37 protein-coding genes and 15 pseudogenes (1 of these 52 only partly in view) are annotated in these 57671 nt (G+C 37.6%); 14 read left to right on the top strand and 38 right to left on the bottom strand.

Annotated features, from left to right (window positions below):
- The 3 genes in view from BTN50_RS00720 to BTN50_RS00710 are tightly spaced (at most 43 nt apart) and all read right to left on the bottom strand, a layout consistent with a single transcriptional unit that may run on beyond the window.
- Positions 1-874, bottom strand: the start of a protein-coding gene (locus tag BTN50_RS00720; protein WP_096618665.1) for an SLBB domain-containing protein. Its footprint begins 1232 nt before the window's first position; the window shows 874 of its 2106 coding nt (coding positions 1-874); it begins with the start codon at positions 872-874; its stop codon lies beyond the left edge, outside the window.
- 8 nt (positions 875-882) lie between these two features.
- Positions 883-1683, bottom strand: a complete 801-nt coding sequence (locus BTN50_RS00715) for an OmpA family protein (RefSeq protein ID WP_096618664.1) — start codon at positions 1681-1683, stop codon at positions 883-885.
- 43 nt (positions 1684-1726) lie between these two features.
- Positions 1727-2053 (bottom strand): STAS domain-containing protein, encoded by a 327-nt coding sequence (locus BTN50_RS00710; RefSeq protein WP_096618663.1) that lies wholly within the window; start codon positions 2051-2053, stop codon positions 1727-1729.
- A 650-nt stretch (positions 2054-2703) separates the two neighbouring features.
- On the opposite strand from BTN50_RS00710, the pseudogene BTN50_RS00705 reads away from it, so the two are divergent.
- Positions 2704-3526 (top strand): annotated as a pseudogene (locus BTN50_RS00705) (IS5 family transposase).
- A 332-nt stretch (positions 3527-3858) separates the two neighbouring features.
- Complete coding sequence (locus BTN50_RS00700) at positions 3859-4413, top strand: septation protein A (RefSeq protein WP_096618662.1); 555 nt, start codon at positions 3859-3861, stop codon at positions 4411-4413.
- A 319-nt stretch (positions 4414-4732) separates the two neighbouring features.
- Here BTN50_RS00700 and BTN50_RS00695 read toward each other — a convergent pair.
- The 4 genes and pseudogenes from BTN50_RS00695 to BTN50_RS10630 all read right to left on the bottom strand — a co-directional run.
- Positions 4733-5649 (bottom strand): annotated as a pseudogene (locus BTN50_RS00695) (IS5 family transposase).
- 241 nt (positions 5650-5890) lie between these two features.
- Positions 5891-6202: a hypothetical protein gene (locus tag BTN50_RS10635; protein WP_235610972.1), complete on the bottom strand. Its 312-nt coding sequence runs from the start codon at positions 6200-6202 to the stop codon at positions 5891-5893.
- Positions 6203-6411: 209 nt separating this feature from the next.
- The gene (locus tag BTN50_RS00690; RefSeq protein ID WP_223823304.1) at positions 6412-7560 is read right to left on the bottom strand and encodes an MFS transporter; all 1149 of its coding nucleotides are present in this window, start codon (positions 7558-7560) and stop codon (positions 6412-6414) included.
- A gap of 456 nt (positions 7561-8016) precedes the next feature.
- Positions 8017-8524: pseudogene (locus BTN50_RS10630) on the bottom strand (transposase); the annotation flags it as partial.
- Between the two features lie 317 nt (positions 8525-8841).
- Here BTN50_RS10630 and rrtA point away from each other — a divergent pair.
- A complete protein-coding gene (gene rrtA / locus BTN50_RS00685; protein WP_096618661.1) occupies positions 8842-9450 on the top strand; it encodes a rhombosortase in 609 nt (202 codons plus the stop codon).
- A gap of 201 nt (positions 9451-9651) precedes the next feature.
- On the opposite strand, the pseudogene BTN50_RS00680 reads toward rrtA, so the two are convergent.
- From BTN50_RS00680 to BTN50_RS00665, 4 genes and pseudogenes are all read right to left on the bottom strand, one after another.
- A pseudogene (locus BTN50_RS00680) lies at positions 9652-10473 on the bottom strand (transposase).
- A gap of 321 nt (positions 10474-10794) precedes the next feature.
- Positions 10795-10905 (bottom strand): cytochrome bd-I oxidase subunit CydX, encoded by a 111-nt coding sequence (cydX, locus tag BTN50_RS00675; RefSeq protein ID WP_096618660.1) that lies wholly within the window; start codon positions 10903-10905, stop codon positions 10795-10797.
- A 13-nt stretch (positions 10906-10918) separates the two neighbouring features.
- Positions 10919-12055 carry a cytochrome d ubiquinol oxidase subunit II gene (gene cydB / locus BTN50_RS00670; RefSeq protein ID WP_096618659.1) on the bottom strand — a complete coding sequence of 379 codons (1137 nt, stop codon included), beginning with the start codon at positions 12053-12055 and terminating at the stop codon, positions 10919-10921.
- Between the two features lie 27 nt (positions 12056-12082).
- Positions 12083-13657 (bottom strand): cytochrome ubiquinol oxidase subunit I, encoded by a 1575-nt coding sequence (locus BTN50_RS00665; RefSeq protein WP_096618658.1) that lies wholly within the window; start codon positions 13655-13657, stop codon positions 12083-12085.
- Positions 13658-14563: 906 nt separating this feature from the next.
- On the opposite strand from BTN50_RS00665, the gene uvrB reads away from it, so the two are divergent.
- Entirely contained in the window at positions 14564-16588 is a 2025-nt protein-coding gene (uvrB, locus tag BTN50_RS00660; protein WP_096618657.1) for an excinuclease ABC subunit UvrB, read from the top strand.
- Positions 16589-17635: 1047 nt separating this feature from the next.
- Here uvrB and BTN50_RS00650 read toward each other — a convergent pair.
- Positions 17636-18463: pseudogene (locus tag BTN50_RS00650) on the bottom strand (IS5 family transposase).
- 445 nt (positions 18464-18908) lie between these two features.
- Here BTN50_RS00650 and trxB point away from each other — a divergent pair.
- Positions 18909-19871, top strand: coding sequence for a thioredoxin-disulfide reductase (gene trxB, locus BTN50_RS00645; protein ID WP_096618655.1), 963 nt, complete (start codon positions 18909-18911; stop codon positions 19869-19871).
- Between the two features lie 50 nt (positions 19872-19921).
- Here the strand turns inward: trxB and BTN50_RS10620 are convergent.
- Positions 19922-20253, bottom strand: a pseudogene (locus BTN50_RS10620) (transposase); the annotation flags it as partial.
- A 452-nt stretch (positions 20254-20705) separates the two neighbouring features.
- On the opposite strand from BTN50_RS10620, the gene BTN50_RS00635 reads away from it, so the two are divergent.
- The gene (locus BTN50_RS00635) at positions 20706-21101 is read left to right on the top strand and encodes a DNA polymerase III subunit psi (RefSeq protein ID WP_096618653.1); all 396 of its coding nucleotides are present in this window, start codon (positions 20706-20708) and stop codon (positions 21099-21101) included.
- Positions 21091-21543: a ribosomal protein S18-alanine N-acetyltransferase gene (rimI, locus tag BTN50_RS00630; RefSeq protein ID WP_096618652.1), complete on the top strand. Its 453-nt coding sequence runs from the start codon at positions 21091-21093 to the stop codon at positions 21541-21543. Before BTN50_RS00635 ends, rimI begins: the two co-directional genes overlap by 11 nt.
- Positions 21544-21708: 165 nt before the next feature.
- Here rimI and clpB read toward each other — a convergent pair whose 3' ends face one another.
- From clpB to rluD, 3 genes are all read right to left on the bottom strand, one after another.
- Complete coding sequence (gene clpB / locus BTN50_RS00625) at positions 21709-24285, bottom strand: ATP-dependent chaperone ClpB (protein ID WP_096618651.1); 2577 nt, start codon at positions 24283-24285, stop codon at positions 21709-21711.
- An 85-nt stretch (positions 24286-24370) separates the two neighbouring features.
- Positions 24371-25114 carry a peptidoglycan editing factor PgeF gene (pgeF, locus tag BTN50_RS00620; RefSeq protein WP_096618650.1) on the bottom strand — a complete coding sequence of 248 codons (744 nt, stop codon included), beginning with the start codon at positions 25112-25114 and terminating at the stop codon, positions 24371-24373.
- 2 nt (positions 25115-25116) lie between these two features.
- A complete protein-coding gene (gene rluD / locus BTN50_RS00615; RefSeq protein WP_096618649.1) occupies positions 25117-26094 on the bottom strand; it encodes a 23S rRNA pseudouridine(1911/1915/1917) synthase RluD in 978 nt (325 codons plus the stop codon).
- Between the two features lie 188 nt (positions 26095-26282).
- On the opposite strand from rluD, the gene bamD reads away from it, so the two are divergent.
- Positions 26283-27008, top strand: coding sequence for an outer membrane protein assembly factor BamD (bamD, locus tag BTN50_RS00610; RefSeq protein WP_096618648.1), 726 nt, complete (start codon positions 26283-26285; stop codon positions 27006-27008).
- A gap of 324 nt (positions 27009-27332) precedes the next feature.
- Here the strand turns inward: bamD and BTN50_RS00605 are convergent.
- The 12 genes and pseudogenes from BTN50_RS00605 to BTN50_RS00560 all read right to left on the bottom strand — a co-directional run bounded on the left by BTN50_RS00605 (position 27333) and on the right by BTN50_RS00560 (position 37223).
- Positions 27333-28223, bottom strand: a pseudogene (locus tag BTN50_RS00605) (IS5 family transposase).
- A gap of 433 nt (positions 28224-28656) precedes the next feature.
- Positions 28657-29145 (bottom strand): phosphatidylglycerophosphatase A, encoded by a 489-nt coding sequence (pgpA, locus tag BTN50_RS00600; RefSeq protein WP_096618647.1) that lies wholly within the window; start codon positions 29143-29145, stop codon positions 28657-28659.
- A gap of 88 nt (positions 29146-29233) precedes the next feature.
- Complete coding sequence (locus BTN50_RS11890) at positions 29234-29422, bottom strand: hypothetical protein (protein WP_223825587.1); 189 nt, start codon at positions 29420-29422, stop codon at positions 29234-29236.
- 418 nt (positions 29423-29840) lie between these two features.
- On the bottom strand, positions 29841-30008 hold the full coding sequence (locus BTN50_RS11885; protein ID WP_394336756.1) for an AIR synthase related protein: 168 nt from the start codon (positions 30006-30008) through the stop codon (positions 29841-29843).
- Between the two features lie 76 nt (positions 30009-30084).
- A complete protein-coding gene (gene nusB / locus BTN50_RS00590) occupies positions 30085-30552 on the bottom strand; it encodes a transcription antitermination factor NusB (RefSeq protein WP_190319713.1) in 468 nt (155 codons plus the stop codon).
- A 2-nt stretch (positions 30553-30554) separates the two neighbouring features.
- A complete protein-coding gene (gene ribH / locus BTN50_RS00585) occupies positions 30555-31025 on the bottom strand; it encodes a 6,7-dimethyl-8-ribityllumazine synthase (protein ID WP_096618646.1) in 471 nt (156 codons plus the stop codon).
- Between the two features lie 169 nt (positions 31026-31194).
- Positions 31195-31335 carry a hypothetical protein gene (locus BTN50_RS09840; protein ID WP_161492873.1) on the bottom strand — a complete coding sequence of 47 codons (141 nt, stop codon included), beginning with the start codon at positions 31333-31335 and terminating at the stop codon, positions 31195-31197.
- A gap of 719 nt (positions 31336-32054) precedes the next feature.
- A complete protein-coding gene (ribB, locus tag BTN50_RS00580; protein ID WP_096618645.1) occupies positions 32055-33164 on the bottom strand; it encodes a 3,4-dihydroxy-2-butanone-4-phosphate synthase in 1110 nt (369 codons plus the stop codon).
- A gap of 323 nt (positions 33165-33487) precedes the next feature.
- Positions 33488-33628, bottom strand: a complete 141-nt coding sequence (locus tag BTN50_RS11880; protein WP_394336755.1) for a hypothetical protein — start codon at positions 33626-33628, stop codon at positions 33488-33490.
- A gap of 724 nt (positions 33629-34352) precedes the next feature.
- Positions 34353-35465 (bottom strand): bifunctional diaminohydroxyphosphoribosylaminopyrimidine deaminase/5-amino-6-(5-phosphoribosylamino)uracil reductase RibD, encoded by a 1113-nt coding sequence (gene ribD, locus BTN50_RS00570; RefSeq protein WP_096618644.1) that lies wholly within the window; start codon positions 35463-35465, stop codon positions 34353-34355.
- A gap of 8 nt (positions 35466-35473) precedes the next feature.
- Positions 35474-35923, bottom strand: a complete 450-nt coding sequence (gene nrdR / locus BTN50_RS00565; protein WP_096618643.1) for a transcriptional regulator NrdR — start codon at positions 35921-35923, stop codon at positions 35474-35476.
- Positions 35924-36423: 500 nt separating this feature from the next.
- A pseudogene (locus BTN50_RS00560) lies at positions 36424-37223 on the bottom strand (IS5 family transposase).
- Between the two features lie 111 nt (positions 37224-37334).
- On the opposite strand from BTN50_RS00560, the gene BTN50_RS10615 reads away from it, so the two are divergent.
- On the top strand, positions 37335-37463 hold the full coding sequence (locus BTN50_RS10615) for a hypothetical protein (protein WP_394336754.1): 129 nt from the start codon (positions 37335-37337) through the stop codon (positions 37461-37463).
- A 187-nt stretch (positions 37464-37650) separates the two neighbouring features.
- Here the strand turns inward: BTN50_RS10615 and BTN50_RS00555 are convergent, their stop codons facing one another.
- The 3 genes and pseudogenes from BTN50_RS00555 to BTN50_RS00545 all read right to left on the bottom strand — a co-directional run bounded on the left by BTN50_RS00555 (position 37651) and on the right by BTN50_RS00545 (position 42558).
- Positions 37651-39147 (bottom strand): coniferyl aldehyde dehydrogenase, encoded by a 1497-nt coding sequence (locus BTN50_RS00555; protein ID WP_096618642.1) that lies wholly within the window; start codon positions 39145-39147, stop codon positions 37651-37653.
- A gap of 354 nt (positions 39148-39501) precedes the next feature.
- Positions 39502-40369: pseudogene (locus BTN50_RS00550) on the bottom strand (IS5 family transposase).
- 452 nt (positions 40370-40821) lie between these two features.
- Complete coding sequence (locus tag BTN50_RS00545; RefSeq protein WP_096618641.1) at positions 40822-42558, bottom strand: proline--tRNA ligase; 1737 nt, start codon at positions 42556-42558, stop codon at positions 40822-40824.
- Between the two features lie 657 nt (positions 42559-43215).
- Between BTN50_RS00545 and BTN50_RS00540 the strand changes: the two are divergent.
- Positions 43216-44085, top strand: a pseudogene (locus tag BTN50_RS00540) (IS5 family transposase).
- Between the two features lie 267 nt (positions 44086-44352).
- On the opposite strand, the gene tilS reads toward BTN50_RS00540, so the two are convergent.
- Complete coding sequence (gene tilS / locus BTN50_RS00535) at positions 44353-45714, bottom strand: tRNA lysidine(34) synthetase TilS (protein WP_096618640.1); 1362 nt, start codon at positions 45712-45714, stop codon at positions 44353-44355.
- 241 nt (positions 45715-45955) lie between these two features.
- On the opposite strand from tilS, the pseudogene BTN50_RS00530 reads away from it, so the two are divergent.
- Positions 45956-46814: pseudogene (locus BTN50_RS00530) on the top strand (IS5 family transposase).
- Positions 46815-46977: 163 nt separating this feature from the next.
- Here the strand turns inward: BTN50_RS00530 and BTN50_RS11875 are convergent.
- Both BTN50_RS11875 and BTN50_RS00525 read right to left on the bottom strand, forming a co-directional pair.
- Positions 46978-47145 (bottom strand): annotated as a pseudogene (locus BTN50_RS11875) (IS5/IS1182 family transposase); the annotation flags it as partial.
- 284 nt (positions 47146-47429) lie between these two features.
- A complete protein-coding gene (locus BTN50_RS00525; protein ID WP_096618639.1) occupies positions 47430-48344 on the bottom strand; it encodes an ABC transporter ATP-binding protein in 915 nt (304 codons plus the stop codon).
- A gap of 351 nt (positions 48345-48695) precedes the next feature.
- On the opposite strand from BTN50_RS00525, the pseudogene BTN50_RS10610 reads away from it, so the two are divergent.
- Positions 48696-49329 (top strand): annotated as a pseudogene (locus BTN50_RS10610) (IS5 family transposase); the annotation flags it as partial.
- Positions 49259-49408, top strand: a complete 150-nt coding sequence (locus BTN50_RS09830; protein WP_161492871.1) for a hypothetical protein — start codon at positions 49259-49261, stop codon at positions 49406-49408. The pseudogene BTN50_RS10610 and the gene BTN50_RS09830, both read left to right, overlap by 71 nt.
- A gap of 86 nt (positions 49409-49494) precedes the next feature.
- Here the strand turns inward: BTN50_RS09830 and pyrD are convergent, their stop codons facing one another.
- Both pyrD and BTN50_RS00510 read right to left on the bottom strand, forming a co-directional pair.
- On the bottom strand, positions 49495-50505 hold the full coding sequence (pyrD, locus tag BTN50_RS00515) for a quinone-dependent dihydroorotate dehydrogenase (protein WP_096618637.1): 1011 nt from the start codon (positions 50503-50505) through the stop codon (positions 49495-49497).
- A 45-nt stretch (positions 50506-50550) separates the two neighbouring features.
- Positions 50551-55368 (bottom strand): NAD-glutamate dehydrogenase, encoded by a 4818-nt coding sequence (locus BTN50_RS00510; protein WP_096618636.1) that lies wholly within the window; start codon positions 55366-55368, stop codon positions 50551-50553.
- Positions 55369-55652: 284 nt separating this feature from the next.
- Here BTN50_RS00510 and BTN50_RS00505 point away from each other — a divergent pair.
- Positions 55653-56051 (top strand): annotated as a pseudogene (locus BTN50_RS00505) (transposase); the annotation flags it as partial.
- Positions 56052-56107: 56 nt separating this feature from the next.
- Here the strand turns inward: BTN50_RS00505 and BTN50_RS09180 are convergent.
- Both BTN50_RS09180 and BTN50_RS00495 read right to left on the bottom strand, forming a co-directional pair.
- Positions 56108-56748 (bottom strand): annotated as a pseudogene (locus BTN50_RS09180) (transposase).
- 119 nt (positions 56749-56867) lie between these two features.
- Entirely contained in the window at positions 56868-57623 is a 756-nt protein-coding gene (locus BTN50_RS00495) for a DNA repair protein (RefSeq protein WP_096619501.1), read from the bottom strand.
- Positions 57624-57671: the final 48 nt, after the last annotated feature.

The following is a 57671-nucleotide window of genomic DNA, read 5'->3' as shown; positions in this document are numbered from 1 at the left end:
CTGTTTTAATCTCTTCTTCTTGCTTTGGTACGAAAATAGTTGATCCTTCAATAATGTTAGGAAGAAGTGATTCATCTCCACTATCAAGATATTGCTTCAAATTGAATAGACGCGGTTCATTGCCTGAAATGACACGAATCTGTTCAACAGCGGCGTAGCGAGTTACCCCACCAGCGCGCATTAATAAATCTACCAGATTGTTTTCATCCTTCGCCGAAAAACTACCAGAACGAATTACCTCTCCAAAGACTTTGATAGCTTTTCGGTCTTCTGCCGCATCACCTGAATCGGCAAGTGCCGCGGGATTAAAATTTTGTTCAACGTTACCAATCATTGGCGATGCGGGAATAAATAAGGTATCAAGAGATTGAAGCTGTGGAAGTAGGCTATCATCACCAGTGTCAAGAAATTTTTTATAATCAAAAATAATAATTTCACCATTGCGACGAAGCTGAAAACGGTCAAGTTGTGCACCTGTGCGCAAGCCTCCTGCAGTATAGAGTGCCATTTGAATTGAAGCATTTTGCTTCAAAATGAACTCTCCTGGTTCAGCAACGTAACCTTGAATAATAATAAGTAGCTGTCTTTTACTGACGAATACCTTAAGAGGTGATAAATCTCGGAATACAACACTTAGCATTTCTTTCACCGCACCTAATAATGCAGTCTCTGTCATGCCAAGCACTTGAATCATACCCACTTCAGGAAGAGTGATCCGACCCTGCCGATCAACTTGAAATTCTTTGTTTAGGTTAGCTTCACCTGGTAGCAGAACAGCAATCTGGTCACCGATATTCACGCGGTATTCTTTTGCTAGCGCATTACATGAGCTGCTAAACATCACGGTAATAATAAGAAGGATCATCTGCTGCATCAGGACCCTCATAGCTGATTTTGTCTGTTGAAGTTGACCTCAACTAATTCAATGGAAACACGGCGATTAGTTAGCCTAATCTGTGCTTGATTTCCTTCAAAAAGAGGATCACTTGATCCCACTGCTGCAACAGTTAGGCGTGATGACACAATGCCAAAAATTTGTAGATAACGCTTAACTTGATTAGCACGTGCTAAGGATAATTTTTTATTGATTTTTGTGTTGCCAATAGCATCTGCATGTCCTGTGATGAGCAAGTTGAATTGAGTGATATCACGTAATATCATTGCTGCTTCTGCCAACCTACCCATGTATTTAGGATTTATTTCTGAGGAGTTAAAAGCAAACTGGTTATCAGCATTAAGCAAACTATAAATTTTTTCAGCAAGCTCAGCTGTGGATTGAAAACCAACCGACTTCGGAGGAATGCAGGCTGCACTACTTACTACAGCATCTAGTTGTTTTTCAAGACGCTCTAAGGTGACGCGTTGAACAATTAGATCATTAGCAGCATCAAATTTGAGGCCACCATGTAACTCACGAACAATGCGTTCTAGCATTCGTCTGGCATTAACAACTGATGCTGGAAAACAGAGTTCAGCACCTTCTAATATGAGAACGTCGAGATGACGAGAAGCAAGTTCCCATTCAAAACGTAAACCATGCTCTGGTCCTAGAGGTTCATCTGCCATGACAGGCGACAGCGATGAATAGTGATGCTCTGCCATGCCACCTGTACCATGTTCAGGAAAAGCAGAACAACCTAAAAGGACAACAATGGGTAATAGTAAGCTGAGTAGAGTTTGCATCCCATGCCTCTTACTTTGGAGAGTGTACCTGTTATTATAAGTATTAACGGACAGGAGAGGACATTTCGACAGAAATTGCACTATTAATTCGCAGTAGCTGGATAATTTCCATTGGTTGGCCATGTACTTGTATCAATGATAGTGTGCGTCCTTTTGTTTTTAAGCGTTTAAAGAGAAAAACGATAGCACCAATGCCAGAGCTGTCTAAAAAATCCACATAGCCAAGGTTGAGTATTATGTCCGTTAGCTCGTCTGTAGCAACCACATCATCGAGTTCAGGTTGCATGTCACTGCACCCTTGTGCATCCATATCGCCATATATTATGAGCATAAGTGAATTATTTGATTGTAAAATGTGTTCAATTTGCATAATTCTCTATCTCCCCTGTATAGATACATTGTATTACGCAAATATAATGCCAAATATTTTATTATATGTTAATTTAATGAATTATATTAATTTAATATATGCGGGAGCAGTATTTTTTATTGAAAACTAGTTGAGAGCTAGTCGTTTCGCAATCTGACAATGATTTTAAAAAAATAGCAGTGTCATTGCTATTCCACGTAAATTACTGCCCTTTAGTTTTAAAAATTATTATTGTTATTTTTTTAAAATATCTGAATTCATTGCATTGAAAAAAATACGGTTAAACACTTGCAAAAAATTGTTTAACTACAAATTGGATCATGTCTTCAATTAATTGATTGTGATTCAAGAGTAATACTCACGTCCAGATTTGTTTCATCACTAGAGTTCAGATCATACATTCCAACATAATGAACGATTAAACGGTCACATTCGCTATAAGCATACCTAGCCTGGTCAGTTTATTTAATGCTTTTATTATTCCATAGGTTTCACCCATTTGGACATTATAATCCCTTAGGTTCAATGTCCCCCAAGCAGTTTGTTGACTCTAAATAGTGTCGTTTTTAATAAGCTTTCTCTTCTAAGTCAGGGAACTTAATTAGTAATTTACGATCTAAACAGCTAGGTTCACTTAAATACGTAGATTCATGGATAAGCCTTGCTACAAAAGAACCTACTGGAAGTAGATGATAAAACTTTAATTAATCCTAGTTCACTAATCTCTTGAATAGATGAAAAAGTCATGAAGCTATGGAATCAAACTAAGCATGGTAATCGTGGGAGACCTCGTTTATTTAGCCACTTAGCCATTACAACAATTCTCATGAGTAAACGCGTATTTGCAATACTATTGAGGGTCTACAAATATTCACTAGTTCTATTTTCAAGCTTGCTCAACTGCTATTGTCATGCTCTTATTGTTCATGCATGAGCAAGCGAGTCAAAACGGCTAACGTCACGTCCAAGGCACAGAATAAAGGAAGCATCCAACACTTAGCCATTAATTCTACAAAGCTAAAAGTCTACAGTGAAGAAGAATGAAAAGTAAAAAATATGGCACTGATGGGAAACGGAGAGTCTGATGCGAGTTACATTTAGCCGTAAATATAAATACATATAAAATCATTACTACTGAGCTAAACGCATTAAATCTGACTGACTATACAGCGTTACCTAACTTGCTCAAACAAACCCTTCGAAAAATCAATGAAATATCAACTAATGGTGATTACGACACCAAACAATATTACGAAACCGTTCCTATTAAACGAGCGATTCCATCCATTTCACCAAGAAAAGGAGCAACTTTTTGGGAATGAAGTGTAGTTACGATAAACGTTCCTTATCAGAAGCGGGATGGTTTTTTAAAAAAAACTTCTAAGAGGAACATTGAGCTTAAAAGATCACAATGCTCAAATTAACGAAATTGACGCTATGATAAAAGCGTTAAATAAGCTGCATTTAAATTAAAAAATAAAGCCCACGAAAACCGTCATAATGGCTCAGTTAAAAAATAAAGCAAACCTTCCACGATTTACCGAGTTTAGGTTGATTCAATAACTGTATGACTTCTTTATCCATCCAAGGTGTTAGTGAGCAAGGATTAATTAAAGCTTGATTGTACTACTTCCCAATGATTATTTTGCAAGGAAGCATATTCATAAATGTAAATATTTAAGTGAACCTAGCTTATTTATAGCGTAAATTAGTAATTAAGTTTCGTAATTGAAAAAAAAATTTTCAATAAAAGTATACTATACATGCTTACATTGAAATAAAAAATAATAAGGATACGTATCTGAATGAAACACTTTTTCGACTTTATCCCATTGATTATTTTCTTTGTCCTATACAAAACGCAGGATATTTATGTCGCGACATGGGCACTTATTGTTACCACCATTATCCACATGATGGTGACATGGATACGGTATAATAAAGTAGATAAAATACAGATTATAACCACGGTATTAGTTACTGTATTCGGTGGACTTACGCTTTTTTTTCAAGATGACAGCTTCATTAAATGGAAAGTAACTATTATTTACGCTTTGTGTGCAGGTGGTTTGCTTATATCTCAATTTATGGGTAAGCCATTAATCAAAAGTATGCTTGGTCAAGAGCTTACACTATCCAATGAGGTGTGGCGTAACATAAATTTCGCGTGGATTATTTTCTTCTATGTTATGGCGATTGTAAATATTTATATTGCCTATACATTACCACTGGACGTGTGGGTGAACTTCAAAGTCTTCGGATTTTTTTTTCTGACATTGATATATATATTTGCAACCGGTGTATACATCTACTCACACATGCCAAAAGATACAGTATTACCAAAAAAAAGGAAAAAATAACCTGTAAATAATTTTGGTACAGGTTGCTTAGCCCACTATATTTTCATTTTAAAAAATAGTAATATCACGTAAATAAATAATTTTTCTCTCAGTTTACTTCTGTTACTCATGTCATCATGCTTTCAGATGTAAATGTTTGTGGCATCTGGTTCATGTCTTAGTTTGGTTTTGTCGGCACAGCCTTAGTGAAAAAATATTTTTCAGTCATATTGCGACCATTGCAGAACTTTGTTTCCTAAAGTAAAATGCTAAATTTTGAATCTACGCAGGATTGTTTCCTAATTCGAGTTCAGATAGTAGATCCAAACATTATTAACTATTAGACAATCACTTTCATTTTAGGCACACCTACCCCCTGTCAACTTATTTAAAGCTTTGGTCATGGTGTACATTTCGCTAATCTGAGCATTCTAACCACTTAAGTCCAATGTCTCTTCCAGTAGATCTTTAACTTTGAATAATGCTGTTTCTGCTAGGAAACGTTTATGGTAACCATGCCTCATTTTTCAATGCTGATTTGAACCGCATAACTGTTGGTAACTAACCACTAAATTACACGGATGACCTCATACCGAAAAAGTTGCTTCTTTTATTAGTGGGATGAGTGGAACCGCTCGCTTAATACGAACGGTTTCGTAACATTGTCTAGGATCGTAAATTCTATTGATCGATATTTAATTGATTCCTCTGCAGATCCTGTTTGAGCAAATTAGGCAGCACTTCATCGTCCGTCAGATTTGATGCACTTAACTCAGCCAATGATTTCATGCGTATTTATATATACCGCTAAATGTAATTTGCGTCAGACTCTCCACTCCCCATCAGCACCACGCTTTTTTTACTATTTGCCGTCATCATAAATTTCAAGCCCCATAGAATCAATGGCTAAATGCTGGATGGTTCCTTTAGTCTTCGTCTTGAACGCGACGTTAATTGTTTTGACTCGATTGCTAATGCATGAATAGTGAAGGCATAACAACGGCAGTTAAATTAATTTAAAAACAGGATTAATGAATCCTTGCAGACCTCTAAGTGGCACTCAAAATACGCATTTAACCATGTGAACTGTCGTAATAGTTTAGTTGCGAAAAAACAAAGTTTTTTATGATTACCCGGCTTAGTTTGGTTTCATAGCTGCATAACTTCTTCATCAATCAAGAATGTTAGTGAGCCAAGATTAATTAAAGCTTGATTATACTGCTTCCAGTTAGTTGTTTTGTAAAACAACTTGTTCATATACCTGAATATTTAAATTATTCTATTTGTTTGGAGCGCAGATTAATAATTTAGTTCCTTAATTTAGGAAACAAAGCCTGTTTATTTAGCCGAAAAAATTTGACAGCATTACTTACAACAGTTGAATTAATATTCACCACAGCGTATTAAGACTGTTAAACTGTACTGGTTTGCTGACAAAACCAACACTTAACATTAACAGCCACCAGAATAATCACTCCGCAAAAATGGGTAAATTACACTAATAATAAGCTATTAAATACATAATTAAAATGTCTAACTTTTTTGTATTCATTTTTTCTTCTCTGCCTAAATTTTTTTCAAATTTGGCTTTAATTTCATCGATTAAGTCTGTGATGAAGGACGCTTCTTCTAAAGTAGCACCATCCAATAGCGCACCTTGGATCAAGGCATTAATACGTTCTTTTTTCAAGGTAAACAAGTCATGTAGTGAATAGGCTACTTCCAAGCGTCGCTTCAGAAATTGTTCGACAAAATGACGCTGTATTTCGCCAGAACGTTTTGTATACGCGAGAGCAATGCTCTTTGCCACATCGTTTGCATTAAGAGCAGAACCTCTCAGTGCTAACTTGATGAGTAAGCCTGGATCAGTAGGATTATGTCCTAAAGCAGCAATTATAAAGTTTAAGTTCTGGGTTTGTGGTGTTGATATCCTTCAAATGAAAGATTAGATTAAGTTCTGACGCCTGTAATAGACTAAACGTTGACTTTATAAGGGGTAGTTGCTGGCAATATTTGTGTTCAAATAAATAGTTTTCTGAATATGAGGAAAGCAAATACAAACACGTGGATCGTGGTAATATAATAATATAGCCACACTGCACTAAATGCATTCATTAGCTGACTTGCTACAATAGGCCCAATAACACCGCCCGTCCCTGATAAAATCCGCATGGTACTAATCGCTGGCATTGCTTCTTTTGAGTCAATGTGATCAAAAACTTGGGTAACAGCAAGCGGAAATAAGGCTGCCCCTACCCCTCCCGAAATCCAAAACAAAATAGCAAGTAATTCGATGGGGTAGGAATAAAAATTATCTAACACAATTAAACTATTACTGATAACACCCATAATCATTAGACATGAGGTGATAACATGCTTATCAAAACGGTCGGCTAACCAACCAGTAGGAAATTGTGTGAGCAAGCCACCCATTTGATATGAACCCAAAATTAAGGATAACCATATCCCTGAAATCTCCTTATCATAAGCGTATAGAGATATTAGAGATATACTTGCTGTATTAATCAATCCTGCACAAAAACAAGACATTGTACCTGATGAGGAATATTGCCAAAGTCGTTTTAAGGTTAGTGGTGTGTTTTTAGCCGGTAGCTCAGGAGCTGGTAGTCGGCTCATCGACATAATGATGAGAGAAAAACTCAGAAACACGGAAATTAAGCCAAAAAGACGTGGGTCGCTTTCCCTGAACATGCTGAGCAGGAATGGTGCGATACCGAAACCACCGGCAAAACAGATCTGATACGTTGCATACACACGCCCACGATTACTCCTGTCACTTAATACATTTAGCCAGCTTTCTAATGTGATAAAGCTGGTAACATAGCAAAATCCCGCGATCATTCTCAGGCTACCGGCTAACCAAATATTGCTTGTGTAGCTGTGAATGACGGAAATAATAGAGAGCGTGGCAGCCATGGAGGCGAAAGCCCTAATATAGCCAGCTCGAAGTACCGCGCGTGATCCAAAAAGTCCGGCACAAATTGTGCCAACAGCAAACATACTCATCGCGAAGCCAATGTTGGACGTTTCATAGCCTGTTTCTTTCATGCGGATAGGCAGCATAATGAAGAAAAGATTATGGCTGATCGCAAACCCAAAAATAGTAAACAGGATGGGTCTAATCCTGACAAAAATATTCGTATTCATATCCGGATATTTTGAAATTAAATGGGCGACATTAATTTAATTTAACGTTTGCACTAAAAATGATGAAACGCATAACTCGATGGCTTAGACAGAGTAAAGTGACACTTAGATATTATTTTAATCAAACAGAGCACAGAAACACAAAAAAATATATTTTAAAGATTATGATATCATTGGACGCCTTTGAATATATAGTATTCACTACGTATTTGAATGCTTTTCTTGAGATTATAACTAAATTTTTATTACTGAATAATAGCGGGTTTAGTTTTTTAATTTTAATTTAGATAGCAAATCCTCATATGAGCAACTATTAAATGCTCACTTTTGTTTTAGGTATACCTAAGTCTGTCAACTTATGTAACACTTTTATCATTGCGTTAATTTAGCTAATATGGACATGATAATCTCTTAGGCCTCGTTTCCATAGCTGATACGTGGATGACCTAGCTCCTAAAAAATTGCTCCTTTTCTTGGTGGAATGATTGGGACCGCTCGTTTAATCCGAATGGTTTCATAACAGTGTCTTGTGTCGCAAGCTCCACCGTCTCATGTTTCATTGATTCTTCGAAGGGTCTGTTGGAGCAAGTTCAGTAGCACTGTATCGTCAGTCACATTTGGTACACTTAATTCAACCGTAATGATCTAATGCATATTTATATCTATCGATAAATGTAACTTACGTCAGACTCGCTGTTTCCCATCAGTGCTATGCTTTTTTACTTTTCATTCGGTTTTACCGTAGACTTTGAAATTTGTAGAATTAATGACTAAGTGCTGGATGATTTCTTGGAAATTTGTCTTGAATGCTATTTTCACTGTTTTAGTTCACTTGATAATACATAGATAATGAGGCGTAACAAGGGTAGTTGAGCAAAATTAATGAATCTTTACAGATCTCTCAACAGCATTAAAACACTTTATTGACCATTAAAGCCGACGTGAGGGCTAAGTCACTAAATAAATGAGCATAGTTGTTTAAAACGTAGATTGATAATTTAATTCCCTAATTTAAGAAATAAAGCTTTATTAAATATAGTAATGTTTAGAGTCACAAGACTACTTGAAAGAACGCTTAACCTAAGGAATTACAATCCCTAGATTGCAAAAATCTACGCCATAATACAAGTGTTAAGTAAGCTGACAAGGCTAAATATACCTAAAATAAAAATCATCGTCTCATAATGCACTATGCTGAGACTTACTATCTTAACTAAAATTAGAAAGCAAAACCATATCGACTAGCTTTCTGGTTCATGATCACGACACGCTATCACTTTTATGAATATAAAAGCATGGAATTTATTTTTACCTATATATCGATTACTTGGGTTAATCGTTCTCCTGATGCTCATCGCTCAAATTCCAGTGATTCACCAAATGATAGTGTGGGATCGTGTTGAAATAGAGACGGGTCAATGGTGGCGAATCGTAACCGGTAACATCACACATACCAATGAAATGCATCTTGCAATGAATCTAGCAGCGTTGGTAATACTAACGCTTCTTCATCGTCGATACTACGATGTTCGTTCGTTAATGATCATGATGTGGTGCATGATGGTAGTGATAGGCATTGCCATGTTTTGGAGTCCATTTGCATGGTATGCAGGATTATCTGGCGTATTGTATGGATTATTCGTTTGGGGTGTAATCAATGATATTAAAAATAAGATACCACTAGGTTGGATGTTATTGATGGGGACTATATTTAAGCTGATCCATGAGGCATATATAGGCAAAAATTTTATAACAGCTGAACTTATCGGAGCTGAGATTGCTTATCAAGCACACTGGGCTGGCGCTATTATTGGTGTATTATTTGCTCTCAATACAAAAAAAGTCTTATATAGTTATATATCAGCCTTATTTCTTAAATCAGAGGACTAAATTATCAATCTACGCTCTAAACAGCTAAGTTTACTCAAATACTCAGGCTATGAATAAACAGCGTTACAAAACCACCAACTGAAAGCAGTATAGCCAAACTTTAATTAGTAATAGCACACTAACATGTTGGATTTATAGGCTTTATTTCCTAATTAGCGTTCAGATAACAAATTTCAATATGATTAATTATTAGATGTTCGCTTACGCTGTAGGTATACTTAGCTCGGCTGGCTTATTTAACGTTTTCATCATTGCGTAGATTTTGCTAATCTAGACTTTATAATTCCTTAGGCTTAATGTTCCCTCTGAAAAATTTTTAATTCAAAATATTACCTTTTGATAGGAAACGTTGATGGTAATCATTCCTCATTTTTCAATTCTGATTTGAACCGTATAACTTTTAGTAACGGACTGCTAAATTACGCGGACAAACTTGTCCCCAAAAAATTTACTTCTTTTCTTGGTAGGATGAGTGGAACCGCTAGTTTAATCTGAACGGCTTCGTAACATTCTCTGGTGTAATAAGTTCTATAACCTAGTATTCTACTAATTTTTTGGCTAGTTTGTTTGACCAAGTCAGGTAACACTACACGAGCAGTCACATTTAATGACCTTAACTCAGTAGCAATGATCTCATGCAAATTTATATCTATTGCTAAATGTAACTTACGTTAAATTAACCATTTTTATCAGTACCATGCTCTTTTACTTTTCATTCGTTTTCACCGTAGAATCAATAGTTAAGTACTGAATAATTCCTTTATTCTTCGTTTTAAACGTGACATTAATGGTTGTAGCTCCCTTGCTAATGCATGAATAGTGTGACCATGACAACAGCACTTAAGCCAGTGTAAAAATAAAACTAATCAATCCTTGCAGACTTCTCAATGGCATTGGAAATGTGTGTTTGACCATTAAGGCTATCGTAATGAATAAGATGCTAAACAAGCGTGAGTTTTCATGATTACTTACAGCTTGATTACACTGCTGCCAGTAGGTTGTTCCGTAGTGGAGTTTGTTCATAGATCCTGAATATTTAAGTGAACCTTGCTGTTTAGCGTGTTGATTAAAAATTTAGTTCCCTGATTTAAAAATAAAACCAGTTGCTATAAATATTCCTTAGTAAAAAGACAGCAATAATTAACATCAAAAACCACTGAAAGAACATTGAGCCTAGGGGATTATAATGCTTATATTAGCGAAATCTATACCATGATAGCAAGCATTAAATAAGTCTGACAAGACTAAATATACCTAACACGAAAGCAATTGTCTAATAGTGAATCATGTTGAAATCTGCTATCTGAGCTCGCATTAGGAAACAAAGCTAACATAAATACGAATTTAATTTTTACTGGTGTGATCCATTGTTTCAGTGTGTTCTAACCAAAGAGCATGAATAATGCCTAGTGAACACGCCAGCAATACACCTAAAATCCAAGTAAAATACCACAAAGTTAGTTCCTTTCTAATAAAGTGAATGCTTATTTTTTTCTATGTACTTATCATCTAAGCGACCAGACATTTTATAATAACACCAAATGGTATAAGATAGAATAATCGGGATCATAACAAACGCAATAATTGTCATAATGTTCAACGTCAATTCACTTGACGTTGCATCCCACATAGTGAGGCTGTGTGAAGGGAACAAACTGGAAGGCATCACGAATGGGAACATCGCAAAACCCGCAGTTAAAATAATGCTAGCAATAGCTAAGCTATTGAATAAAAAGGCGAAACCATCTCGTCCTATCCGTGAACATAGCGCAACCAGTAGTGACATCAATACAGCCAATGCTGGAGCAACCCAACAAATTGGGTATGCTTTGTAGTTATTAAACAATCCACCCGTTACCATCATAACTTCTTTGTTTAAAGGGTTAGATGTTGCATTAGTAATAATTGTACTAGTAATAACGAAACCATCAATGCTTTGTGCCCAGACACCAATAAATGCGAAACAAACTGCAGTTAGGAGCGCGGATATTTGTGCTATTATACGTGTACGAGCATATAATGTATAGGTAGTTTTCATCTGCAAGTAGGTTGCACCTTGAGTAACAGTCATGCTCAAGCTAACTAAACCGCAAAAAATTGCGAATGGGGTCAGTAAACCGAAGAAGCTGCCCTTGTAGGTTGGAATCAAAAATTCATTCAGCTCAAATGGTACACCTTGAAGTAGGTTGCCAAATGCCACGCCGAAAATAATTGGAGGGACAAAACTACCAATGAAAATTGCCCAGTCCCAGTTTTTGCGCCATCGTACATTTTCTATTTTTGAACGATAATCGAAGCCAATCGGACGCAGCCATAATGTTGCCAACGTTAAAATCATCGCCAGATAGAAGCCGGAGAATGAAACAGCATAAACCAATGGCCATGCTGCAAATAATGCACCGCCAGCGGAGATCAGCCAAACTTGATTACCCTCCCAATGAGGGGCAATAGAATTAATCATAATGCGACGCTCATTATCAGTTTTACCGATAATAGGTATTAATGTGCCGACACCCATGTCGAAGCCATCAGTAATCGCAAAGCCAATCAGTAGAACACCAATAAGTACCCACCAAACTAAACGTAAAATTTCGTAATCAAACATCACTCACAATTTCCTTTGCGTCTCAACTTAATGCGCCATCTCCATTGCAGGAGTTTTTAGCTTTTCAAAGTGATAACGGCCGGTTTTTATACTACTTGGCCCTAAACATGCAAACTTCACCATTAAGTACACTTCGGCAATTAAGAACACAGTATACAATGCAATAATCACAACTAAGGATGTGATTATTTCAGATGCTGGGAGATTAGAAGCCGCCATATAAACCGGCAAAATTTCATTAACAGCCCAAGGTTGCCGGCCATGTTCAGCAACAAACCAACCCGCCTCAGATGCAATCCAAGGTAGTGGAATACTGAACAAAAACAGTTTTAGCACCCAAGGTTTCTGACTAATTTTATGACGGCACGTTTGGTAGAATGCCATGCTGAAAATAAACAGCATTGCAAAACCACACGCAACCATTACACGGAAGCTCCAAAATAGTGGTGCTACCTGAGGAATCGAATTTTTCGCTGTTTGCTTAATTTGCGCTTCTGTGGCATCAACAACGTTGTTGGTGTGCTCTTTCAGTAGTAAACCATAACCAAGGTCTTTCTTAACTTCATCGAACGCTGTAATATTGTCAGGTGTTTTATCACCTGTACGCAGTTTTTTTAGCAAACTATAAGCAACCATGCCGTTTCGTATGCGCACTTCATGCTCATCAATGATATCATGTAAACCAGTCACTTGCTTATCATAAGATCGCGTTGCAATGATACCCAATAAATAAGGAATTTTGATAGCGTAATCCGTTTTCATTATTTCTTGTTTCGGGAAACCAAATAGAGTAAAGGCAGCAGGTGCTGGCTCCGTGTGCCATTCTGCTTCAATTGCCGCCAATTTTGCTTTTTGGACAGCACCCAATTCATAACCTGATTCATCACCTAAAACGATAGTTAATAGAATACTGGCGATACCAAATGAAGCTGCAATAGCAAATGAACGGCGTGCAAAAGCAATGTCACGACCTTTAAGAAGATAATAAGCACTAATACCCAGAACAAACATAGCCCCTGTAGTATAACCGGCAGCCGCTGTATGTACAAATTTAACCTGTGCCACAGGGTTGAGTACTACTTCTGCAAAGCTCACCATTTCCATACGCATACTTTCAAAATTAAATTCAGCACCCACTGGATTTTGCATCCAGCCGTTTGCAACAAGAATCCAAAGCGCAGAAAAATTTGAACCAATAGCCGTTAACCAAGTCACAGTAAGGTGCTGGCGTTTAGATAAACGATCCCAACCGAAGAAGAACATGCCCACCAGGGTTGATTCTAAAAAAAATGCTATCAGTGCTTCAATGGCAAGAGGAGCACCGAAAATATCACCAACGTAGTGAGAGTAATATGCCCAATTCGTGCCAAACTGGAACTCCATTGTTAGACCTGTTGCAACACCTACCGCGAAATTGATACCAAAAAGCTTACCCCAGAACTTGGTCATATCTTTGTAAATTTGCTTATCAGTCATAACATAAAGCGACTCCATAATGGCAAGTAGGAATGTCATGCCTAAAGTCAGTGGTACAAATAAGAAATGATACATTGCGGTGAGAGCAAATTGGAACCGAGACAGATCCACAATACTAGTTAACATGTTAATCTTTTCCTCGTCAGGCTAACTGATGCGCGATACTTTCGTATCGATAAGTAAATGCTTAAACACGGGTGAGGCTGAATTCATGCTCCTAACTAAGCTTCTTTCCAGAGCCTGTGTAAACAAATCCCCCTTTTAATGTGGCACTGATGTGCCGAGCTAGTTAGGCTTGTATTAAACATATTCCTAATATAGCTGTGACTAATATTAAACATTCTAGACGGCTGCTACAAAGTATTTGGTTGAGACATACGTTAACTGCTGTATAATTAATCAATTATAAGTAAAATTATTTCCTCTTAGTTAGATATTTATCATTTGTATCCGTCAAACCTTGGTAACCCTTCATAGAGAAAAATTTAATAAATGCACTAAAAATAGGCAAGATAACAAAGGTATATTATTAATGGTTTTATTTTTTGATGCATAAATAATGGGGCATCATAATGGTAGTTGAGTAAGCTTGAAAATAGAGTTCATGAACCCTTGCAGATCTCTCAACAGCATTAAAAATACTCGTTTAATCAAGTTTTATTTCCTAATTGGAGTAAAAAAAACAAATTGCAACATAATGTTTATTAAAAAACTTCTGGTATTTTATACCATACCTGCCTTAGTCAGCTCATTTCACGCATTTATCATAGCGTAAATTTAGCTAATCTGAGCCTAAGGGATTACAGCACACAGATTTGTGCAATCTACGCTATGATAAACGCATTAAATAATGCTAACAGGATTAGATACCTTTACAATGAAAGTTATCGTCTAGATAGCTTGTTATGTTGGGATCTACTATCTGAACTAAAGTTCATAAATAAAACTCATACGTTTGATAATTTGATTAGTTGGCTTACACTGACCTTGGCTCAAAATGCAAAATTTAGTATTCATTGTCACGGATGCGCTATGAATAAGGACTTTAAATTACATTCTCCATTTGAACTGGCGGGTGACCAGCCTACAGCGATTAATCAGTTATTAGATGGGTTAGAATCTGGCCTCGCTCATCAGACACTTCTAGGTGTTACAGGCTCTGGGAAAACCTACACCATAGCCAATATCATAGCGGCTACGGGTCGACCTACGATGATAATGGCACCTAACAAAACATTGGCAGCACAACTTTATGGTGAAATGAGAGACTTTTTTCCAGAGAATGCAGTTGAGTATTTTGTTTCTTATTATGATTACTATCAGCCTGAAGCGTATATGCCAACAACAGATACTTTTATTGATAAAGATGCTTCAGTAAACGAATATATTGAACAGATGCGTTTATCGGCGACGAAAGCATTGTTGGAGAGGCGTGATGTTATTATTGTCGCATCAGTTTCTGCCATATATGGCTTAGGTGACCCAAATTCATACCTCAAGATGATGCTATATTTACGCCGTGGTGATATAATAGATCAACGAAGTATGCTGAGACGATTAGCTGCAATTCAATACACGCGCAACGACCAAACATTTACTCGGGGTACATTTAGGGTTCGTGGTGAAGTGATTGATATCTTCCCAGCAGAATCTGACCATGATGCAATTCGCGTAGAATTATTCAATGATGAAATTGAGTATATTAGCATCTTTGATCCGCTTACAGGAGCTACTTCTGAACGTAATCTTTCTCATTGTACCATTTATCCGAAAACACACTACGTTACACCACGAGAACGCATCATTGAAGCCATTGAGCACATAAAAGAAGAGTTGGCCAATCGTAAGAAGATTCTGCTTGATAACCATCAATTCATTGAAGAACAACGTATTTCTCAGCGTACTCAATTTGATCTTGAAATGATGGCAGAGCTTGGTTATTGCTCTGGAATTGAAAACTACTCACGATATTTGAGTGGACGTTTAGATGGTGAGCCGCCGCCGACCTTATTTGATTACTTACCAGCTGATGGATTACTGATAATTGATGAATCTCATGTGACGGTTCCACAGATTGGGGCCATGTATAAAGGTGATCGCTCACGAAAGGAAACGTTAGTAGAGTATGGTTTTCGTTTGCCATCTGCATTGGATAATAGGCCACTCAAATTTGATGAATTTGAAGCGCTTGCACCACAAATTATTTACGTCTCTGCGACCCCAAGCAGCTATGAACTTGAGAAGTCAGATGGAGAGATTGCTGAGCAAGTGGTTCGTCCTACCGGTTTGCTCGATCCTAAGATTGAAGTTCGTCCAGTTAACACTCAAATTGATGATCTACTCTCTGAAATTCGTCTACGTGCTGGCATAGATGAACGAGTACTCGTTACGACACTAACAAAGCGCATGGCGGAAGATCTTACTGAGTATTTGGAGGAGCATGGTGTTCGAGTGCGTTATTTGCATTCTGATATAGACACTGTCGAGCGCGTTGAAATTATTCGAGATCTGCGATTAGGCAAATTTGATGTACTCGTAGGAATTAACCTATTGAGAGAAGGCCTAGATATGCCAGAGGTATCATTAGTTGCTATTTTGGATGCTGACAAAGAGGGTTTTCTTCGTTCTGAGCGCTCTCTTATCCAGACCATCGGCCGTGCTGCACGTAATCTTAATGGTAAAGCAATTCTTTATGGAGATAGAATTACGAGTTCAATGCAAAGAGCGATCGATGTAACGGAGCAACGTCGAGTAAAACAAAAATTGTACAATATAAAAAATGGAATAGTGCCACAACGTCTAAATAAAAAAGTGATAGACGTGATGAAATTTAACGGAAAACAAAAGCTGCAAAGACCAAAAATAAACGGAGTTCTTAACGCGCTTGCGGAAAATGATATGACATACATAATACAATCTGCAGAAAAAATTGAGAAACAAATTCAATTATTAGAAAGTCAAATGCATAAAGCAGCACAGAACCTTGAGTTTGAGATAGCTGCATCTTTGCGTGATCAAATTTCAAATTTGAGAGTGCTATTCATTCAAAACGGCTAAAAAAAATCATCGCATACATTCGGTTGGATGTATTGTTTCAGTGAACAAAGCGAGTTATGTATTCAACCAGTTAATTATAGTTGAAGACAATACTATTGTTTAATAAATGAACCAATGATCTTATTATGTATTTCCGTTAATATCGAATACCCTATTATTTTTATTGAATAGCATCACAATAGTGTGAAGAGTTGTATACTCTTTCTCAATGCATTGAGTATAAAGCATGCCAACAATGTGCTTATACTCGAAAAAGAGGTTATATACATTACAGCCATATGTACGCTAAAATGCAGTTTAGAATATAAATAAATTTTTACAAAGTTCATTGAATATCTTTTTCCGCAACACTAAAACGCATAACCAATAATTTTATTAAACTTAGGTTATCGCTCACATCAGGGTCAACGAAATTTTCTGCTATCCACGAAGATCATTGCTCATACACTTCCGCTGATAAGCACCACATCCAACACGTTAAAAAGGAGCATAGTTACACAGTGAAGTTTGAATGTTTTAAAAACACAAGTAACCGCATGAATACTTATGTACAGCATGCGATTCTAATCGTTAATACCGATATTGTTCATAGTAAATTCAAGCTGGAAAGCACGACAACATTGCTTCCCATGGTAGAATTAGTGGCTACTATTGCTTATTATGTACTTCTGTACTATACTTATCTGCTTGATATAAAAGGCACTTAACATTAAAAATACTCACAATAATAATTTTCTCGTAATGGCCGATAACTGTAGTTATTATAATTTTATTAATGCCATAGATTTTAGCGATACTGCAGGCACTAAAATCAGCTAGTATAAGATAATCAAGAGTACAATATTACTCCTTTCTTTAGCAAACTAAGATAGAATAACTCACCGACTCATCAGCTACATATTGTTCTCAATGGAGTGGGATATCATCGAAGTAATTTCGGTAAAAATGCCACATGTGATCTCGACATTAATGTTTACTACCTTCCTGCTTATACCAGTTTTATTTCCTAACTCTAGTTTAGATAGCTAATTTTCACATCATTTGCTGTTAGACAATCGCTTTCATTTTAGGCAAACTTAGTCCTATTAGCTTATTTAGTGCTATTATTATAGTGTGAATTTCGTTAATTGGAGCATTGTGATCCCTTAGGCTCAATGTCTCGTATAGGGAACGTTTATAATAACCATCCTCATTTTTTAATACTCATTTGAACCATATAACTTCTAGCACCTGACCGTTAAATTGCGCGGATGACCTCTTTCCAAAAAAGTTGCTTCCCTTCTTGATGAGATGAATGTAACCTCTCATTTAATGCGAATAGTTTCGTAATATTATCTGGTGTCGTAAGCCTCATTGCCTGATATTTTAGTAATTTTTCAACGAATTGGTTAGAGTAAGTTAGATAGCACTGTACCATCAGCCACATTTGATGCACTTAACTCAGCAGTAATGATTTCAGACGTATTTATATCTACCGCTAAATGTAACTTATGTCAGGCTTATCGTTTCCCATCAGTGCCATGCTTTTTTACTTTCCATTCGCCTTCACCGCAGGCTTTTAATTCCCTGAAATCAATGACTAAGTGCTGGATAATTTCTGTATTCTTCATTTTGAACGCGACGTTAACCGTTTTGGTTCGTTTGCAATGCATGAATAGTGAGGGCATGACAACGGTAGTTAAGTAAGTTAAAAACAAAACTGATGAATCCTTGTAGACCTCTCAATAGGATTAAAAATACGCGTTTAACCATGAGGGCTGTCATCATGGCTAAGTCGCTAAATAAAGGAGGTATCCCATAATTACCCTGCTTCGTTTGATTCCACAGTTGAGTGACTACTTCATCAATCCAAAATATTAGTGAGCTACAATTGATTAAAGTTTGACTATACTACTTCCAGTTAATTGTTTTGTAGCGAATTTTGTTCATCAACCTGAATATTGATGTGAGCTTAGCTATTTAAAGTGTATATTGATAATTTAGCTCCTTAATTTAGGGAATAAAGCTCTAAGAGATCACAATGCTTAGATTAGCGAAACCTGCACCAAAATAAACGCATTAAATAAATTAACAGTGATACGTATTCCTCAAACGCAAGTAATTGTCTCATAGTGAATCATGTTGGGACTTGCTACCTAAATTTTAATTAAGAAATAAAGTCAGTTGCTATTTATTTTGAGCATTATTTCTATCAGTAAAGATGTGCAGTGTAGAAAGTACATATATTTATCTTACGGGTACTGTAAGGTCTCCTTCCTTTACCTCCTTATTTTCCTTACAATCAGTATTAATATAAATACACAACCCACTCGGAGAAATAATGAGCAATGTAAAGCATGCAAGCCTTCTTATTCTAGGTTCGGGTCCTGCTGGTTATACTGCCGCAGTTTATGCTGCACGCGCTAACCTGAGCCCGGTTATAATTACTGGCAGCCAACAAGGTGGCCAGTTGACGACTACCACAGAAGTAGAAAACTGGCCTGGCGATGCAAAAGAACTAACAGGTCCTATTCTTATGGATCGCATGAAGGAGCATGCCGAAAAATTTAATACTGAAATTGTGTTCGATCACATAAATAAAACCGACCTGTCCCAACGTCCGTTTCATTTAAAAGGTGATAACAATGAATACACCTGCGATTCGCTGATCATTGCGACAGGTGCTTCTGCGCAGTATTTAGGCATAGCATCAGAACATAAGTTTAAAGGACGGGGCGTTTCTGCTTGCGCAACGTGTGATGGATTTTTTTATCGTGATCAAAAAGTCGCTGTTATTGGGGGTGGTAATACAGCCGTTGAAGAAGCATTGTACTTATCTAATGTTGCCTTAGAAGTCCATCTTATACACCGCCGCGATACCTTCCGTGCTGAAAAAATTTTGCTCAGCCGTTTGATGGACAAAGTAAAAAATGGCAACATTATTTTGCACACTAACCATGTACTGGACGAAGTGCTAGGTGATGATATGGGTGTCACAGGCGTGCGCATTAAAAAAACACTGTCTATAACCACACAAGTTCTTGACATTATGGGCCTTTTCATCGCTATCGGATACAAACCAAATACTGCCATCTTTGAAGGCCAACTAGACATGCACAATGGGTACATCAAAGTACGCTCTGGTCTTGAAGGTAACGCAACACAAACTAGTATTCAAGGTGTCTTTGCCGCGGGTGATATTATGGACCACGTTTATCGTCAGGCTATTACATCTGCAGGTACAGGTTGTATGGCTGCACTTGATGTAGAACATTTCCTAGATAAAAGAGCGCAAAACAAATAGCTTGAATCAAACAAAGCTTCGTAGAACCAATGGCTACGTACTGATGGTTCCTTAGTCTTCGTCTTGAACGCAACATTAACCATTTTAGCTCTCTTGCTAATGCATGAATAGTGAGGACATAGCAATGGTAGTTGAGTAAATTTGAGCACAGAATTAATGAATCCTTGCAAACTTCTCAATGGCATTAAAAATACACATTTAACTATGAAATTTATCGAAGTGGCTAAGTCGCTAAATAAATGAGGTCTCTATGATTACCCTGCTTAATTTGATTCCATAGTTAAGAGGCTTTTTCAGCAATTCAGCATGTCAGTGAACCACTATTGATTGAAATTTTATTATACTGCTTCCGGCTAGTTGTTGTGTAACGAAACTTGTTCATCAGACCTAAGTATTCAAGAGAGCCTAGCTGTTTAGAGCGTAGATTGATCATTTAGTTTCCTGATGTAGAAAATACAGCCAACCAGATACGGCGGTATTTTGAGTTAAAAACTATTCGAAGGAACATTGAACCTAAGAGGTTGCAATGACCGAATGAGAGAAAACCTATACAATGATAAAAGTGTTAAATAAGCTAACAGAATTAAGTTTACCTAGAAAGAGATTGTCTAATAGTTCATTATATTGAAACTTGTTGTCTAAACTTGAATAAAAAAACAAAGCCAGTATAGGCATGTTAAAGAACTCGTGGAGTATTATACTGAACTTAATATTCTGTAATTTAGCAATCTAGTATTGACTAGTTATTATGGTAAACTTTGGTGTGTTTTCGTCTGATATTTTTTAATAATACTTTTCCATTATTCCTATCTTATTTATGGGTATTTATCGAACATGAATAATTTACAACGTCTCAAAGAAATGAAGATTCCAGTTTGGGCACTCAGGCGGCCTGAACTCTATCCTGGATCACCATCAAATTTGTTATCAGTACCACCATCATGCAAGCTACTTTTTGTTTGTGCAGAACCGTTGAATGAACATGATGCTTGGTTGTTTGGCAAAATTTTAGCGAGTATGAAGTTAGAGGCTCATCATGCTTTGCGCGTCCCTCTAATTTCCTTATGTCAAATAGATGAGCATGAACTTGAATGGTGTTGGTTTGCGGGTATTAAACAAACACATATAGAGGTGATGCAAACATTGACTTCACCCACATTAGCAGAGCTACAAAATAATGAAGCAGAGAAAAGAGCGCTTTGGCTTCAGATAAAAAAATATGAAAAGTAAACTCCTTCCCCTTGATATTCAGTGGATAAATCCTGTCATCAGTATTGAACGTGTGGCTCATACCCATCCATGGCCAAAGACTATGTTAGAACAATCGCCAGATAAATTGGCATACAATAGGGTACTTATTGTAGACGGAGATGTTGTTGGCTATTTTTACTCACAGTGCGTAGCAGGGGAAGCTTCCTTATTGAATATAGCCGTAGCACCTATATATCAAGGTCAAGGGTATGGCAAACAGCTTTTATCTGCTTTTATTGAATGTACAAAAGGGGCGAATGCTCAGGAAGCTTGGCTAGAAGTGAGAGCAAGCAACGTTAATGCAATTAAATTTTATGAGTCACAAGGCTTTAATGAATCTGACCGACGTTACAATTATTATCCCACAATGAGTGGTCGCCACGAAGACGCACTCATTATGAGTTATTGGTTTGAAAAATAAACATTTACATATGATGTGATAAATTTATATGCTTAATTGGTGATATCTCCTAACCCACAGTCAGATAGTTAACATGTAAAATTTACTATCTATGCTTAAATTAAAAAGATTATTAATGTATATATCCTATCATAAAACTAAAATAATGGAAACAGTACATCGTAATTATTGCTGCGTAGCTTTAATTTTGTTGTTCTCAACAGTTAGTTTGATTGGCTTACCAGGCTTCACCTCACCTTTCAGTATCGCCAGTGCCAAAGGATTTTCGATATTCTGCTGCATTGCGCGTTTCAAAGGACGCGCCCCATATACAGGATCAAAGCCAGTTTTTGCAATAAAACTAAGTGCCTCATCGTTAACTTCCAGTGTTAAATTATGTTCGGCCATGCGTTTTGCCAAATATAGAAGTTGAATATTTGCAATTTCCTTAATATGTTCTTGATGCAGTGGATGGAACACCACAACCTCATCGATACGATTAATAAATTCAGGTCGGAAGTGTTTACTTACCACATCCATGACCATCATCTTTATGCCATCATAATCCAATTCAGCAAAATGCTCCTGAATCCTATCTGACCCTAAATTGGACGTCATAATAACTACTGTATTTTTAAAATCAACAGTACGACCTTGTCCATCTGTTAAACGACCATCATCCAATACCTGAAGTAATAGATTGAAAACATCAGGATGAGCTTTCTCTATTTCATCTAGTAGAATGACAGAATATGGCCGACGACGTACTGCTTCTGTTAAATAACCACCATCTTCATATCCAATATAACCAGGAGGAGCACCCACTAATCTTGCGACTGAATGCTTTTCCATAAACTCAGACATATCAATACGAACCATGGCATCACTACTATCAAACATGAACACTGCAAGTGTTTTGCATAACTCAGTCTTACCTACCCCCGTAGGACCTAGGAACAAAAAAGAACCAATAGGACGATTCGGGTCAGCCAAACCCGCTCGGCTTCGACGAATTGCATTTGCTACAGAGTTAATCGCTTCAGCTTGCCCGATAACTCGTCCATGAAGTTCATTTTCCATATGTAGAAGCTTTTCTTTCTCGCCTTCAAGCATTTTTGCAACTGGAATACCAGTCTGACGTGATAAGATTTCTGCAATTTCCGCACCCGTAACGCGATTTCTCAGCAAAGTCATTGTTTGCATTTCGGCTTTATTTGCTAAATTGAGCTGTTTTTCAAGAGAAGGAATATGACCGTATTGTAATTCAGACATGCGATTTAAATCACTTGCACGGCGAGCTATCTCAAAATCTATACGTGCTTGTTCTAACGCACCTTTAATATGCTGTGTTCCAGATAATGCTGCTTTTTCTGCATTCCATACTTCTTCAAGCTCAGCATAATCACGCTCTTTTTCATCAATTTCAGCTTGAAGTATTTCAAGGCGTTTTTTACTTGCATCGTCATTTTCTTTTGCAAGTGCCTGTTGTTCAATTTTAAGTTGAATAAGCCGACGCTCCAGACGATCTAATTGTTCTGGTTTAGAATCAATTTGTATGCGAATACTGGAGGCTGCTTCATCGATCAAATCGATTGCTTTATCAGGCAATTGACGATCGGATATATAACGGTGAGACAAATTTGCCGCTGCAATAATTGCAGGGTCAGTGATTTCAACCGCATGATGAAGTTCATAACGTTCTTTAAGACCACGCAGTATTGCCACAGTGTCTTCAACCGTGGGTTCCTTAACCAATATTTTCTGAAAACGACGCTCCAGTGCAGTATCTTTTTCAATGTATTGTCGATATTCATCTAGCGTTGTCGCCCCCACACAGTGAAGCTCACCACGAGCTAATGCAGGTTTTAACATATTACCTGCATCCATAGAGCCTTCAGCTTTACCGGCTCCCACCATCATGTGTATTTCATCGATAAAGAGAATAACGTTCCCTTTTTTTTTCACCAACTCATTTAAAACTGATTTCAATCGCTCTTCAAACTCACCGCGAAATTTAGCACCAGCAACAAGCAATCCCATATCAAGCGAAAGCACTCGATTATTACGTAGAGCCTCTGGAACTTCTCCATTAATTATACGTTGAGCAAGACCCTCTATAATTGCTGTCTTACCAACACCAGGCTCTCCAATGATCACCGGGTTGTTTTTAGTACGCCGTTGCAGCACCTGTATAGTTCGACGGATTTCTTCATCTCGACCAATAACAGGATCAAGCATACCTTGTTCAGCTTTTTCGGTAAGATCAACCGTGAACTTCTCTAATGCTTGACGAGCATTCTCTGCGCTTAGATCATTAATTACCTGACTACCTCGTACTTTAATGATGGCGTCTTCAATTTTTTTCGTGGTTAAAGCGAAACTTCTGAGTAGTTCACCCAAAGGACCTTTGTCTTCAATTGCTGCTAAAATGAATAACTCAGGACAAATGTATTTATCTTTGCGTTTTTGTGACAGCTTATCGCACATATTGAAAAGCATTACTATGTTATTAGAAAACTGAACATCTCCCCCTGTACCAGTCACTTTAGGTAATTTATTCAACAGCTCACTCAAACTAGAATGCAATTGGCTCACATCAACATTAATAAGTAACATGAAAGAACGAATGGTACCGCTGTCCTGACTGAGAAGAGACACCATCAAGTGCACAGGTTCAATATACTGATTATCGCACCCTAAAGCCAGAGACTGAGCTTCAGAAATTGCCAGTTGAAATTTGCTGGTAAATCGATCAAGTCGCATATCTCCTCCTCTAAACTACATCAATATATACGTACTAATAAAATGGGAACAGCCATGACTAATTCTAAGTTAAATGGCGAAATATTTACTGTTTAATTGTGTTGTCGATCCATACACAACTAACCTGCCGACCTGTTTGATTTTCCCGTCGATAGGAAAAAAAACGGTGAGGTTCAGAAACCGTGCACAAATCCCCACCGTAAATATTGGTTACACCAGCTCGATTCAAGCGTCTCCTCGCTAATAAATAAATATCTGCTAACCAGCGATCCTTATGTACTTTAAAGGCAATATCAGCGCCAGGATCATTTACAATAAAGTCATTACGGACTTCCACCCCCACTTCAAAAACAGATGCTCCAATAGCAGGACCCAGCCACGCTATAACTTGACTAGGATCAGAAAAGTGCAACAACGTCTGTTCTAATACTCCTTTGACGAGCCCCCGCCATCCTGCATGAGCAGCAGCTACTTGAGAGCCAGCTGCATCGCAGAACAAAACCGACAAACAATCAGCAGTCATAATAGCACATACTTGCCCCACCTCACACGTAAAAGAAGCATCTGCTTCAGGAATAGGAACTGAAACAGATAGAGGTAACGTTACTACATCTGTACCATGCACTTGATTAAGCCAAACTGGCATCGACATCATTTGCATATGTTTTGCAAATAGCGCGCGATTTTTTGCAACATGTTCTGGATTATCTTGAACATGATTTCCCAAATTCAAGCTATCGTAGGGGGGAAAGCTAATACCTCCCACACGCGTCGTGCTAATGGCTTGAACATAATGTGGCACAGGCCAATTTGGCTTAATCCAATCCATAATTAATATTGCAACTCTCGGAACTCTTCAACATCAGCACGAAGCACTGCAATAAGTTTTACCATATCGTTAGGAATAGGAACATACCACTCCATCAACTCACCTGTAATTGGGTGTTCTAAACGCAGTATGGTGGAATGAAGAGCTTGTCGATCAAAATCACGCAAGACTTGAATCAATTCGTTGCCAGTATTTCGTAGTGGACATAGACGCCCTCCATAGAGGTCGTCACCGATCAATGGATAATTCAAGTGCGACATATGAACACGAATTTGGTGAGTACGTCCTGTATCCAAACGCACGCGTAAGCGCGTATGTGCACGGAAGTGTTCAGCTACTCGATAATGCGTAACCGCAGGCTTACCTAACTCATTCACTGCCATGTGTGTGCGCTTAGTCGGATGACGACCGATTGGCTTGTCAATGGTACCGCCACCAGTCATCGTGCCGATCACAATCGCTTCATATTCTCGCATGAATTTTTTACGCTTTTGCAAAGCGCGAACAAGACGAGTGTGAGCTGAGATCGTTTTTGCAACCACCATCAAACCCGTCGTGTTTTTGTCTAAGCGATGCACAATACCAGCACGCGGCACTTCAGAGATATTTGGGTGCAAAAAGAGTAGTGCATTCAATACCGTGCCATTAGGGCAACCAGCACCTGGATGGACAACCAAACCACGTTGTTTATTAATGACTATAATATCGTCATCTTCGTAAACAATATTAAGTAAGATGTCTTGAGCCTCCCACCGCCGTTCATCTTCAATTTTTGCTTTTACAAGAATAACTTCGCCACCCATCATTTTCATACGAGACTTATTGACGATTATTCCATCAACGCTTACCTTATCTGCTAAAATCCATTTTTTAATTCGAGAACGTGAATAATCAGAAAACAACTCGACCATTGCCTGATCTAAGCGTTGTCCAAGTTGACTCTCAGTGACTGTGCTGCTGAACTCTAAATGCTGCGCCATAATGAAATTTTTTATTCTCAATGAAACTCATATCGTACTATGTAAATTTTTGTCCGTAAGATGCTCATGTTTATCTAGTTGGTATTATATCGGTTCGGTGAGTAAAATAATCCCTATTATACCAATGTAGCTTTTGATATTCGTAATGACAAAGGCTAAAATATTCTTTCAAGGAAGCGACCATAGTAATGAAACATTTGACTATCTCCTCTTTATTCGCCATTTCCCTACTAGCAGGGTGTTCTAGCACAGATGGCATCATGCCTGACCTCTCACCGTCAGAACTTTATCAAAAAGCCCAAATTTTATTAAAGGAGGGAAATTGGAGCTCAGCAATTCACAAGCTAGAAGCTCTTGATTCACACTATCCATTTGGTGTGTATTCTGAACAAGTTCAACTATACCTAATATACGCATACTATAAAAATAATGCTCTGGTTCTTGGAGAAGCAACCATTGATCGCTTTATGCGCCTCAATCCAAATCACCCTGATACAAGTTGGGTATTATATATGCGTGGCCTAACCAATATGGCGAAGGACAAAAATGTTTTATATGATCTAATTAACATTAACTGTGCAGATTGCAATCCTGAATTCGCTCGACATGCATTTGTTGATTTTCGTCGTTTGCTAGAGCAATATCCAAATAGTGAATATGCGGCGGATGCTAAAAAGCGCATGATTGCACTAAAAAATCGCCTCGCCGATTACGAACTCACAATCGCTGACTTTTATGTCCGCCGAGGAGCATGGATTGCTGTAATTAATCGTTGTAAAGAACTACAACGCCATTTTTTTGATACTATAGCAGCAAAAAAATCACTGCTATTAATGCTTAATGCCTATGAAAAATTGAGTTTGAATGTACCAGCGTTCCACACTCGTGAGCTCATCCAATTAAATAATAGCTAAGTAATTGCACTCATAATTAAAGAAACAAGTTATATATTGAATGAATGAAACCTAGTGTAATGTTCCTCGTTTTTTGCGGAGTGCCTGTTGTGACTATCGTTGATGTTCAGTGCTATTTTGTTGGCAAACAAGTGCAATGCAAAAGTGTATAATAAGCTATAGTAGAACCAATCTTACTGTTGTAAGCTACGCGGTCGAGTCTTACAGCTTGCATATACTTGCTAATCTTATTAATTAAGTATAAAATAACACATTGTTGAACTTGCCATAAATAAGGCTTTGTTTCCTAGTTCACATTCACGTAGTAAATTACAACATGATTCACTAGTAGTTTACGTTTTTAAACATATTTAGCCCTGTTAGTTTATTTAACACTTTTATCATGCTGTTGGTTTCTTTAATCTACACATGATGCTCCCTTAAGCTCAATTTTCATTAAGTAGTTCTTTGACTCAAAATATGGCCTATCATTGATAGGCAACGTTTATGGTACCTATACTTCATTTTCAAAGGCTTATTTGAATTGTATGGCTTTTAGTAATTAACTGCTAAGTTATGCGAATAACTTCGTTCCCCAAAAAAATTATTTGTCTGGGGGAATAAGTGGAACCGCTCGTTTAATACGAACAGTTTCATAACATTATTTGGTGTCATCAGCGCCATCGCCTGATATTTCATTGATTCCACGGCGGGTTTGTTTGAGCAAGTTAGGTAGCACTTCACCGTTAGTCACATTTAACGCGCTTAATGTAGCAACAATAATTTCATGCATGTTTATATTTACTGCTAAATGTAACTTATGAAGGCTCTACGTTTCCTATCAGTGCAATGCTTTTTTGCTTACCATTCGCTTTCACCGTAGAGCTTGAACCCCGTAAAACCAATGGCTAAGTGCGGGATGGTTTCTTTATTCTTCGCCTTGAACGTGACGCTAGCCCTTTGAGATCGATTGCTAATGCGTAGATAATGAGAGCATGCCAACGACAGTTAAATAATTTGAAACAGAATCGATACCATTAAAGATATACGTTGAACCATGAGAGCCCTCGTAATGACTAAGTCGCTAAATAAACCAAGGTATTTCATGATTATTCCGCTTAGCTTAATTCTATAGCTGAATGACTTCTTCATCAAGCATTAATATTAGTAAAGCATGATTAATTAAAGTTTGATTATACCGCCTCCAGTAGTGGTTTTGTAACGAAATTTATTCATAAACTTGAATATTCTAGTAATTCTAGCTATTTAGAGTGTAAATTATCAATTACCAGAAGTTATACAATTCAAATGAGTATTGAAAAATAAAGGATAGTTACTATAAACGTTCTCTATCAAAGACAATAACGTTTTGAATCAAAAAATCACTCAGAAGAACATTGAGCCTAAGGGATTACAATACCCAGATTAACTAAACTAAACTCACGCAATGATAAAAATATTCAATAAGCTAACAGGCCTAAATATACTTAAAATGAAAGTCATCGTCTATTAATTTATCATATTGGAGCTTACTATTGAAACTCAAATTAAGAAACAAAGCATAGCACAGCGTGACCCACTTGTTTAGCACAATCTTAGCCATTCTCGGTGGTAAATTACGTCTCCACTAAGAAAGAATAGAACCACTGTTGAACTTGTTCGTATTCACCTACCACCAGCCAAAGTATTGATGACCTTCCCGAAGGACAACCATCGACATTAAACCTGCAACAATGTCATCCAACATAATGCCAAAACCACCATGAATCTTTTTATCCAACCAACTTATTGGCCAAAGTTTGACAATGTCAAAGAAACGAAAAATTATAAAGCCAGCAAGCACCGTCTGCCACTCCATCACTGGAGTTAATAGCATGGTAACCCAGAAGCCTATAAACTCATCCCAAACGATGCTACCATGGTCATGTACACCCATGTCTTCAGATGTCCGTCCACAGAGGTAAATGCCCACCACAAAACCAACTGTAATTGCAGCAAGTAGTAACAAAACTGACCAAGATACCATAAGTAAATAAAGAGGAACCGCAACTAAGGTACCCATAGTTCCAGGAGCCCATGGTGACAATCCAGAACCAAATCCAGTAGCCAACAAATGAACAGGATTAGACAGATGAATTCTACTTAACGGATTATTCACACATTACTTCTAAAATCATCCCAGCCTGACAATAGCTAATCAAAAGCTTTTCTTCTCACAATACTTTTCGTCCTGCACCATAACGGATCTAACCAACATAGGTTACTGGTGTATTCGTATGAGCAAGCGCAATGTCTAATACTTTACAATGGCTTTCAGGAACCGTAAAACAAAGCTCATGCGTTTCACCGCTATTCAGCGCGATTGTAGTCGATTTCTTGGCGCTATCTACAAATTGCAATAGCTCTTTTGATACCGGCAGACTTTCCGCAGGCATAACAGCAGCAACTTGACTTGCTTTAAGGATATGTTTTATATCAAAAACCAACCCGTAAAAATACGTGGTTGAGAATAGTAATGACGATTCAAGAAGACTTCTTCAAGACTATTTAAAAAAAATTACCAGATAATGTGACATACAACCAATCTCTCATTTTTATACCATCGCGGCGCATGATAGTACCTACAAGGACAAAACCCTAGGGAGTAATTGTAAGACTTAGCAGGTCTTTCATGGTGTCCCCCAACAAGTTGAACGTTATAGTATTCAGTAGATTTATAAAAATCCTCACAGAAACCTTATAACCACAGTTCATCGGATCTAGGCATTGTCAATGCTAGAGAACATCACGCAGGAACTGCCCCCATCGCGGCAAGATCACTCAGGTTTGAGGCAAGTACTTGATGAGCAATCTTTATTGGATTAACATTTTAAAGAAATGTGTTCCTGCGACAAGAGTGTCTGTCGTCACAACTAATTGACTATTTTCAGGAACAGAAATAATGGCCGCATCATCATCACCAATACCCAATACAATGTCTTTTCGATTAACAGGCTGGGATTTGAAGTAACAATTAATCAAATCGAATTCATTTCCTGACATTGTTTCCCGCCAAGCATTAAAAGAGATTAAGGGCAAAGTCAACAAAGCTGGCCTGTTATCTAAATTTTTTTAATGATGACACTGCTTTATCCAGTACGCCGTTCACAAACTTGTGACTGTCTTCTGCGCCAAAACTTTTAGCTAATTCAATGGCTTCGTTGATTACAACTTTAAAAGGAACATCTTTACGTTTCATTAATTCATACATAGCTAAGAGTAAGAGAACATGTTCTATTTCATCTAAATCTTGCAATGGACGAGACAAATAAGGACGCATTTTGCTGTCCATTTCTTTATGGTTCAACACGACACCCATAAATAAATCGTGGAAATACTCTACGTCAGTTTCTGGTTGACATAAATGAGGTTCTTCAGCATGGTATTCTTCTTCTTCGTAGTTATCGGCAGAAAGAAACTGTGCTTCAATGTCAGTTACATTACCTCTGGTCAATTGCCAAGAATAAATGGCTTGTATTGCAAAATGACGTGCATTACGTCTTGCAGCTGGTTTCACGTTAACCACCGTTAGGATTCAATTTGGGATAGAATATTGACCATTTCCAGCGCACTTAATGCAGCCGAAGCTCCTTTGTTACCAGCTTTGGTACCAGCGCGTTCTATGGCTTGTTCGATGGAATCAACGGTTAGTACACCAAAAGCAACGGGAATATCAAACTCTAGGGCTACTTGTGCCAAACCTTTATTACATTCCCCAGCCACATATTCAAAGTGCGGAGTACCTCCTCGGATCACTGAGCCAATAGCAATAATGACGTCGTAGCCACCACTTTTAGCAATACGTTGAACCACCAATGGTAACTCGTAAGCGCCTGGGCAACGTACTACTGTAATATTTTTGTCGCTAACTTGACCATGACGCTTAAGCGCATCAATGGCTCCTTCCAGCAAACTTTCGTTAATAAAACTGTTGAAGCGGGAGATAGCGATAGCAACTTGAGCATTTGGTGCTGCTAATGTACCTTCGATTATCTTCATGCACTATCCTGTAATTTATTTAATCAGATAAAAAACTGTGAAACTTTATCATATTTTGAGACAAAGTTTCTAGCTCTTATCCCGTAACACTTTTTGTGTACAGTACAATGTAAAAATGAATTCATTTGCTAATTCTAGTTCAAATAGCGAATCCCAATATGATTCACTATTAAACGTTCATTTTCATTTTAGGCATACCAATCCTTGTTAGCTTATTTAACGCTTTGATCATGGCAGGAGTTTTGACCATCTGGGTATCGTCATCCCTTAAGCTCAATGTCCATTTTAACAGTTTTTTAACTTGAAACATTACTGCTTCTGATAAGGAAGATTTATGGTAATCATACCTTATTTTTTAATGCTGATTTAAACTGTATAATTTTTGGTAATTGACCGTTAAATTATGCGGATGATTTCGTTTCACAAAAGCTGCATTACTTCTTGGAAGGATGAAGAGAACCCTTAGTTTAATACGAAGGTATTTGTAATGCTGTATTGTACCATAAACATGGTATTTCATTGATTTTGCAGAAAAATTCATTTAAATAAATTAGGTAACTTTTCACCGTTAATGCCACACTTTTTTACTTACCACTCATCTTAACCGTAAACTTTCAGTCCAGTAGCATGAATAACTAAGTACAGGATGGTTCCTTTAATATTTTTTTAAATACGACGTTAACCATTTGAGTTCATGTGCTAAATCATGACAATGGCAGTGGAATAAATTTAAAAACAGAAGTCATAAAACTCTGTTGACCTAGCAACAGCATTGTGAATATACGTTTAACCATGAGACCCATAGTAATGGCTAAATTGATAAATAAATAAGGGTTTCCCCACGGTTACTTTCCTTGGTTTGATTCCATAGCTAAATAGCTTCTTCATCAATCTAAAATATTTAAATAAATCTCGTTGTTTAAAATATAGATTAATAATTTAGTTCCTGGATTTAGGAAAAAAGACACGTATAATAACAAAAAGCGCAGCTTAAGCTGCGCTTTTTGTTATTATACGTGTCTTTTTAGTTTAGTCGCAAACATACTCCACAACTTTTAGTCCAAAACCAGACAAAAAATTATATTTTTTTGTCGAAGAAGAAAGTAAGCGCATTTCCACCACTCCTAAATCTGCAAGAATTTGAGAACCAATACCAACTTGTCTACTAGCATTCTGAAACTTTACTAACTCAGGCCGCTCACCTTTATCCTTCGCTTCAAAGTTGCGTACTTTTTCGATAATGCTGTCTGCTGATTCTTTCTTACTTAAAATAACTAATATTCCCCCTTCCTCATTAATACGCTGAATTGCATCATTCAAGGACCAACTGCGCAATGTAGAGAGACCAAAATGAAGTACATCGGTGAAAGTATCTTGAAGATGAACACGAACAAGTGTGGGCTGGTTATCCACTACGCCTTTGCGTAATACGTAGTGCACTTGATTATCAATGATATCCCTATACATAATCAGATCAAACTCACCAAAGTCAGTCGGTAGTTTACATTCAGCAACACGCTCAATGGTCGTTTCATTATTGTGACGGTATTCAATCAAATCAGCAATAGTTCCCAATTTGATAGAGTGTTTTTCACTAAAATGCTCCAGATCAGAACGGCGCGCCATAGTACCATCTTCATTCAGGATTTCAACAATCACGCCTGAAGGTGCAAAACCACCAAGCCGAGCTAAATCACAACCTGCTTCAGTATGACCCGCTCGAGTTAGTACGCCACCATCTTGAGCCATCAATGGAAAAATATGACCTGGTTGAACCAAATCTGCAGCAATCGCATTAGGCGCAACAGCAGCTTCAATAGTCCGCGCCCGATCTGCAGCAGAAATGCCAGTGGTGACACCCTTAGCAGCTTCAATTGAAACAGTAAACGCAGTAGAGAATTGAGCATTATTATCGCTCACCATCAACGGTAAACCAAGATGTTGGCAGCATTCTTTGGTCATAGTTAAGCAGATCAAACCACGGCCATACATTGCCATGAAATTAATTACTTCTGGCGTAATTTTTTCAGCAGCAATTATTAAATCGCCCTCATTTTCTCGGTCTTCGCCATCCATTAAAATTATCATCTTACCCTGACGAATATCTTCAATGATCTCTTCTACACTGCTAATGGCCATTACTCTGTCCTTGTCACTCCTACCTTTACTAAAATAGCAATGATGGTGTTTTATTAAAAATTAATTTAGGCTAATCTCGCCATGACCATGCTACCTTCAGCCAGTTTATTGCGCAGCAGGGTCTCATATCATTTGTTCTTCCAAATAGCAAGCTATTATATAGACTTCAATACTCACCTGCCTTCCAAAAATAAAATCTTCGATGGTCATTATACATACTGTATGCGGTACAATCATAAACTTAAAACCATCATTATCAACTACATTAATCGGCTTTGTTTTCTAATTTAATTTCAGATAACAAATTTCAACATCATTAACGATTAAATAATTGCTTTTGTTTTAGGCATACTTAGCTCTGTCAACTGCTTTAATGCTTTTATCATGGCGTAAGTCTCGCTACTCTGAGCATTATAATCTCTTAGGCCCAATGTTCTTCCAAGTAATTTCTTGACTCGAAACATGACCGTCTCTGATAGGGAGTATTTATAGCAACCATACCTCGTTTTACAATGCTGATTGAAACCGTATACTTCTGGTCACTGACCGTTAAATTACGCGGATGAACTTTTTTCCCAAAGTTGTTCCATCTCTTGGTGAGATGAGTGGAACGGCTCTTTTAATACGAGCAGCTTCATAACGTTGTCTGGTGTCGTGAGCACTATAGACTGATATTTAATTAATGTTTTCTGTGGGTTTATTTGAGTAAGTTAAGTAGTACTTAACCGTCAGTCACATTTAATGTACTGAGTTTATCAGGAATGATTTCATGAGCATTTATATTTGTCACTAAATGTAACTTGCGCCAGACTAGCCATTTCCCATGAGTACCATGCTTTTTTCACTGTTCATTTTCCTTCACCGTAGACTTTGGGCCCTGTAGAATCAATGACTCAGCAGCTAAATAAATGAGGTCTTCCATGATTACCCTGCTTAATTTGATTCCATAACTGAATAGTTTCTTCATCAAGCCAGAATGTTAGTGAACCACAATTCACTAAAGCTTGATCATAGACCTGAATATTTAAATAAGCCCAACTGTTTAGAGTGTTGATTGAAAATGCAGTTCCTTTTTTTCATTTTTTCTATTTTTTATGATTTCTTGATTTCTTGATTTCTTGGGATGATAGTTTAAAATTGGTCAACTGCTTCAATAATTTTTATCAGTATATTTTTTTACGTTGAGCATTACTGCTTGTACATACGTAGGCGGATATCACTGCCAATTTGACAAACATCAGTCAATGAAAAAGTAAGGACCTGCTCCATTTCGGTGTAACCCACAAGGTTAACCAATGCTCGACTATCTGATCCCATAAGTTTAGGTGCTTGGTAAACGATAAGCTCATCCACCAACTCTTCGGTAAGCAAACTACCCGCCAGTGTCGGACCAGCTTCAACCCAAATATGGTTTATACCTTTACTCGCAAGTACGCGGAATGCGACATTTAAATCTAGCCCATTAGACGCTTTAGGGATCACCACGATTTCAATGTTTTTTTGAGTAAATAGGACAGCAGGATTAGCCGTCAGAATAATCTTCTTCCCAGGAAACGAAAATAGCCGTGATGTTGATGGCACCATGCCCTTGCTATCAAGGATCACGCACACAGGCTGTCGTAATGATGCTTGTTCATAATTTGCTTGAATCTTGCTCGGAAGCTGATCCCAACGCACGTTTAACGAAGGGTCATCATCAACAACCGTTTGGCGAGTGGACAAGATCGCATCAGACATGGACCGAAAGGTTTGAACATCTTTCCGTGCTTCAAAACTAGTGATCCATTTGCTTCTCCCATTAGATAGTGCAGTGCGACCATCAAGGCTTGCAGCAAGTTTGAGTTGAACGAAGGGTAAGCCAGTTTTCATGACTTTAATAAAACCTGGGTTTAATGCTTCTGCTTGCACTTCCATTAACCCAATATCAACTTGAATATTTGCATCTCTCAGGCATTGAATGCCACGCCCAGCAACTTTAGGGTTAGGATCAACCATAGCACAAACCACACGATTCACACCCGCCTCTAATAATGCAAGAGTACAAGGAGGAGTACGACCGTAATGAGAGCAAGGTTCTAATGTGACATATGCTGTTGCATTTTTAGCACGTTTTCCGGCGGCATTTAGTGCGTGCACTTCAGCATGTGGTTCACCAGCCCTAAGATGGCAGCCTTCGCCAACAATATGATCGTCTTTCGTAATCACACAACCTACACTAGGGTTAGGTGTTGCAGTATAGACGCCTAAGATTGTCAAATTAATGGCGCGCTGCATCATCTGGAAATCAAAAATAGAAAACATATCGCCGACTATTTTTCCAAACGGGCAATCTCTTCGCCGAAATCCTGAATATTTTCAAAGCTGTGATACACAGAAGCAAAGCGGATATAAGCGACTTTATCAAGTTCTTTCAATGCATCCATAACCAAGTTACCTAACATGGTTGATGAAACTTCACGTTCTCCCGTCGAACGAATAGTTAATTTTATAGTGCGTATTGCTTGTTCAATATCTTCGACACTGACAGGCCGTTTTTCTAGCGCCCGCTGAATACCACCGCGTAATTTATCTTCAGTAAATGGGTCTCGATTACCATTAGTTTTGATGATACGCGGCATCACCAATTCCGCAGTTTCAAACGTGGTATAACGTTCACTACACACTAGACACTGACGACGACGACGCACTTGATGGCCATCAGCTACTAAACGTGAATCAATCACTTTGGTCTCATTAGCACCACAGAATGAGCAGTACATTATACCTCCTTTAATAATTAGTTACCAGTGTAACCTATATTAAGGTTTGGTTTCCTAAATCCTCAACCTACGCTCTAAACCGCTAGGTTCATTTAAATTTTTAGCACTATATGCAAGTTACAAAATAACCAACAGGAGTAGTATAACCAAATTTTAATTAACCGTGACTTATTAATTTTTTGGATTGATGAAGAAACTATTATGATAGTTTTCATGGTCAAACGAATATTGCCAATATCGTTTAAATGTACACTAAAATTCATTAACTCTATTTTCTACTTTACTCAACTGCCATTGTCAATCCCTCACTATTAGTCTATCAGGGAGTGAACCAAAGCCGTTAATGTCGCGTTCAAAACAAAAACTAAGAAAAAGTTTGTTTTTTAACTCAAAAAACTAAATTATCAATCTACGTTGGCTTTGTTTCCTAATGTGAATAAACATGATAAATTCCATATGGTTAATGATTAAAAAATTACTTTTATTTTAAGGCTTCCTTGCTAAATCAGCTTATGTAATACTTTTATCATGGCGTATATTTTTTTAATCTGAGCGTAGTGCTCTTTAAATTCAATGTGCTTCTGTAAAAATTTTTGACTCGAACCATTGCTGTCTTTAACAAAAAATATTTATGATAATCATACCTCATTTTTAAAAAATTGCTCCTTTTTTTGGGGAATGAGTGGAACCATTTGCTTAATAGTAACGGTGTCGTAAGCACCAAAAGTAAATATTCCATTGATTGTTCAGCGGGTCTCTTTGAGCAAGTTAGTAGTACTTCACCGTCAGCCACATTTTATGCACTTAACTCAACAGTAATGATTTCATGCATATGTATATCTACCGCTAAATATAACTTGCGCTAAACTCGCTGTTTTCCATCAGGACATGCTTTTTTACTTTTCATTCGCCTTCATCGCAGACTTTCAGTTCCATATAATCAATAGCTAAGTGCGAGATGGTTCCTTTATCCTTCGTCTTAAACGCGATGTTAACTGTTTGGGCTCTTTTCTTAATACAGGAATAGTGAGAAGATGATAATGGCGGTTGAGCAAAGTTAAAAAGCAGAATTAATGAATTCTTGCAGACCGATCAATGGTATTAAGAATACGCATCTAACCATGAGAGCCGCCGTCATGATTGAGTCACTAAATGAACGAGATTTTACATGATTATTCTGTTTAGTTCGATTCCATAGCTGGATAGCTTTTTCATCAATCCAGAATGCTAGTGAGTCACAATTGATTAAAGCTTGATTATACTTTTTCCAGTTAGTTATTTTGTAACGAAACTTATTCATAGGCCTGAATATTTCAGTGAGCCTAGCTGTTTAGCGTATTAGTTAAAAATTCAGTTTCCCTATTTAAAAAATAAAGCAAGTTATCATAAACGTTTTTTAGCAGAGACAACAATGATTCGAATTAAAAAACCACTGGGAGGGACATCTAACCTAAGTGAGCGCAACGCTCAGATTAAAGAAACCCACGCAACGATACAAGCGTTAAATAAGCTGAACGGGCTAAGTATGCCTAAAACGTAAGCAAACGTCTCATAGTGAATTATATTAAAATTTGCGAGCTAAACTTAAATTAAGAAACAAAGCTTCAATCTAATACAAACAGGATCAGCAACTTTAGTCTTTAGTTCCTTTCTTCTTTGAAGTCAGATCAAGTTATGCATTACTTACACTCCTTGTCCTACTCTTATTTTAGTTGCAGTACGTCATTTTATGTAGAAGTCGTGGAACTCAAATCTATCTCATTTTTACGCGTGGCCAAAAGTGTTGAGTCCGCTTTACCAATGAGCATTTTCATCACAAGCTTCTGCATTCTATTGCGATAAGGTGGTGTAAAGACATGAATTGGAAACCAACGACGCATTTGAAGCACCGTACGGGCGTGGCTCAACTCTTTAAAACCTTCTTCTCCGTGATAGTTTCCAATACCGGAATGCCCCACTCCGCCAAACGGTACTGAATGATTTAATGCATGCCAACCCCAATCATTGATTGTTACACCACCACTGTGGGAATGCTCAAGCACCCAATCACGTTGCACTTTATTGTGGCTAAAAAGATAACAAGCCAATGGTTTCTCTCGCTCAGTCATGTGCTGCAACACATCCTCAAGGTTTTCGTAACCAAAAACAGGCAATAATGGGCCAAAAATTTCTTCTTGACAAATCCGCATATTCGGCGTCAAATGGGTTGCAATGTGAAGTGGTAATCTTCGGTTTTCATACTCTTTGGTACACAGCGTAATAGTTGCACCTTTCACAATCGCATCATTGACTAATGCTTTGAACCGCTGGTATTGAGCAACATTGACTAATGATGTGCAATCAGGGTTATTCTTAATATTGGGATACATTGTATTGTATGCTGAAACTAGTGCATCTACGAAATAATTAACCTTATTTATTGGTACAAAAGCATGGTCCGGAGCAATGCAGAGTTGCCCTGCATTGAAGCATTTACCGTGGGCAATTCGTTGCGCTGCTTTTTGAATGTTATAATCTTCAAAAATAATTGCAGGAGATTTTCCACCTAGCTCTAATGTTATAGGCATTAAGTTAGCTGACGCATTAGCCATAATAATTTTGCCACTATTAGGCGAGCCTGTAAATACAAAATGATCAAAGGAAAAATGACTAATTGTCATTGCTTGAGGGTGATTGCCAGAAACCACACATACTAAGTCATTTGGATAAATTTCTTTAAGCATTGTTTGAAGCACTTGCGTTGTAGCTTCACAATTTGGCGGCATTTTGATCATGCTGCTATTTCCAGCCGCTAATGCAGTAATCAGAGGCCCGAGAGAAAGATATATAGGAAAATTCCACGGGCAAACAATACCCACCACGCCTTTCGGATAGTACCTAATTTCCAGTTTATTGCCCTTGAACAGCCATTCTGTAGGGCGCCGCTTTGGACGCATCCATGAACTAAGGTGACTTAAAACATGATTGATATTCAAAATAGGCCCAAGGACATCCGCCATTAACGATTCATAATGACTGCGTCCGCCAAAATCTTCACTTATAGCATCAGCTAATACATTTTGATAACGGCGCAACTGAGTTTTCAAAGCCATAAGCCGTTTCTTTCGCAATGCAAGTGTTGGTAAAGGATCGTGCTGATATGCAGCTTTCAATGAATGGAACCAATCCTCCAACTCATGCTGAGGAGGTTGCTTAACGGAATCATTACAACGTTTAGATGACATCACTCTATTTCCTTATGTATTTATCACCAATTGTAAAATTACAACATTCTGTTAACCTTATTTGGAAATGCTAAAAGAAATAAATTTTAAATTTATTACTAGATAATACACAGTATGATTCAGCTACCGTATGCCAAGATTTTTTACTATGCGTTAAACAGCAAAGTTCACTTAAATATTCAGGTTTATGGGCAAGCTTCATTACAGAGTAACCAACTGGAAATAGTATAATCAAGTTTTACCCAATTGTGACTCACTGACATTTATAATTAATTAAAAAATCCGTCCTCTACTCTATGGAAGGCTTTGTTTCCTAATTTGAGGGCGGCTCGTAAATCTCAACATCATTCATTATTAAATTTTCGCTTGCGTTTTCGGCATACCAACCCTATCAACTTATTGAACGCTTTTATTATGGCGCAGATCTCGTCAATTTGAGGATTATAATCCCTTAGGATCAATGTCCCTTTTAGTCGTTCTTTGAATCGGAATATTGCCGTCTTTAATAGAAAACGTTTAAAATAATTATACCTCATTTTACAATGCTAATTTGAACCGTATAACTTCTGACAACTGATCGCGACATTACGCGAGTGCTCTCGCTCCCCAAGAGTTGCTCCTTCTCTTCGTGGGATGAGTGAAACCGCTCGTTTAATGCGAATAGTTTCGTGACATTGCCTGGTATCGTATACACTATCAGTTGATATTTAATTGATTTTTTGACAAGGTCTGCTTAAGCTTAAGTAAGTTAAGTAGGACTGCTACCATCAGTCATATTTAATGTACTTAACTCAGCAGCAACAATTTCATGCGCATTTATATCTACCACTTAATGTAACTTGTGCCAGATTCGCTGTTTTCCATCAGTGCTATGCTTCTTTACTTTCCATTCTCCTGCACTGTAGACTTTGAGCTCCTTAGAATCAATTGGATAGTGCGTTTATTTTTCGTCTTGAACGGTGGCGGCAACCGTTTGGGTTCGCTTTCTAATATATGACTAGTGGTGGCATGGCAACGGTGATTTAGCAAACCTAAAAATAGAATTAATACATTTTTGCATACTTCTTAATGGCATTGAGAATATGCGGTTAACCATGCGAACCGTAATAATGACTGAGTTGCTAAATAAACAACGTCTTCCCCACTAATTACCCTATTTAACTTGGCGCCATCGCTAAATGGCTTCTTCATAACTCCAAAATCTTAGTGAACCACTATTAATTAAAGTTTGATTATATCGCTTTTATTAATTTTTTGTAGCGAAGCTTGTTCGTAGACCTGAATATTTAAGTTAATCTAACTGTTTAGAGTGTTGATTAAAAATTTAGTTCTCGATTTAGAAAATAAAGCCGATTACCATAAATGCTCCCTAGCATAGACAACAATGGTTCGAGTCAAAAACTACTGGGGGTAAACATTGAACCTAAAGGATCACACTGTTAAGATTAGCGAAACCTACGCCATAATGAAAGCGTTATATAAGCTAACAGGACTAGATGCACCTAACACGAAAGAGATTATTTAATAGTTCATCATGTTGGGATGTGTGTGCTTTCTGAACTCGAATTAAAAGACAAAGGAGGCCACGCCAGCAACCATCACACGAGTTTTATCATGCTGCATTTTGAGTTTTTATTATCGGTAGATAAATTTTCATAGTTTATAGCATGATGTTTAATCATTAATAAATTCATCACCTCCACTGACTAAGCGTATATACTGCACTATATTTTTAATTTCTATTGGTAGTTTTTCACTGTCACGACGATGTTTATATTCAAAGACTCCGTTGTTCATACTGCGCTCACCGATGATAATAGTATGAGGGATACCTACAAGTTCCATATCAGAAAACATGACGCCTGGACGTTCTTTGCGATCGTCAAACAAAACTTCAATTCCAGCCGCAGTTAAATCAGTGTACAATTTATTTGCAACTTCACATATGAGAGCCGACTTATGCATATTCATAGGAACAATAGCAACAGAAAATGGTGCTATGGCATCTGGCCAGATAATACCATTATCGTCATGATTTTGTTCAACTGCTGCCGCAATTATACGAGAAACACCGATACCATAACAACCCATTTCTAGCGTAGTGTTTTTACCGTTAGGACCGAGGACAACAGCATTCATTCTTTCCGAGTAGTTTGTCCCCAACTGGAAAATATGACCTACTTCGATACCACGTTGAAATTGCAACGTACCTTTGCCACATGGGCTTAGGTCACCTTCAATAACACTTCGGATATCAGCAACTTCACCTAATTCAACGTCGCGCTCCCAGTTAATACCAAAGTAGTGTTTGTCCTCAATATTCGCTCCGCCACTAAAATCGCTCATTACAGCAACACTACGGTCTGCAATAAAAGTGAAAGATAAATTCACTGGACCCAAAGAACCTGAACTTACGCCGACAGCGGCATAAATTTCTTCTTCTGTAGCAAACTCAAGTGGATTAGCAATCTGAGGTAATTTCTCTGCTTTAGTTTTATTTAAATGATGGTCGCCACGGATCAAAAGCGCAATCAAATCACCATCAAATTCCTCTGAAGCTTTAACGAACAGCGTTTTGATAGTTTTTTCAATTGGCAAGTTAAATTGTTCAACCAACTCAGAAATAGTTTTTATATTTAATGTATCAACTAGTGTCATTTTTTGAGTCGCTACTGCACGATTACCTTTAGGTGCTAAAGCCTCAGCCATCTCAACGTTTGCGGCATAATTTGAATCAGAGGAAAATGCAATTACGTCTTCACCGCTGTTTGCCAATACATGAAATTCGTGAGAAGCAGAACCACCAATAGCACCAGTGTCAGCAAGAACAGAGCGATAGTCCAAACCAATACGCTCAAATACAGAGCAATACGCAACGTACATTGCTTGATAAGATGCCTCTAAGCCTGCTTTATCGAGATCAAAGCTGTATGCGTCCATCATCGAAAATTCACGTGCGCGCATTACGCCAAATCGTGGTCGCATTTCGTCCCGAAATTTAGTTTGAATTTGATATAAATTCAGGGGGAGTTGTTTGTAAGAGTTCACTTCGTTACGAACTAGACTGGTTACTACTTCTTCTGCTGTTGGGCTTAGGACAAACGGACGCGCATGGCGGTCAGTAAAGCGTAAAAGCTCAGGCCCCATTTTTTTAAAACGCCCAGTTTCTTCCCAAAGTTCAAAGGGCTGAACCACTGGCATTAAAATTTCAATAGCACCAGCATTATTAATTTCTTCACGAATAATTTTTTTTACTTTATGAAGAACGCGCAGACCACTTGGCATCCAAGTGTAAAGGCCAGAGGCTAATTTGCGGATCATGCCACCACGCAACATTAACTGGTGGCTAATTATTTCTGCGTCATTTGGAATTTCCTTCAAAGTACAGAGAAGGTATTGACTGGTACGCATTTAAGCTATCCGTTTATCTAGGTTATAATGTAGAAGATATAAGCTGCTATGTTACCAGTGACGGCACTAATCACAAAAGACTTCAATAGCTATCACTCAAATTACAGGCTTATTAATTATAAATTTCATGAATATGTATTCAATGGATTGATGATAATTCATAAGATAATGCCAACTTTAATAGGTATACTAACCACTTGGTCGGACATTTTCGCTACTTTTAATATCAAATTATTTTCAAATTAAATTGTTTCAAACAAGTACGAATGGTTCAATTCTTCCGCTCAATGCGTTAGAGCTCTGTTTTTTTTAATTCAAGTTTAGATAGCAAATTTCCACATAATTCACTATGGGACGAATAGCTTTGGTGCTAGACATATCTAGTTTTGTCAACTTATTTAATGCTTTTACCATGCCATCGGTTTCACTAACCTGAATTGTGTGCTTCTTTAAGTTCTATGCCTCTACAAGTAGTTTTTTGACTCAAACCATTACTATCTTTGATAGGAAACGTTTATAGTAATCAGTTGCATCTACTAAACAAGAAAACTAAATTTTCAACCAATACTTTAAACGATTAGGCTCACTTAAATATTCAAGTCTATGAACAATCTTCATTACAAAACAACTAGCTGGAAGCAGTATAATTAAGTTTTAATTAATAGTTGCTCACTAAGATTCTGGATTGATGAAAAAACTATTCAGCTATGGAATCAAATTACGCAGAGTAATCATAGGAGACCTCGTTTATTTAGCCACTTAGTCATTACACTATGGTTATTATGATTAAATGCGTATTCTCAATGTCATTAAAAAATTTTGCAAAAATAAATTAATTCTGTTTTTAAACTTGCTTAATTGCGATTGTCATGCCCTCACTGTTCATGCATTACAAGGAAGCCCAAATAATTAGCGTCACGTTCAAGGTGAAAAATAAAGAACACATTCAGCGCTTAGCTATTGATTTTACGGGGCTCAAAGTCTACGGTAAAGGAGAATGGAAAGTAAAAAGGCATGGTACTGATGGGTACCGGTGAGTCTGACGCAAACTACATTTAGCGGTAGATATAAATACACATGAAATAATTGCTGCTAAGTTGAGCGCATCAAATGTAACTGACGATAACATGCTACCTAACTTACTCAAACAAACCTGCCGAAAAATCAATAAAATATTAGCCGATGGCACTTACTATACTAGACAATGTTACAAAACTATTCGTATTAAACGAGCGGTTCCACTCATCCCACCAAGAACAAGAACAACTTTATGTAAACGATATCATCCACGCAATGTAGTTGTCAGTTGCCAGAAGTTATACGGTTCAAATCGGTGTTGAAAAACTAGATATGGTTACCATATACATTCCCTATCAAGGACAGCAATGTTTTAAATCAAAAAAATTACTCGTAGGGACATTGAGTTTAAGGGAGAACAATGCTCAGATTAGTGAAATTTACGCCATAATAAAAGCATTACATAAGCTGACCAGGCTAAGTATGCCTAAAACAATAGTGATAGTCTAATAGTGAATTATGCTGAGATTTACCATCTGTACTCGAATTAAAAAACCAAGCTATTTTGATCTGCTAAATCGCACAGGTAACCTTGAATAAAGTTAGCGTCACAGCATACAACACAGAGAATTATTTTGACCTTACTGGTTCTCACATTCCTATCGACAAGTAGAGGAGCAGCAGTTATTAATGTCACTAACCATCAGGTGAAAACTATTTCATTCTGGTCCGGTTTATTGTTATCCAGTACACACTAACCTTTGGAAATAATTATGATCAACGCACTCTGTACTTGTTTTTGTGCCAGACTAAGTCATAGGTTTTGCCTTCAAATCCTTTACACACGAAAAGATCAGCCACTGCAGCCAAGTGATTGCCATAGTAAATCAATGGTGTCCGTCTTCTCAACCAACTTGGCACCCCGTACTCCTGATACAGTTTTTTCAACTTTCGCTTTTTCTGACGCTCTGAGGGGTGGAGAGTCAACCCTTTAGGATTAAATCCTACTGATATAGTTTCACCTTTCGCAGGTTCTCTCAATGATAAACTATAATACACATTTAATTCAATATTACTGCAACATTTAGCTTTTGTGTTACGCACTAAACATAGTTCACCAGCACCATCAGGTAAGCGCATTACTGTGCCAATAGTCATTACCTCTTTCCACATCAATATATCATTAAATACAGGCACTAAATAGAGACGCTGTTGAAAACGTCTAACTTGCCATTCACCTAACTGTAACTTGGGATTAGCATCATATGATGCGGTAATTACTGACGCAAATAGTTCTTGTAATTGAGCCTGGGATGCAGATAATCCAGATACTTTTTTTAACCACCGTCTTACTAATGCTGATTGCATTCTATTCGAGTAAGTAGCCAACGCTGTCAATGACAGAATCCCGAGTCCAATGTTCACTTTTTTACTATGCTCAGCAAGTAGTTCTTCAAGTAATGCTTCTTGTTCTGCGCACAACTTCGCAGTTCTATTGACTGCTTTAATTAAACCTGGCCAACGCTCTTTTGCTGCCGGTAACCAAGATTGACGAATAAAATTACGATCAAAGCGACAGTTTAAATTACTTTTATCCTCAACCCAATGCAGTCCTTTCGAATTTGCATATAATTCAATTTCTGCTCTCGTTACTGACAAAAGCGGCCTGAGCAGGTTTGCATGCCCTAATAGGCGGAGTAATGGCATTGCAGCTAACCCAGCTGGTCCACTGCCTCTTTTCAATGCTAATAAAAAGGTTTCTACCTGATCATCAGCATGTTGCCCTGTAATAATTAATTCACCTACATCAACATTATCAGCAAGTGCACGGTACCTTGCTTCTCTCGCTGATTTTTCAATATTCTTTCCGTGTTGAGCCACTTGCACTCTGAGTCCTTGAAAACAAAATCCAGCGTCGTGCACCCACACTTCACATTGCTTCATCCAATAATCTGCGTCGTCGCTCAATCCATGGTGAATATGAATCACTAAATATCGGTGTTGTGGATGAGCATCTCGATATATAGACAACAGGTCCAGAAGTACTCTAGAGTCGACGCCGCCACTAAAAGCCAAGACGATTTGGCGAGAATGCGACGTGTAGGCATCAAGAACATTTTCAAAGTATGAGAACAGCATATGTGCCTTACAGAAAAAATAATTTTTATAATTATAACCATGAGACAAAGAAAAGAACCATGCAGGTCCTTCCTTTTTAGATGCATAATTAGCATAATTATTACTGAATGACTTTATTGTTTAAATAAGAGAACTAAATTTTTAATCAACACTCTAAAAAACTAAGCTCACTTAAATATTCAGGTCTATGCATAATCTTCGCTACAAAACAACCAACTGAAAACAGTATAATCAAGTTTTAATCAATTGTGACTTGCTAACATTCTGGAATGATGAAGAAGCTATTCCGCTATGAAATCAAGCCAAGCCGGATAATCATGGAAAACCTCATGTATTTAATGGCCTAATCATTACGATGGACCTCATGGTTAAATGCAGATTTTCCATGCCATTAAGAGGTCTGTAAGGATTCATTAATTCTATTTTTTAAACTTACAAACTGCCATTATCATGCCCTCACTATTCGCGCATTAGCAAGCGATCCAAAACGGTTAACATCACGTTTAAGACTAAAAGTAAAAGAAGCATATAACACTTAACCATTGATTCTCTGAGGTTCAAAACCTACGGTGAAGGAAAATGGAAAGTAAAAAAGTATGATACTGATGAAAAACAGTAAGTTAGACGCAAGTTGTATTTAGCGATAAATATAAATACACATGAAATCATTGTTGCTGAGTTAAGCGCATCAAATGTGATTGAAGGTGAAGGGTTACCTAACTTACTCAAACAAACCCGCCGAAAAATCAATGAAATATCAGCCGATGGTGTTGATGACACAAAACAATGTTACGAAATTATTCGTATTAAGCGATAGATTCTACTCATACCGCAAAAAAGGGCAATTTTTTGAAAACGGAGTCATCCGCATAATTTAACGCTCAGTTAACAGAAGTTATACGATCCCAATTAGCATTGAAAAAACGAGGTATGGTTACCATCAATATTTTCTATCAAAGACAGCAATGTTGCGAGCCAAAAAACTACTAAGAGGAACATTGCACTTAAGAGAGCATAATTCTCAAATTAGCAAAATTTACACCATGATAAAATCCTTAAATAAGCTGACCAAACTAGGTATGCCTAAAACAATTGTTTGATCGTTAATCATGTTGAAATTTGTCATATAAACTCGAATTAAAAAACAAAGCCTTACGTTTTAAGTACACTTAGCCCCATTGGCTTATGTATTGCTTTTATTATGATGAAAATTTCGCTAGTTTGGGCATTTTAATCCTTTAGACTCAATGTTTCTCCTACTGTTTTTTTTGACTCGAAATATTGCCTTGTGTCGTACGCACGATGGCATGATACTTCATCAATTCTGCGGCGGATCTGTTTAAGCAAGCTAGATAGCACTTCACCGTTAGTCACATTTGATACATTAAGCCCAGCAGCGATTATTTCATGCATATTTACATCGACCGCTAAAAATGGCTAAGTCGCTAAATAAACGACGTTTCCCTCTATTACTAGCTGCATTTAATTCCATAGCTACATGACGTCTATGTCAATCCAAAATATTAGTGAGCTATGAATAATTAAAGTTTGATTATACTGTTCCCAAGTGTTTATTTTACAGCAAAATTTGTCCATAAACCTAAGTATGTAAGCAAACTTAGCTGTTTAAAGCATAGATTAGTAATTCAGTTCCATAATTTAAGAAACAAAGCCTATATTTAACTTTTAATTTTTTTTCATTCATACTTGTGTCTTCACAGCACACTATTTCGTACCAAAGCTATAAATAACTCTTCAAGCCTATTTGTTTTATTACGCATCGAAAGAACTTGAATTTTTTGTTCCGTCAATTGCGAAAAAACTGTGTTAAGGCCAATGGATTTATGAATTTCCACTTCTAAAGTATTGTCACTAATTTGCTGCCATTTCACATTATTCAGCGTTACAACTTGGCTGTGAGGAGCCACGTCTAACAAGAACGTTTCAATATTTATCTTTTTTAAAAGCAACGTTATAGATGTGTCTTCAATTAATTCTCCTCGATTAATAATCCCAATGTTTCGGCATAGTGTTTCCGCCTCTTCAAGATAATGCGTTGTTAAAATAATAGTGATGCCGCTTTCATTCATATCTTTTAAAAAAGTCCACATTGAACGGCGTAATTCAATATCAACACCTGCTGTAGGTTCATCAAGAATCAGTAACTTTGGCTCATGCATCAATGCTCTTGCTAACATGAGACGACGTTTCATGCCACCAGACAGCGTTTTCGATGGCTCATTTCGTTTCTCCCATAAATCGAGCAAAGAAAGATATTTTTTTGCTCGCACTCTTGCGGTGTCACGATCTACACCATAATATCCGGCTTGATTCAATAAAATTTGTTGCACTTTTTCATATTGATTGAAGTTAAATTCTTGCGGCACTAAACCTAGTTGCTTCTTTGCTTCAACAAGATCAATGTCAATATCGTATCCAAAAATTTTTACATTTCCCGATGTTTTGTTCACCAAAGAGCTAATGATACCTATGAGGGTAGATTTACCCGCCCCATTAGGACCTAGCAATGCGTAGAAATCACCTTGCTTTACAGTCAAAGATACTTCTTTCAGCGCTTTTATACTTGTGTCATATACTTTAACCAAATTATCTATTGCGATTGCTTTCATAAATTTTTAAATATGTCTATGACATCACCTCAGTGAGCACTTTCACAGCTTTGTTTTTTAATTAGAGTGCAGATAACAAATTTCAATATGATCCACTATTAAACTTTTGCTTGTATTTTCAGCACACTTACTAACCATGTCAGCTTATTTGACGCTTTTATCATGGCATCGGTTTCACTAGCCTGGTTATGTGATTCCTTCGGCAAAACATCCCTCCCAGTAATTTTTGACTCGAACCATTGCTGTCTCTGCTAGGAAAGATTTATGGTAACCGGCTTTATTTTTTAAATAAGAAAACTAAATTTTTAATCAATACTCTAAACGGTTAGGCTCACTTAAATATTCAGGTCTATGAAGAATCTTCACTACAAAATAACTAACTGGAAGCTGCATAATCAATCTTTAATCAATTATGGCTAACTAACATTTTGGATTAATGGAAAAGCTATGCAGCTATGGCATCAAACGGAGCAAGATAATCATGGGAGACCTCGTTTATTTAGAGATTTAGCCATGATAGCGTCTTTCATGGTTAAATGTATATTTGAAATGACATTGAGAGATCTGTAAGCATTCATTAATTTTATTTTCACACCTGCTCAACTACAGTTATCATACCCTCATTATTCATGCATTAGCAAATGAGCCAAAACCGTTAATGTCGTGTGTAAGCCGAAGATTTTCAAACTTATTCAACACTTAGCCATTGATTCTACAGGGATCAAAGTCTACGGTGCAGCTAGACGGCAAGTAAAAAAGCATGGCACTGATGGAAAACGTCGAGTATGGTACAAGTTACATTGAGCGGTAGATGTAAAGACGCATGAAATCATTGCTGCTCAGTTAAGTGCGTCAAGTGTGACTAACGGTGAAGTAAGGCCTAACTTGCTCAACCAGTACCGTTAAAAAAATCAATGGAATATCAGCCGATAATGTTTCCGACACAAGACAATGTTACGAAACAATACGTATTGAACGAGCTGTTTCGTAACATTGTCTTGTGTTCAAGCATTAATACTTTTGCGGAGGTATCAAAAGACTACTTAACACACATGTCTGATTGAATATGTGTTTTTTCCGAAATTTAATTAAATTGAAACAAAAAATGGTAACCCTAATTTTCCTTCTTGCTAATTACTTAACTTTTGGGTTAAATATTGTTAACAATACTCTTAACCAGTTTTGGACCATGGTAGATAAAACCAGAGCAAACTTGAATAAGCACAGCACCAGCCATTATTTTTTCTTTTGCAGCTATAACTGAATCAATGCCACCCACTCCTATTATTGGCAACTTACCATTCAATTCTTGATACAAACGACGAATCACTTCAGTGCTTCGGTTTTGAACAGGACGCCCACTTAAACCACCCTGCTCTTGAGCGTACGGCATACCTTTTACCAATGACCTATCCAAGGTTGTGTTAGTAGCAATAACACCATCAATGTTATGACGAATCAAAGCATCAGCAACCTGAATCAATTCGTCTTCTATCATATCTGGCGCGATCTTTAATGCAAGCGGTACATATTTACCACTATCTTGAGCCAATTCATTTTGCCGCACTTTCAGTGAATGCAATAAATCATCCAGTGCTTCACCATATTGCATTGCACGAAGACCTGACGTATTTGGCGAAGATATATTAATCGCAATATAATCTGCAGTATTATAGACTTTCTCCATGCAAATTAAATAGTCATTTTTACCATTTGCTAGTAATGTATCTTTATTTTTACCGATATTGATCCCGACAATACCTTCGTATTTTGTCTTCTTTACATTTGCAACCAGTGCATCAACACCTGCATTATTGAACCCCATGCGATTGATAATACCTTCAGCTGGAAGTACACGGAAAAGACGTGGTTTATCATTGCCTGATTGAGGACGTGGTGTAACCGTTCCTACTTCTACAAAACCAAACCCCATTACGCGAAATGCGTCAATGCACTCCCCGTTTTTGTCTAAGCCTGCCGCAAGGCCTACTGGATTTTTAAAATGCAATCCCATGACTTGAACAGGACGCAGCGGAAGGTCTTGACGATAAAAAACATCTAACAGAGTGTCAGTGAAACGAGAAAGATTTTTAATGATCAGATCATGAGCATGCTCTGGGTCAAGCTTAAAAATGGCCGCTCTGGCAAAGCGATACATCATATAACCTCCGAAACACGGAAACTGTATTATTTACACATTCAATTTTTAATTCAAATTTAAAAGCGTAAGTTCCCGCAATGCAACAGAAAATTTAGCAAATTCATGCGCTGAACCGACTTTAAATTCGGCAACAATACTTTCCCAACGACCTAAACTTACGGCGTGTTTTATCATCCAAGTTTCCAAACCGATTTCAGCAGATTCGCCTTTATTCATATCAGCTAAAATTCGTGCTGTCAGTAAACGTTGTTGCCAACCTAAATCTTCTCTAAATGAAGCTCGAGCTAATGCTTGCCAATGATTTTCCACTGGTTGATTAGTTATTTGTTTCAAAAACCAATGCAAAGACATAGTGTCGCCCAGAACAAAGTACAAACGCGCCACCACATCAAATGGCTGATTCACTTGATCAGAGACTTGTGCCAAATCCAAACCAGCAAACAAACTAGTTAGACATGAGACTTTATTTGCAATTTTTTTTGGCACACCACTTTGCATATAACCGGCTGCTTGTTGTTCGTGCTCTTTAACTTCTGATGAAACTAAATATTTTTCAAGGTGATCTGATAAATTCTTGATTGCAGGTTTATAGAACGCCAATTGCTCTTGAATCCCTTGGCCTCGCGCGCGATTCCGCAATATCCACCGCGTAGCACGACGCAACATACGACGACATCTGAACAAAATAGTATATTGCACATCAGTGATAATTTGATTGTCTAATGTACGAATATCTTCAAATAGTACATTAAAATTAAATATATTATGCGCTACGGCATATGCTAACGCAATTTCTCCAACACTTGCACCAGTTTCATCTTGCATCCTAGATACAAAATTAAACCCCATGCAGTTAGACATTTGATTTGCCAAACTCGTCGCAATGATTTCAGTTCGTAGTGGATGGTACTCCATTGCATCTCGATAGTGACATTGTAACTCACTAGGAAAATAAACTTGCAATAAAGCGCCGAAATAAGGATCTTGAGTGATTTCGTCTATGACGAACTGCTTTTTCAATATCATTTTACCATAAGCAACTAGCACTGCTATTTCTGGCCGAGTTAATCCCTTACCATGAAGATGACGTTCTGTTAGCGCTTCATCATCTGGTAAGTATTCAAGCCCGCGATCCAGATTCCAGTTTTTTTCAAGATAATGAATAAAATGGATCTGCTCTTTCAATAATGCCACCTGCTGAGTTTCCATTACAGAGATAGATTCACTCTGACAGTATGCATTAGCAAGCACGATATCAGAAACTTCATCTTCCATTCGTACAAGCAATTCGTTACGTTGCTTGTACGTCAAATCTCCTGCTGCAACCAATCCATTAAGCAAGATCTTGATGTTGACTTCATTATCTGAGCAATTTACACCCGCAACATTATCGATAAAGTCTGTATTTACACGTCCGCCATTCATGGCGTACTCAAATCGCGCTAACTGAGTCATCCCCAGATTACCTCCTTCACCTACAATCTTAGCGCCTAACTCGTTACCATTAAGGCGTACAGCATCGTTCGCTCGATCTCCTACATCAGTATGTGTTTCGGATTCAGCTTTAACATAAGTACCAATACCACCATTCCACAAAAGATCAACATTGGCTTTTAGAATTTGCTTTATCAGTTCGTTGGGCGTCATGGTGTTCTTATGCACACCCAGCATTTTTTGAATTTCAGGAGACAATTTTATCGCTTTGGACTGACGAGAAAATATATTTCCCCCTTTTGAAATAAGTTTCTTGTTGTAATCTTCCCAGCTTGAACGCGGGAGTTTGAAAAGTCGATCACGCTCAACCCATGATTTTGCTGAATTTGGGGTTGGATCAATAAATATATGCATATGGTTGAAAGCTGCCTGAAGACGAATGTGCTTTGAAAGCAGCATTCCGTTTCCAAATACATCACCAGCCATATCACCAATCGCAACACAGGTAAAATCAGCTTTTTGACAATCAATATCTATTTCGCGGAAATGACGTTTCACTGATTCCCATGCACCTTTTGCAGTAATTCCCATGGTTTTATGGTCATAGCCATTGGAACCACCAGATGCAAAAGCATCTCCCAACCAGAAGTTGTATTCTTCAGATACGGAGTTTGCTAAATCAGAAAAAGTTGTCGTACCTTTATCCGCAGCAACAACTAAATAGGCATCATCCTCATCATGACAAACTGTATATATAGGTGATGTTAAAGTGCCTTCAATAATATTGTCTGATATGTCCAACAAACCACGAATAAAGGTACGGTAGCAACGCTGCCCTTCAGCGAAAATTTCGTCACGACCGATTAGAGAATGTTGCTTCTTACAAACGAATCCTCCTTTTGCTCCTACGGGTACGATGACTGTGTTCTTAACTTGCTGCGCTTTCATTAAACCTAACACTTCTGTTCGAAAATCTTCCTGACGATCAGACCAACGAAGACCACCACGAGCAACTTTTCCGCCACGAAGGTGCACACCTTCAATATCTGGCGAGTAAACAAAGATTTCAAAGGCAGGAACAGGTTTTGGAATTTCTGGAATCTTCGATGGTTCCACTTTAAATGATAAATAGTCCTTTAACTCACCAGTTTTTTTGTCTTGTTGATAATAATTGGTGCGCAGTGTTGCAAGAATTATTTCCATGTAGCGACGAATAATACGATCGTCGTCCAAGCTTTCAACTTGGTCCAATTTTTTTTCAATTAACTTGATGATCTTGTCTTGTGCTTTCTCACAGTATGACTGTGGATCAAAGCGCTTGTTAAATAACTTTACTAATAACTGTGCCAAATCAGCGTGTGAAGATAGCGTTTCTTCAATATACGATTGGCTAAATGGGAAAGCCACTTGGCGCATGTAACGTGAGTAACTTCGAAGAATCGTAACTTCACGACCAGATAAACCAGCATTCAAAACTAATCGATTAAAACCATCGCTTTCTAAGCGCCCTTCGCAAATTGCAGCAAACGCATTTTGAAACTTATCGCGTACTTCCGAAAGATCCAAACCATTATTTGCGCTATGCAACATTGAAAAATCCAAAATCCAAAAAATATTTCCCGTTGTAGTCTCCACTTTATACGGTGCCTCACCAATCACGCGTAAACCTAAATTTTCGAGCATAGGCATCACATCGGACAGGTGTATAGCCTCCCCCCTTTGGAATAATTTAAGTCGCACAGCTCGCGAAGTAGAAGGTTCTTCTTGTGGACGATAAAACAACATGTCGAGTTGCTTGCTGTCACTCAAACTATTAAGACATTCAATATCAGCAACCGCAGAACTCGGTAACATTACTTCTTGATAAGAGCGAGGGAATGCTCGAAAAAAACGTTTAGCAACAAGTGAACCATTGTTTTCTCCAAAGTTAGCAAGAATGGTCTCTTCTAGACGATCATGCCATGTTGCTGCTGCTTCTCTCAGATTATCTTCAATTTTTTTCACATCAATATCGAAGTTATTGTTATCAACACGTACAATGTAATGAGTTCTTGCCAGCAGACTTTCAGAAAAAAATGTTGTAAATTCTACGTCTTCTTTTGAGCCAAAGTATTGCTTCAAAATACGCTGTGTAGCACGTCGAAGCTCTGTATTGTAACGCTCACGTGCAACATACACCATACAGGAAAAAAAACGCCCTAATTGGTCACGACGAATAAAAATTCGTAGCATATCCCTGTCTTGTACTTGCACAATACCCATTCCGATAGCGAGCATTTCAGCTTCGGTTGCTTGAAACAACTCATCCCGCGGAAAATTTTTGATGATATTCGACAGTGCTTTCCAAGAATGTGAACCTCGGTAATAGCCACTCATCTCTAGTACCCGCTGAACTTTATTTCGCAATACTGGAATGCTATTCGTTGGCTGGTTATACGTAGACGAGGTATAAAGACCATGAAATCTATGTTCGCCAACTACATTCCCCTTGCTATCGAAACACTTAATACCGATATAATCGACATATCTAGGGCGATGAACACGCGATTTACTGTTACCTTTATTAATAATCAACAATTCTTTACGAAGCGCTGTTGCTCTCGCAGACTCTGGGATTTCAGATAACTTAATACCGAGTCTCAGCAAGTGAAATTTTTTAGCTAACCCTAGTCCAGCTTGATCAGACGATTTTAATATGTGGTCACCTTCGATCGCCAACAAGTCATAGTATTTATAACTCATAAAGGTGAAATTATGTGCACTAACCCATTTTAGGAATTCAATCGCCTGTTCTTGACGCTCTTTATCAACAGGTGGCTGTCTCTTTTTTAGATCTACAATAAGCTCTTCCATTTTATCATGCATGGGTTGCCAATCGTTCACAACAAGTGCCACATCCGTGAGCGTTTCAATTAGGTCTTTTTCGAGTGCTGCCATTTCTTTTTTACTTGTTATCTTATCAATTTCAATATGGAACACAGTTTGGCGTTCGCCCTTTTCATTACCAATTTGAGTAACGTTGCCCTTCGTGTTTTTTACAACACTCTGTGGATCATGGACCATTAAGTGGGTAGTAACCTCAAAACGATTTAGTGCCATACGTACTGAGTCAACCAAGAATGACGCATCTGGTGTAAGAATTTCAACAATAGTATGGGTAGATTGCCAACCATCACAGCTGAGCGTGGGATTAAACACTTTCGCAAATATTTTAGATTGATCAAAAGTATTTAAATGGTGCCAAAGACTGATAACAGCACCGTATAGATCAGATTCATTCCTTTCTTGTAAATCATGATCAGATATGGATCCCAGGATTCTTTTAGCCAAAGTCTCTACAAGTGGTTGTTGTTTTTTGTCCAGTTTTTCGTCAATTAGATGATAAACTTTTTCAAGCAACACCGGCACAATAGGATCATAAGTGGTCATAATTTATTCCATTTATTGATTATGTAATCTCTATGAGTATATACTAGTAGTGATTGCAGGCATTTGATTTCTGAATGATTTAAAATCATATTATATGTCGGAAAGCATTAAAAAATTTTGATTTCTTAAACATCCAAGACGCTACTATAGATCGGCTTTTTTCCTAAATCAGGGAACTAAATTATCAATTTACGCTTTAAACAGCTAGGTTAACTGAAACATTCAGGTCTATGAGCAAGCTTCGCTATAAACAAACGAACTGGCAGAAGCATAATGAAGCTTGAATTAATGTGGCTAGCTAATCTTCTGAATTGATGAAAAAGCCATTCGGCTATGTAATAAAACTACGCAGGGTAATCATAGGAGACCTCATTTATCTAGTAAATTAGCTATTACGACAGCTCTTCTGATTAAACGCATGTTTTCAATGCGATTGAGAGGTCTACAAGGATTAATTACTTCTGTTTTCAAATTAACTCAACTACCGTTGTTATGCCCTCACTATCCATGCATTAGCAAGCACACCCAAACGGTTAACGTCACGTTCAAAACAAAAAATAAAGGAACTATCTAGCGCTTAGCTATTGATTCCACGTGGCTAAAAATTTGCGGCAAAGATGAAATGGAAAGTAAAAAAGCATGAGACTGACGGTAAACATCAAGTATGGCATAACTTATATTTAACGTGGCTTTCTTTCCTAATTCGAATGCAAGTAGCAAATCCCAACATGATTTACGATTAAACAATTACTTTTATTTTAGACATACCTAACCCAGTCAGCTCATGCAATACTTTTACCATGGCGGTCACTGATAGGAAATATTTATGGTAACTAACCGATAAATTACGCGGATAACCTCGTTTTCAAAAGTTACTCCTTTTCTTTGTAAGATAAGTGGAATCGCTCGTTTAATACGAACAGGAACGTAAGCACTATCGGCTAGTACTTCATTGATTTTTTGGCCGGTCTGTTTGAACAAGTTCGATAGCACTTGACCGTAGACTTTGATCCCCGTAGAACTAATGGCTCAGTGCGGGATGATTCCTTTAGTCTTCATTTTGAACCTGACATTAGCCGTTTTGGCTCGCTTGCTAATGCATGAATAGTGAAGGGATGACAACGATAGTTGAGCAAATTTGAAAATATAATTAATGAATACTTGTAAACCTCTCAATAACATTGAAAATACGCGTTTAACTATGAAAATTATTGCAATGATCAAGTCTCTAAATAAACGCGGCTTCTCATGATTGCTCTACTCAGTTTAATTCGATCACTGAATGGCTTTTGCAAAAATTCAAAATATTAATGAACCATAATGATTTAAAGCGTGATTACACTGATTCCCGTTGGTTGTTATGTAGCGAACTTTATCCATAGATCTGAATATTTAAGTGAACTGAGCTGTTTAGAACGAAAATACCTAGTAAGTTCCAGATGCAAAATCCATCATCTTCAAATTAATTGAACGTAAATTGTTAAAGAAAGTGCATGGTATTACCATTTTTTCTTTGGCGCAAACAATTCGTCGAGCTCTTTGTTGTCAGTTGCTCTTGATTTTGCTGACTCGTGACCCTTGTTCAGTGCTTGGTTAACTTCATCAAGCATCTCGTTGAGCGACTCTTTTGCGGATTGACAATATGCATTATTTTTAGAGCTGACTACCTCAATAGCCTTTTTAATAAGCTGCTGAGCAGTGCCCAGCTGGCCTTTTATCCTTGCATCATTAACACGCTTCAATACATTCTCTATGTTTATTTTTACTTGCATTTGTTCAAGACGCAAATTTTCAGCCACAAATAATTGTGTTAGCATTCGACCTTTGGTGTGTTCTGCTTTAATTACGGCACGAAGACGTTTAACTAGCTTTAACATTGAAATCGCTTCACGGTCACTATCGGATACGCGAAATGAAGTTGAATCTTGGTTTTGGTAAGCATGCTGAATCTGCTTAATCTGACCTTGAACATCCACTATACGTTGTTCAAGTGAACGATCTGATCTGTCAATATCATGCATTGTTTTTAATGCATCAAGAATTTTGTTATTAAGACAAACAAGCAAAGAACCGCTAAATGGTAAATTATGCGCATTACCTATTAGCTCCTCAGTGGTATCAATAACCGCAATATATTTAGCCATTTCCTGACGCTTTGATGACTCCAGACGCTGTCTATACTGAGCCATAATATTGTAACCGACAATTAGCCCAAACAAAAGGACGCACAAGACAGCAATTAAGGAGATATTCATAAGCACGCGTCAATAATCCCTATAAAAACTAATACTACATAAGATACA

It is taken from the genome of Candidatus Enterovibrio altilux, from assembly GCF_002381345.1.
GTDB lineage: Bacteria > Pseudomonadota > Gammaproteobacteria > Enterobacterales > Vibrionaceae > Enterovibrio > Enterovibrio altilux.
Note: the sequence above shows the minus strand (reverse complement) of the source record. Positions and strands in the feature narration are given on the sequence as shown.

Bases quoted from the DNA above. Each gene is read 5' to 3' on its own strand.
- BTN50_RS00715 (WP_096618664.1), bottom strand. From the start codon at position 1,683: ATGCAAACTCTACTCAGCTTACTATTACCCATTGTTGTCCTTTTAGGT.
- BTN50_RS00710 (WP_096618663.1), bottom strand. From the start codon at position 2,053: ATGCAAATTGAACACATTTTACAATCAAATAATTCACTTATGCTCATA.
- BTN50_RS00700 (WP_096618662.1), top strand. From the start codon at position 3,859: ATGAAACACTTTTTCGACTTTATCCCATTGATTATTTTCTTTGTCCTA.
- BTN50_RS00690 (WP_223823304.1), bottom strand. From the start codon at position 7,560: ATGAATACGAATATTTTTGTCAGGATTAGACCCATCCTGTTTACTATT.
- rrtA (WP_096618661.1), top strand. From the start codon at position 8,842: ATGAATATAAAAGCATGGAATTTATTTTTACCTATATATCGATTACTT.
- cydB (WP_096618659.1), bottom strand. From the start codon at position 12,055: ATGTTTGATTACGAAATTTTACGTTTAGTTTGGTGGGTACTTATTGGT.
- BTN50_RS00665 (WP_096618658.1), bottom strand. From the start codon at position 13,657: ATGTTAACTAGTATTGTGGATCTGTCTCGGTTCCAATTTGCTCTCACC.
- uvrB (WP_096618657.1), top strand. From the start codon at position 14,564: ATGAATAAGGACTTTAAATTACATTCTCCATTTGAACTGGCGGGTGAC.
- trxB (WP_096618655.1), top strand. From the start codon at position 18,909: ATGAGCAATGTAAAGCATGCAAGCCTTCTTATTCTAGGTTCGGGTCCT.
- BTN50_RS00635 (WP_096618653.1), top strand. From the start codon at position 20,706: ATGAATAATTTACAACGTCTCAAAGAAATGAAGATTCCAGTTTGGGCA.
- rimI (WP_096618652.1), top strand. From the start codon at position 21,091: ATGAAAAGTAAACTCCTTCCCCTTGATATTCAGTGGATAAATCCTGTC.
- clpB (WP_096618651.1), bottom strand. From the start codon at position 24,285: ATGCGACTTGATCGATTTACCAGCAAATTTCAACTGGCAATTTCTGAA.
- pgeF (WP_096618650.1), bottom strand. From the start codon at position 25,114: ATGGATTGGATTAAGCCAAATTGGCCTGTGCCACATTATGTTCAAGCC.
- rluD (WP_096618649.1), bottom strand. From the start codon at position 26,094: ATGGCGCAGCATTTAGAGTTCAGCAGCACAGTCACTGAGAGTCAACTT.
- bamD (WP_096618648.1), top strand. From the start codon at position 26,283: ATGAAACATTTGACTATCTCCTCTTTATTCGCCATTTCCCTACTAGCA.
- BTN50_RS11890 (WP_223825587.1), bottom strand. From the start codon at position 29,422: ATGCCTGCGGAAAGTCTGCCGGTATCAAAAGAGCTATTGCAATTTGTA.
- ribH (WP_096618646.1), bottom strand. From the start codon at position 31,025: ATGAAGATAATCGAAGGTACATTAGCAGCACCAAATGCTCAAGTTGCT.
- BTN50_RS09840 (WP_161492873.1), bottom strand. From the start codon at position 31,335: ATGTTTCAAGTTAAAAAACTGTTAAAATGGACATTGAGCTTAAGGGAT.
- ribB (WP_096618645.1), bottom strand. From the start codon at position 33,164: ATGGCCATTAGCAGTGTAGAAGAGATCATTGAAGATATTCGTCAGGGT.
- BTN50_RS11880 (WP_394336755.1), bottom strand. From the start codon at position 33,628: ATGTTTCGAGTCAAGAAATTACTTGGAAGAACATTGGGCCTAAGAGAT.
- ribD (WP_096618644.1), bottom strand. From the start codon at position 35,465: ATGTTTTCTATTTTTGATTTCCAGATGATGCAGCGCGCCATTAATTTG.
- nrdR (WP_096618643.1), bottom strand. From the start codon at position 35,923: ATGTACTGCTCATTCTGTGGTGCTAATGAGACCAAAGTGATTGATTCA.
- BTN50_RS10615 (WP_394336754.1), top strand. From the start codon at position 37,335: ATGATTCGAATTAAAAAACCACTGGGAGGGACATCTAACCTAAGTGAG.
- BTN50_RS00555 (WP_096618642.1), bottom strand. From the start codon at position 39,147: ATGTCATCTAAACGTTGTAATGATTCCGTTAAGCAACCTCCTCAGCAT.
- BTN50_RS00545 (WP_096618641.1), bottom strand. From the start codon at position 42,558: ATGCGTACCAGTCAATACCTTCTCTGTACTTTGAAGGAAATTCCAAAT.
- tilS (WP_096618640.1), bottom strand. From the start codon at position 45,714: ATGCTGTTCTCATACTTTGAAAATGTTCTTGATGCCTACACGTCGCAT.
- BTN50_RS00525 (WP_096618639.1), bottom strand. From the start codon at position 48,344: ATGAAAGCAATCGCAATAGATAATTTGGTTAAAGTATATGACACAAGT.
- BTN50_RS09830 (WP_161492871.1), top strand. From the start codon at position 49,259: ATGGAATATCAGCCGATAATGTTTCCGACACAAGACAATGTTACGAAA.
- pyrD (WP_096618637.1), bottom strand. From the start codon at position 50,505: ATGATGTATCGCTTTGCCAGAGCGGCCATTTTTAAGCTTGACCCAGAG.
- BTN50_RS00510 (WP_096618636.1), bottom strand. From the start codon at position 55,368: ATGACCACTTATGATCCTATTGTGCCGGTGTTGCTTGAAAAAGTTTAT.
- BTN50_RS00495 (WP_096619501.1), bottom strand. From the start codon at position 57,623: ATGAATATCTCCTTAATTGCTGTCTTGTGCGTCCTTTTGTTTGGGCTA.